General features: G+C 74.4%; 53 protein-coding genes, 1 tRNA gene and 2 pseudogenes (2 of these 56 cut by a window edge). 25 read left to right on the forward strand and 31 right to left on the reverse strand.

Annotation, left to right across the window (positions count from 1 at the left end):
* Both ACF059_RS09605 and ACF059_RS09610 read right to left on the reverse strand, forming a co-directional pair.
* A pseudogene (locus tag ACF059_RS09605) lies at positions 1-779 on the reverse strand (MFS transporter); it reaches 771 nt to the left of the window's first position.
* A complete protein-coding gene (locus ACF059_RS09610) occupies positions 779-2128 on the reverse strand; it encodes a discoidin domain-containing protein (protein ID WP_366864274.1) in 1350 nt (449 codons plus the stop codon). The pseudogene ACF059_RS09605 and the gene ACF059_RS09610 overlap by 1 nt, the downstream one beginning before the upstream one ends.
* A gap of 253 nt (positions 2129-2381) precedes the next feature.
* On the opposite strand from ACF059_RS09610, the gene ACF059_RS09615 reads away from it, so the two are divergent.
* Entirely contained in the window at positions 2382-2573 is a 192-nt protein-coding gene (locus ACF059_RS09615) for a hypothetical protein (RefSeq protein WP_392053836.1), read from the forward strand.
* 37 nt (positions 2574-2610) lie between these two features.
* On the opposite strand, the gene amaP is transcribed toward ACF059_RS09615, so the two are convergent.
* The 5 genes from amaP to ACF059_RS09640 form a co-directional block, all read right to left on the reverse strand.
* Positions 2611-3216 (reverse strand): alkaline shock response membrane anchor protein AmaP, encoded by a 606-nt coding sequence (gene amaP / locus ACF059_RS09620; RefSeq protein ID WP_392053839.1) that lies wholly within the window; start codon positions 3214-3216, stop codon positions 2611-2613.
* A gap of 28 nt (positions 3217-3244) precedes the next feature.
* Positions 3245-3928, reverse strand: coding sequence for a DUF6286 domain-containing protein (locus ACF059_RS09625; RefSeq protein WP_392053842.1), 684 nt, complete (start codon positions 3926-3928; stop codon positions 3245-3247).
* 36 nt (positions 3929-3964) lie between these two features.
* Positions 3965-4363, reverse strand: a complete 399-nt coding sequence (locus tag ACF059_RS09630) for an Asp23/Gls24 family envelope stress response protein (RefSeq protein WP_392053845.1) — start codon at positions 4361-4363, stop codon at positions 3965-3967.
* Positions 4360-4539, reverse strand: coding sequence for a hypothetical protein (locus tag ACF059_RS09635; RefSeq protein WP_366864269.1), 180 nt, complete (start codon positions 4537-4539; stop codon positions 4360-4362). The genes ACF059_RS09630 and ACF059_RS09635 overlap by 4 nt, the downstream gene beginning before the upstream one ends.
* 74 nt (positions 4540-4613) lie before the next feature.
* On the reverse strand, positions 4614-5093 hold the full coding sequence (locus ACF059_RS09640; protein WP_392053848.1) for an Asp23/Gls24 family envelope stress response protein: 480 nt from the start codon (positions 5091-5093) through the stop codon (positions 4614-4616).
* Positions 5094-5252: 159 nt separating this feature from the next.
* Between ACF059_RS09640 and ACF059_RS09645 the strand changes: the two genes are divergently transcribed.
* From ACF059_RS09645 to ACF059_RS09655, 3 genes are read left to right on the forward strand one after another with little or no spacing between them, the layout of a single operon-like run.
* On the forward strand, positions 5253-5900 hold the full coding sequence (locus ACF059_RS09645) for an RNA polymerase sigma factor (protein WP_392053851.1): 648 nt from the start codon (positions 5253-5255) through the stop codon (positions 5898-5900).
* A complete protein-coding gene (locus ACF059_RS09650; protein ID WP_392053854.1) occupies positions 5891-6571 on the forward strand; it encodes a hypothetical protein in 681 nt (226 codons plus the stop codon). The genes ACF059_RS09645 and ACF059_RS09650 overlap by 10 nt, the downstream gene beginning before the upstream one ends.
* The gene (locus ACF059_RS09655; RefSeq protein ID WP_392053857.1) at positions 6568-6933 is read left to right on the forward strand and encodes a hypothetical protein; all 366 of its coding nucleotides are present in this window, start codon (positions 6568-6570) and stop codon (positions 6931-6933) included. The genes ACF059_RS09650 and ACF059_RS09655 overlap by 4 nt, the downstream gene beginning before the upstream one ends.
* A gap of 28 nt (positions 6934-6961) precedes the next feature.
* On the opposite strand, the gene ACF059_RS09660 is transcribed toward ACF059_RS09655, so the two are convergent.
* The 5 genes from ACF059_RS09660 to zapE all read right to left on the reverse strand — a co-directional run bounded on the left by ACF059_RS09660 (position 6962) and on the right by zapE (position 11940).
* Positions 6962-7891, reverse strand: a complete 930-nt coding sequence (locus ACF059_RS09660; protein WP_392053860.1) for a polysaccharide deacetylase family protein — start codon at positions 7889-7891, stop codon at positions 6962-6964.
* Between the two features lie 17 nt (positions 7892-7908).
* A complete protein-coding gene (locus ACF059_RS09665) occupies positions 7909-8826 on the reverse strand; it encodes a PPK2 family polyphosphate kinase (RefSeq protein WP_392053863.1) in 918 nt (305 codons plus the stop codon).
* A 120-nt stretch (positions 8827-8946) separates the two neighbouring features.
* On the reverse strand, positions 8947-10290 hold the full coding sequence (locus tag ACF059_RS09670) for an alkaline phosphatase PhoX (RefSeq protein ID WP_392053866.1): 1344 nt from the start codon (positions 10288-10290) through the stop codon (positions 8947-8949).
* 105 nt (positions 10291-10395) lie between these two features.
* Entirely contained in the window at positions 10396-10824 is a 429-nt protein-coding gene (locus tag ACF059_RS09675; protein WP_366864262.1) for an OsmC family protein, read from the reverse strand.
* A 60-nt stretch (positions 10825-10884) separates the two neighbouring features.
* Positions 10885-11940, reverse strand: coding sequence for a cell division protein ZapE (gene zapE / locus ACF059_RS09680; protein ID WP_392056552.1), 1056 nt, complete (start codon positions 11938-11940; stop codon positions 10885-10887).
* Positions 11941-12024: 84 nt separating this feature from the next.
* Between zapE and ACF059_RS09685 the strand changes: the two genes are divergently transcribed.
* The 8 genes from ACF059_RS09685 (at position 12025) to ACF059_RS09720 (ending at position 19254) form a co-directional block, all read left to right on the forward strand.
* Complete coding sequence (locus ACF059_RS09685; protein ID WP_392053868.1) at positions 12025-12807, forward strand: pyrimidine reductase family protein; 783 nt, start codon at positions 12025-12027, stop codon at positions 12805-12807.
* A 131-nt stretch (positions 12808-12938) separates the two neighbouring features.
* Positions 12939-13424: an indole-3-glycerol phosphate synthase gene (locus ACF059_RS09690; protein ID WP_361949164.1), complete on the forward strand. Its 486-nt coding sequence runs from the start codon at positions 12939-12941 to the stop codon at positions 13422-13424.
* Positions 13425-13484: 60 nt separating this feature from the next.
* Complete coding sequence (murC, locus tag ACF059_RS09695) at positions 13485-14882, forward strand: UDP-N-acetylmuramate--L-alanine ligase (RefSeq protein WP_392053871.1); 1398 nt, start codon at positions 13485-13487, stop codon at positions 14880-14882.
* 13 nt (positions 14883-14895) lie between these two features.
* Positions 14896-15309 carry a peptide-methionine (R)-S-oxide reductase MsrB gene (gene msrB / locus ACF059_RS09700; protein ID WP_361949158.1) on the forward strand — a complete coding sequence of 138 codons (414 nt, stop codon included), beginning with the start codon at positions 14896-14898 and terminating at the stop codon, positions 15307-15309.
* A gap of 217 nt (positions 15310-15526) precedes the next feature.
* Positions 15527-17869: a nitrate- and nitrite sensing domain-containing protein gene (locus ACF059_RS09705; RefSeq protein ID WP_392053874.1), complete on the forward strand. Its 2343-nt coding sequence runs from the start codon at positions 15527-15529 to the stop codon at positions 17867-17869.
* Positions 17866-18282, forward strand: coding sequence for a roadblock/LC7 domain-containing protein (locus ACF059_RS09710; RefSeq protein ID WP_361949152.1), 417 nt, complete (start codon positions 17866-17868; stop codon positions 18280-18282). The genes ACF059_RS09705 and ACF059_RS09710 overlap by 4 nt, the downstream gene beginning before the upstream one ends.
* Positions 18282-18650: a DUF742 domain-containing protein gene (locus ACF059_RS09715; RefSeq protein ID WP_360896194.1), complete on the forward strand. Its 369-nt coding sequence runs from the start codon at positions 18282-18284 to the stop codon at positions 18648-18650. The genes ACF059_RS09710 and ACF059_RS09715 overlap by 1 nt, the downstream gene beginning before the upstream one ends.
* On the forward strand, positions 18637-19254 hold the full coding sequence (locus tag ACF059_RS09720; RefSeq protein ID WP_392053877.1) for an ATP/GTP-binding protein: 618 nt from the start codon (positions 18637-18639) through the stop codon (positions 19252-19254). The genes ACF059_RS09715 and ACF059_RS09720 overlap by 14 nt, the downstream gene beginning before the upstream one ends.
* On the opposite strand, the gene ACF059_RS09725 is transcribed toward ACF059_RS09720, so the two are convergent.
* From ACF059_RS09725 to ACF059_RS09745, 5 genes are read right to left on the reverse strand one after another with little or no spacing between them, the layout of a single operon-like run.
* Complete coding sequence (locus ACF059_RS09725; RefSeq protein ID WP_392053880.1) at positions 19244-20167, reverse strand: NAD-dependent epimerase/dehydratase family protein; 924 nt, start codon at positions 20165-20167, stop codon at positions 19244-19246. The genes ACF059_RS09720 and ACF059_RS09725 overlap by 11 nt on opposite strands.
* The gene (locus ACF059_RS09730) at positions 20164-21258 is read right to left on the reverse strand and encodes a cytochrome P450 (RefSeq protein ID WP_392053883.1); all 1095 of its coding nucleotides are present in this window, start codon (positions 21256-21258) and stop codon (positions 20164-20166) included. The genes ACF059_RS09725 and ACF059_RS09730 overlap by 4 nt, the downstream gene beginning before the upstream one ends.
* Positions 21255-22736, reverse strand: a complete 1482-nt coding sequence (locus tag ACF059_RS09735) for an AMP-binding protein (RefSeq protein ID WP_392053886.1) — start codon at positions 22734-22736, stop codon at positions 21255-21257. The genes ACF059_RS09730 and ACF059_RS09735 overlap by 4 nt, the downstream gene beginning before the upstream one ends.
* Positions 22736-23467, reverse strand: coding sequence for a glycosyltransferase family A protein (locus ACF059_RS09740; protein ID WP_392056555.1), 732 nt, complete (start codon positions 23465-23467; stop codon positions 22736-22738). Before ACF059_RS09740 ends, ACF059_RS09735 begins: the two co-directional genes overlap by 1 nt.
* Positions 23468-23472: 5 nt before the next feature.
* The gene (locus ACF059_RS09745) at positions 23473-24495 is read right to left on the reverse strand and encodes a 3-oxoacyl-ACP synthase III family protein (RefSeq protein ID WP_392053889.1); all 1023 of its coding nucleotides are present in this window, start codon (positions 24493-24495) and stop codon (positions 23473-23475) included.
* A gap of 298 nt (positions 24496-24793) precedes the next feature.
* On the opposite strand from ACF059_RS09745, the gene ACF059_RS09750 reads away from it, so the two are divergent.
* Together ACF059_RS09750 and ACF059_RS09755 are read left to right on the forward strand one after the other, a co-directional pair.
* Positions 24794-26854, forward strand: coding sequence for a phosphocholine-specific phospholipase C (locus ACF059_RS09750; protein ID WP_392053892.1), 2061 nt, complete (start codon positions 24794-24796; stop codon positions 26852-26854).
* Between the two features lie 157 nt (positions 26855-27011).
* Positions 27012-27767, forward strand: a complete 756-nt coding sequence (locus tag ACF059_RS09755; RefSeq protein WP_392053895.1) for an alpha/beta fold hydrolase — start codon at positions 27012-27014, stop codon at positions 27765-27767.
* A gap of 61 nt (positions 27768-27828) precedes the next feature.
* Here ACF059_RS09755 and ACF059_RS09760 read toward each other — a convergent pair.
* A tRNA-His gene (locus ACF059_RS09760) sits at positions 27829-27901 on the reverse strand.
* 74 nt (positions 27902-27975) lie between these two features.
* Complete coding sequence (locus ACF059_RS09765; RefSeq protein ID WP_392053898.1) at positions 27976-28818, reverse strand: hypothetical protein; 843 nt, start codon at positions 28816-28818, stop codon at positions 27976-27978.
* Positions 28819-28895: 77 nt separating this feature from the next.
* On the opposite strand from ACF059_RS09765, the gene ACF059_RS09770 reads away from it, so the two are divergent.
* Positions 28896-29741: a LysR family transcriptional regulator gene (locus ACF059_RS09770; protein ID WP_361954064.1), complete on the forward strand. Its 846-nt coding sequence runs from the start codon at positions 28896-28898 to the stop codon at positions 29739-29741.
* Positions 29738-30877, forward strand: a complete 1140-nt coding sequence (locus ACF059_RS09775; protein ID WP_392053901.1) for a M24 family metallopeptidase — start codon at positions 29738-29740, stop codon at positions 30875-30877. Before ACF059_RS09770 ends, ACF059_RS09775 begins: the two co-directional genes overlap by 4 nt.
* A 30-nt stretch (positions 30878-30907) precedes the next feature.
* On the opposite strand, the gene treZ is transcribed toward ACF059_RS09775, so the two are convergent.
* Positions 30908-32653, reverse strand: coding sequence for a malto-oligosyltrehalose trehalohydrolase (gene treZ / locus ACF059_RS09780; RefSeq protein WP_392053904.1), 1746 nt, complete (start codon positions 32651-32653; stop codon positions 30908-30910).
* Positions 32654-32763: 110 nt separating this feature from the next.
* Between treZ and ACF059_RS09785 the strand changes: the two genes are divergently transcribed.
* Positions 32764-33327 (forward strand): DUF1707 and FHA domain-containing protein, encoded by a 564-nt coding sequence (locus tag ACF059_RS09785; RefSeq protein WP_366864246.1) that lies wholly within the window; start codon positions 32764-32766, stop codon positions 33325-33327.
* 76 nt (positions 33328-33403) lie between these two features.
* Positions 33404-33877, forward strand: a complete 474-nt coding sequence (locus tag ACF059_RS09790) for a GNAT family N-acetyltransferase (protein WP_392053907.1) — start codon at positions 33404-33406, stop codon at positions 33875-33877.
* Here the strand turns inward: ACF059_RS09790 and ACF059_RS09795 are convergent.
* Positions 33844-34815 carry a MerR family transcriptional regulator gene (locus ACF059_RS09795; RefSeq protein ID WP_392053910.1) on the reverse strand — a complete coding sequence of 324 codons (972 nt, stop codon included), beginning with the start codon at positions 34813-34815 and terminating at the stop codon, positions 33844-33846. The two genes, ACF059_RS09790 and ACF059_RS09795, sit on opposite strands and share 34 nt — an antisense overlap.
* Positions 34816-34935: 120 nt before the next feature.
* On the opposite strand from ACF059_RS09795, the gene ACF059_RS09800 reads away from it, so the two are divergent.
* Positions 34936-36681 (forward strand): carboxylesterase/lipase family protein, encoded by a 1746-nt coding sequence (locus ACF059_RS09800; RefSeq protein WP_392053913.1) that lies wholly within the window; start codon positions 34936-34938, stop codon positions 36679-36681.
* 18 nt (positions 36682-36699) lie between these two features.
* Here ACF059_RS09800 and ACF059_RS09805 read toward each other — a convergent pair whose 3' ends face one another.
* Both ACF059_RS09805 and treY read right to left on the reverse strand, forming a co-directional pair.
* The gene (locus tag ACF059_RS09805; protein WP_392053916.1) at positions 36700-37956 is read right to left on the reverse strand and encodes a M14 family zinc carboxypeptidase; all 1257 of its coding nucleotides are present in this window, start codon (positions 37954-37956) and stop codon (positions 36700-36702) included.
* A gap of 158 nt (positions 37957-38114) precedes the next feature.
* Entirely contained in the window at positions 38115-40376 is a 2262-nt protein-coding gene (gene treY, locus ACF059_RS09810) for a malto-oligosyltrehalose synthase (protein ID WP_392053919.1), read from the reverse strand.
* Between the two features lie 82 nt (positions 40377-40458).
* On the opposite strand from treY, the gene ACF059_RS09815 reads away from it, so the two are divergent.
* Entirely contained in the window at positions 40459-41778 is a 1320-nt protein-coding gene (locus ACF059_RS09815) for an MFS transporter (RefSeq protein WP_392053922.1), read from the forward strand.
* Here the strand turns inward: ACF059_RS09815 and glgX are convergent.
* Positions 41763-43877 (reverse strand): glycogen debranching protein GlgX, encoded by a 2115-nt coding sequence (gene glgX, locus ACF059_RS09820; protein ID WP_361953468.1) that lies wholly within the window; start codon positions 43875-43877, stop codon positions 41763-41765. The two genes, ACF059_RS09815 and glgX, sit on opposite strands and share 16 nt — an antisense overlap.
* A gap of 283 nt (positions 43878-44160) precedes the next feature.
* On the opposite strand from glgX, the gene ACF059_RS09825 reads away from it, so the two are divergent.
* The gene (locus tag ACF059_RS09825; protein WP_392053925.1) at positions 44161-45450 is read left to right on the forward strand and encodes an SAV2148 family HEPN domain-containing protein; all 1290 of its coding nucleotides are present in this window, start codon (positions 44161-44163) and stop codon (positions 45448-45450) included.
* A gap of 80 nt (positions 45451-45530) precedes the next feature.
* Positions 45531-46256, forward strand: coding sequence for a 3'-5' exonuclease (locus ACF059_RS09830; RefSeq protein WP_361953474.1), 726 nt, complete (start codon positions 45531-45533; stop codon positions 46254-46256).
* A gap of 306 nt (positions 46257-46562) precedes the next feature.
* On the opposite strand, the gene ACF059_RS09835 is transcribed toward ACF059_RS09830, so the two are convergent.
* Positions 46563-47417: a phosphotransferase enzyme family protein gene (locus ACF059_RS09835; protein ID WP_392056558.1), complete on the reverse strand. Its 855-nt coding sequence runs from the start codon at positions 47415-47417 to the stop codon at positions 46563-46565.
* A 93-nt stretch (positions 47418-47510) separates the two neighbouring features.
* On the opposite strand from ACF059_RS09835, the pseudogene mgt reads away from it, so the two are divergent.
* Positions 47511-48751: pseudogene (mgt, locus tag ACF059_RS09840) on the forward strand (macrolide-inactivating glycosyltransferase).
* Positions 48752-48771: 20 nt separating this feature from the next.
* On the forward strand, positions 48772-49323 hold the full coding sequence (locus ACF059_RS09845; RefSeq protein WP_392053929.1) for a DUF1697 domain-containing protein: 552 nt from the start codon (positions 48772-48774) through the stop codon (positions 49321-49323).
* Positions 49324-49354: 31 nt separating this feature from the next.
* Here the strand turns inward: ACF059_RS09845 and ACF059_RS09850 are convergent, their stop codons facing one another.
* Entirely contained in the window at positions 49355-50200 is an 846-nt protein-coding gene (locus tag ACF059_RS09850) for an aldo/keto reductase (RefSeq protein ID WP_392053932.1), read from the reverse strand.
* A 45-nt stretch (positions 50201-50245) separates the two neighbouring features.
* Here ACF059_RS09850 and ACF059_RS09855 point away from each other — a divergent pair, with 45 nt between their 5' ends.
* Complete coding sequence (locus ACF059_RS09855; RefSeq protein WP_392053935.1) at positions 50246-51247, forward strand: ketopantoate reductase family protein; 1002 nt, start codon at positions 50246-50248, stop codon at positions 51245-51247.
* 15 nt (positions 51248-51262) lie between these two features.
* On the opposite strand, the gene ACF059_RS09860 is transcribed toward ACF059_RS09855, so the two are convergent.
* From ACF059_RS09860 to ACF059_RS09880, 5 genes are all read right to left on the reverse strand, one after another.
* On the reverse strand, positions 51263-52024 hold the full coding sequence (locus ACF059_RS09860) for a sirohydrochlorin chelatase (RefSeq protein ID WP_392053938.1): 762 nt from the start codon (positions 52022-52024) through the stop codon (positions 51263-51265).
* A 5-nt stretch (positions 52025-52029) separates the two neighbouring features.
* The gene (locus ACF059_RS09865) at positions 52030-52929 is read right to left on the reverse strand and encodes an ABC transporter permease (protein WP_392053941.1); all 900 of its coding nucleotides are present in this window, start codon (positions 52927-52929) and stop codon (positions 52030-52032) included.
* Positions 52916-53734 (reverse strand): ABC transporter ATP-binding protein, encoded by an 819-nt coding sequence (locus tag ACF059_RS09870; protein ID WP_392053944.1) that lies wholly within the window; start codon positions 53732-53734, stop codon positions 52916-52918. Before ACF059_RS09870 ends, ACF059_RS09865 begins: the two co-directional genes overlap by 14 nt.
* Before the next feature lie 33 nt (positions 53735-53767).
* The gene (locus ACF059_RS09875) at positions 53768-54898 is read right to left on the reverse strand and encodes an ABC transporter substrate-binding protein (protein WP_392056561.1); all 1131 of its coding nucleotides are present in this window, start codon (positions 54896-54898) and stop codon (positions 53768-53770) included.
* A gap of 223 nt (positions 54899-55121) precedes the next feature.
* Positions 55122-55143, reverse strand: the final stretch of a protein-coding gene (locus ACF059_RS09880; RefSeq protein ID WP_392053947.1) for a sulfate adenylyltransferase subunit 1. The gene runs 1328 nt beyond the window's last position; only the last 22 of its 1350 coding nucleotides appear in the window; its start codon lies off the right edge, out of view — the gene reads right to left on this strand; it ends in the stop codon at positions 55122-55124.

Genomic DNA, 55143 nt, shown 5'->3' on the forward strand with positions numbered 1-55143 from the left:
CCCCCCCCCCGGCCCCCCCGGGGGCCCGGGGGGGGGGGGGCGCCGGCGGGGGGGGGGGGGGCCCGCCCGGGGGGGGGGGGGGGGCCGCCCCGCCCCCCCCCCCCGGGCCGGGGGGGGGGGGGGGGGGGGGGGGGGGCCGCGCGCCCGGTCGCACCGGGCGCCGACGGGACGTACACGACGAGCAGCAGCACCCCCAGCAGGCCGACGCAGAAGCTGACGGCGAACACCGCGTCGTAGGCGTCGGCCGTCGCCCACAGCACGGCGAACGCGGCGAGAGGCCCGAGCAGGGCGCCCGTGGTGTCCATGGCCCGGTGCACGCCGAAGGACCGGCCGAGCGACTCCGGGGGGCCGCTGAGCGAGATCAGCGCGTCGCGCGGGGCCGTACGGACGCCCTTGCCCAGCCGGTCCGCGGCGAGCGCGGCGGCGATCCCGGCGGTGGCGCCGCCGGCGAGGAGCAGCCCGAGCCGGGAGAGCGCGGAGAGCAGGTACCCGGCGCCGGCGACCCGCTTGTGGCGGCCGCCGCGGTCGGCGAGGCGTCCGCCGAGCAGCCGTACGAGCGCGGTCGCGCCGTTGAACATGCCGTCCAGGAAGCCGAACTGGAGGGGCGACAGGCCGAGGTCGAGGACCAGGTAGAGCGGCAGCACCGCCGTGACCATCTCCGAGGAGACGTCCGTGACGAGGCTGACCGCGCCGAGCGCGAGGACGGCGGCGGGGACGCGCCGCCGGACCCCCTGGGGGGCGGGCGGCGCGTCCGGGCGGCCGTTGGCGGCCAGGTACATCAGTGGCAGCTGTACTTCGGGCTGGTGTCCTTGACCTGCCCGTCGGCGGCGACGTACGTCCACCCGTAGCCGGAGTCGGTGAAGTCGAGCTTCACGACGCCGTAGGGGCCGCTGATCCGCTTCTGGCTGTTGGGCTGGACGTCCTCGATCGGGTAGGGCTCGGCGCCGCCCATCCCGCCGACGATCTCCACGATCCCGTCGGCCCGCGCCCGGCCGTCGGGGTCCTGCGGGGCGAACCGCTCGTAGTGGTGGTCGTGCCCGTTCAGCACGAGGTCGGCCTTCGCGGCGTACAGGATCTTCCACACCGGCTTGGAGACCGGGTCGTTGCCGTGCCCGCCGGAGGAGAACAGCGGGTGGTGCCAGTAGGCCGCGATGCACTGCTTGCCGTTGGCGGCGAGGTCGGCCTTGAGCCAGTCCAGCTGGGCGGCCTGGTCGAAGGAGTTGGAGTCGAGGGCGATGAAGTGCCAGTTGCCCTCGTCGTAGCTGTAGTAGCTCTTGCCCTGGGGGTAGGCGATGCTGCCGAAGTACGCCTTGTACCCGGCGAGCGGGCCGGCCGGATCGTACGTCTCGTGGTTGCCCGGAACCGGCCGGGTCTTCGCCTTGAAGGCGCCCCAGGTCTTGTCGTAGTAAGAGCGGAAGTCGGACAGCCGGGCGTCGTCGTACTGGTTGTCACCCATCGTCAGGTAGAACTTCGGGTCGATGCTCCGGGCGAGCGCGGCGGTCTTCGGGTGCGCGCAGCCGCTGTCGGACGCGGTGCACTGCGCGGCGATGTCACCGGCCGCGACCACCGTGAACGCGCCGCCGGGCGGCGGGCCGCCGTCGACGACCCCGTACACCTCGGCCTCGAAGAGCGAATAGCCGTACGCGGTGCCGCGCGCGGTTCCGTGGATCCGCAGGTAGCGGCCCTTTCCGGCGAGGCCGGTCCAGTCGTCGACGCCGCCGTTGCCCGCCGTCTCGGTGGCGAGCGCGGTCCAGGTGGCGCCGTCGGCGGACACCTCCACGCGGTAGGCCCGTGCGTAGGCCGCCTCCCAGGTCAGCCGTACGCGGGAGACGGTGGCCGAGGCGCCGAGGTCGACCCGGATCCACTGCGGGTCCACGCCCTCGGCGCTGGCCCAGCGGGTGGCCGGATTGCCGTCGAAGGCGTTCTTCGCGCCCAGCGACGAGGTCTCGGTGGAGGACGCGGTGGCGGGCTTCCCGCGCGATATGAGGGGGTCGGTGGCGGCCCCGGCCCGCTCGGGCCAGGCGAGGAGGAGGCCGCCGACGAGGGCGAACACGGCGGTGGCCACGAGGAGGAGGGACCGAAGTCCGCGGCGGAGCGCGGGGGGTGGAGCGGAAGCGTTCAGGTGCATACCTGGACTCCCTTTGAGGGGGGCGGCGAGAGCTGGACTCTGGCGCGGGGCGCCGCGCCCTGCCCGTCGCCGGGCAGGGAGCGGCGCCACGGCGGCCGGGTCAGAGCTCTCACTGAGCGCGTCATGCCCACGGGGGCCGGGCACCGCGCCAAGCCGCCGAGCGGGACACTAACAGGAAGGAAAGTTTCCTACCAGTGTCCGGACGGCATGATTGCGAGGTGCCCGTCCTGCGGGCGCGCGTAGGCTCGTCCCCATGGACCAGCCGCCCGAGACCCCCTCGTACTGCCCCACCCCCGCCGCACCGGCCGGGCGCGTGCCCGGACCCCCCTACGCCGACTGCGTGCAGTGCGCCCGGCCCACCGAGTACGGCGTCGCCACCCCGGGCGTGGTGCTCTGCCCGGTGTGCGAATGGCAGGAAGCGCAGCGCACGGCCTGCTCCGGCTAGTGCGCTGACCGTCCGGCGACGCCTCTCACGGCCGCCGCTACTGCGCGCGGTGCGGCTTGTGGCGTGCGACCCCCAGACGGGCCCGTGCGCGCAGGCGCGCCCGACCGGTGGACCGGCGTGCGCGTTCCACCGGGCCTTCGCACAGGGCCTCCAGTACGGGACCGGGCTCGCTGCCGGGGGTCAGGACCAGGTCGACGTGCGCCTCCGGGCGGTCGGCGCGGCCGGTCATCCGCACCCGTGCGTCCCGCACGCCGGGCTGGCGGCGGACATCGGCGGCCAGGGCGTCGCTGAGGGCGCCCTCGCGCAGTTCCACGCCGTCCGTCGCAGTTGGGCCTCCGACGGGTAGGGGGCCGGGGTGCGTGCGGCGCAGCTGTGCGAGCAGCCACCACAGCGCGAGCAACACCACGACGGCCAGGGCGGCGATCACCACGGGCCACCACCAGCCCTCGTCCGTCCAGCGGGTGCGGCCGGCTTCGCTGAGCAGCACGGCGTGCGGGGTGCTGAGCGGCCAGTCCTGGGGAGGGCGCAGGTTCCAGCGCCGGTAGAGGTCGAAGCCACCCGCCAGCATCAGCAGACCGGCGCCGAACAGGACCACGCCCGTCAGGGCCAGCAGAATCCGGTTGACCGCGGACTTCCTCTTCATGGGATCCGTCCCCTCTCCTCCTGGCCGCTCACGGGCGGCGCGGCCGTACCCGGACGCCGATACGTGGCGGGCGGGCCAGGGCGAGCCGGTCGCGCTGCTCGCGCAGCGCCGTCAGCAGATCGGCCTTGACGTCGGCCTGGGCACGGAAGCGGACCTCCGCGCGCGCAGCGATGCGGTGTCGTCCCACCTGGACCCTGGCGGCACTGACACCGGGGACGCGCAGGGCGGCGTCGCGCAGCATGAGGGCGGCGGCGTCGCGGTCCAGTACGGCCTGTACGCGGTCGTCGGGCGTCCTGAGGGGCAGCTGACGACGCAGGCCGGGGGTCAGCGCCAGGATGATCAGCCAGAGGCCGACGGCGGCGAGGAGGGCCGCTCCCACCCGGACCCAGACGTCGTCCAGGGGGCGGGTGGCCAGCTCGTCGGCCAGGCGCGTGCGCCAGGCGGCGGCGGACGCGCCCGCGCGGACCCTGACGACGTCGACCAGCAGGAACCCGGCCGCCGCCCCGATGACCAGGGCCGCCAGCGCGGCGGGTGTCCGGCGTGCCGACCAGGGGCGGTGCGAGGGGCGCGGGCCGCCACGCGTGTCGTTGCCGTGCTCGCGGTCCGGCGCGTCGGGAGGCTGCTTGACCAACAGGTCCACCGTGCGGGACGTGGTCTCGTCGCTCCCCAAGGCCCGCTCCCTGCCGGCCGTGGGGTCTTGGTCCCGTGTCATGCCGGCTCTCCTTCCCGGTGGGCTGCCCGGTCGGGCTCACTGGACACGTCCGTGTCCGGATCCGTCAGAGGTCACCAGGCGCTCGATGGTCAGCGCGACCTCGGTGACGTTCATGCCGGTCAGCTGGGCCACGCGCTCACCGACGTAGTGCTGCACCTCGCCGGCGGCGCCGGCGAGGTCGGCCGGGTAGGGCAGGTCCAGGGTCAGCCCGAGCCGTGCGGATCCGCCGGCGACGGCGGCCGAGGCGCGCGGGGCGGTCAGTCCCGTGTGCGTCGTGCCCGCCTGCCGGTGCAGGGCCTCGCGTGCGGCGCGGGCCGCGATGCGGGCCACCACCTTGTCCGGGATGACCGTCGCGCCACGCTCGGCCGCCGGGGGCAGCGCCTGCGCGGTGTCCGCGGCGCCCCCGGGCAGCCCGGGGGCGGGCTGCGGGGTCACTGCCGGTCCCGGGACCGGCTGAAGTCGGACATCTCAAGGTCGCCCTGCAGCATGAGGCCGACCACCAGGCCCACGGCGCCCAGGACCGCCACCAGCAGGAAGGCCCAGAATCCTCCGAAGTAGGCAGCGAAACCCAAGGCCATTCCGGCCAGCAGGCCCACCTGTGCTGCGCTCATCTCACTCACCTGAATCTCACGTCGATCGGTTTCCGCGGCCGGCCGCGGACCGCGGGCGGCCGGGCTGCGCCCCGTCACTGGACGCGGCTCTCGCCCTCCTCGGCTTCCTCCTCCTCGTCGGGCAGGTGGACGTCGTCGACGGTGATGTTCACCTCGACCACGTCGAGGCCGGTCATGCGCTCCACGGCCGTGATCACGTTGGTGCGGACGTCGCCGGCGATGTCGACGATGGACACGCCGTACTCCACGACCACGTCCAGGTCCACGGCTGTCTGGCGTTCGCCCACCTCGACCTTCACGCCCCTGCTCACGCTGGGGCGTCCTCCCGGAACCTTGTCCCGTACGGCGCCCAGGGTGCGGCTCATCCCGGTGCCGAGGCTGTGGATGCCCGGTACCTCCCGGGTGGCCATCCCCGCGATCTTCTCGACGACGCTGTCGGCGATGGTGGTACGCCCCCGTGTCTCCGGAGGGGCCCCGACGCCGCTGCGGCCCTGCAGCGTGCTCGTGCCGTCCTGCCGGCTCGGACCTGAGGGCGAACTGATGCTCTCCGACATGAGGACCTCCCAAGGATGTCCTTCGGGAGCGCCGGGCGGTGCCCCCGAAGGTTCAGACACTCCGCGGGCAGATTCCTCACGCCGCTCACGGACGCACCTATGATCGAGGAGTACGTGCGAAGGCCGAGACGGCGGTTTCCGACAGGAAGCGGGCGGCGGATGCGCGAGCGGACCGGGCCCCCGACCCCACCAGGCGCGGCACACCCGCGCCGGGACGCTCCGCGGCCGGTCGCCGCTGTCCCGGCCGCCCCGGAACGGTCCGCCGGCGCGCTGCCGGACGAACTTCTGGCCGTACGGGCCGCAGAAGGGGACGACGACGCGTTCGCCGTCCTGGTACGCCGGCACAGCGGCCGGCTGACGGCCCTCGCGTACCACCTGCTGGGCAACCGGCCGGACGCCGAGGACGCCGTGCAGGACGCCTTCCTCAGCGCCTGGCGGCAACTGCCCGAATTCCGGCACGGCGCAGCGTTCGGCACCTGGATGTACCGCATCGTCACCAACCGCTGCCTCAACGCGCTGCGCCGGCGGGCCGCCGCGCTCCCCCTGGACGCCGTCCCGGAGCCCGTCGCCCCCGACGCGGGCAGCGCGCCGCCGCGCATGGCCGAGACGGACGCCACGGCGGCCGCCCTGACCCAGGCACTGGCAGAACTCACGCCCGAGCTGCGGGCCTGCTGGGTCCTGCGCGAACTGCACGGCCTGCACTACGAGGAGATCGCCCAGGTGACGGGCAGCAGCGAAACGGCCGTGCGCGGCAGACTCTTTCGTGCAAGACGTGCTCTGACGGAGGCGATGCGCCCATGGCGCTAGACGACCCGCACCCCACCTCGGGCGGCGGCCCGACGCCCCCGAACGCCCGCAGGGCGGACACCACGGCGCTCTCGGAAGCTGAGCTGCTCGCCGGCGGCGAACTGCTGCCCTGCGGCCGCCCCCTCCTCGACGCCTGGCAACAGGCCCGCAGCCCCGGCGCCGCGGCGCCCGACGCACACACCGGCGACTGCCCCCACTGCCGGCAGGCCTTCGAAGGGCTGCGCGCCCTCGACCTGGCCACCCGGTCCCTGAGCGCCGAAGAGCAACCGGACGTGCACGGCCTCACCAACCGTGTCATCAACGCGGTGCGGGCCGAGGTACGGCTCGGCGCGTCGCTGCCGCTGGACGACCCCGACCACGACCTGCGCATCGCCGAAAGCGCCGCCGCGAAGGTCCTGCGCCACGCCGCGGACACCGTGCCCGGAGTCCGCGCCGTCAGCTGCCGCCTGACCCCCACCCCCGACGACAGCGCCGTGCACGTCGCCATGACGCTCGCCACCACGCTCGACCGCCCCTTGCGGGAGCGGGCCGCGCGCGTACGCCGAGCCGTCCTCCACGCCGCGCAGCACACGCTCGGCCTGGCCGTCACGGAGGTCGACCTGGACATCAACTCCCTGCTCGATCCCCTCCAGGCGCCCCGGGACGACGCGCCCGCAGCGACCCGGCGATGACCCCGATCCCGGGCGCGGACGTCCGCGAAGCCGCCGCCCGCGCCGCCTTCGGCGTTCCCGGCGTGGCGGCCCTGCAGCCCGTCCTCGCCGACCGCCTGGCCGCCGCGGCCGTCCGCGTGCGGCGCGGCGTGGGCGCCGACCCCCGGCCCGCCGTACCCGGGATCCGGGTCGAACCCGGCTCGGGAAGCGGCTGGCACGTGGAAGTCCGGTGCATCGTGCACGAGGGCGGCCGGGTGGTCGACGTCGCCCGCCAGGTGAGGGAAGAGGTGCGGGCCGCGGTCTCCACTCACCTGACCCGAGAGGGCTCCCCGGGCCCCGTCACCGTCCGGGTCACGGTCACGCGCGTCCTCGCCGACGGATGACAGGACAGGCCCCCGGCCGGGGGCCGCGTTACTTTCCGATGAGTTCGGAGACCTTCACGAAGCGGTAGCCGCGCTTGCGGAGTTCGGGGACGATCTTCTGGATCGCCTCCTCGGTGACGGGGGCGGCGCTGCGCGTGCAGTGCATGACCACCACCGAGCCGGGCTTCACCCCGGCGAGCACCTGTTCGGCCACCGCGCCCGGGTCCTTGGCGAAGGCGTCCCCGCTGACCACGTCCCACTGGACGGCCGTGACCTTGGCCGTGGACAGGGCGCGCAGCGCCTCGTCGTCGTAGCAGCCGCCGGGGAAGCGGAAGTACGGGACGGTGTTGACCGCGCCGGCGGTGCGGAAGGCCGCGAAGGCCCGGTCCACGTCCGCGCGGGCGGCGGCGGTGTCGAGCGCGGGCAACCCGTAGCAGGGGGAGGTGAAGGCGTGGTGGCTGTACGAGTGGTTCGCGATCTCGAAGTTCGGGTCCGTGCCGATGGACTTCGCCTGGTCCGGGTACTCCTCCGCCCAGCGGCCCGTCATGAAGATCGTCGACGGGACCTGGAGCCGGCGCAGGGTCGCGATCAGCTGCGGGTTGTCGAAGTGCTCCCCGCCCGCGGCCCGCGGCCCCTGGTCGGAGGTCATGTCGGCGTCGAAGGTCAGGGCGACGGTCTTGTCGCCCTGCTGCTTCGTCCGCTCGAACACCGGCGTCAGGCCGTTCGGTCCGGGCGCCATGGTGGGGGCCTTGCCGGGCGCGCCGGCCTGCGGGGAGGCGGAGCTGGAGGCGGAGGCGGAGGTGGAGGCAGAAGGGGACGACGAGGCCGTGGCGGCCGCGGGGGCGGACCCCGTCGGGGTGCCCATACGGGCCTCGCGGCCGGCGTCCGAGGTGCCGGCGCCGCCGCACCCGGCGAGGGCGGCACTGAGGGCGGCGGTGAGAGCGGCCGCGACCGCCGCTTTGCGCACAGAAAGGGTCACGGACGCAAAATATATGACTATGTGGCGAGTAGTCGGCTACGGCACTCCTCGACATCGAAGTCGGCCCGCGGGTACTGCGGGTCCATGTCCTCCAAGTGCTCCAGCAGCAGCCTGCTGACGGCCCAGTCGCGGTACCACTTGCGGTCCGCGGGGACGATGAACCAGGGCGCGGCGTCGGTGGAGCAGCGCTCCAGGACCCGCTCGTACGCCTCCTGGTACGCGGGCCATGCGCCGCGCTCCTCGATGTCGCCCGGATCGAACTTCCAGTGCTTGTCCGGGTTGTCCAGCCGGGCCAGGAGCCGCTCGCGCTGCTCCTCGTAGCTGATGTGCAGGAACACCTTGATCACGGTCACGCCCTCCTGCGCGAGGGACTCCTCGAACCGGTTGATCCGGGTGTACCGGCGGGCCAGCTCGCTGCGCGGCGCCAGCCCGCGGACGCGGGCGATGAGGACGTCCTCGTAGTGGGACCGGTCGAAGATGCCGATCTCACCCGGCTGGGGGAGGGCCTTCCTGATCCGCCAGAGGAAGGAGTGCTTGCGCTCCTCGGGCGTGGGCGCCTTGAACGCCTTGACGCGGCACCCGGCCGGATTGAAAGGGCCCATGACGTGCTTGACCGTGCCGCCCTTGCCGCTGGTGTCCATGCCCTGCAGGACGAGCAGGAGGCGGCGGTGGTCACCGGCGGTGCCGGCCGCGTAGAGCCGCTCCTGGAGCGAGGCGAGCCGGGGCGCCATCGCGGCGGTGGCCGCACGCCCGGCGGCCTTGTCCCGGGGGCCGGCCGGGATCGCCGCCGCGTCCGTCCGCCCGAGGTCGGGGCGCTCGCCGGCCGGGACCCGCAGCAGCTCGCGCAGCTGCCTGCCCACGGCCGCGCCCTGGTCCTGGCCGCCCGCGGCCCGGTCCGCCGCGGGGGGTCGTGTCGAAGTCCGCTTCCCGGCCACGTGCCGCCCCCTCTCGTCGGTTCCCGGGACGCCCCCGGGACCGTTCGCGCCTACCCGCGTTCCCGCCTTCCCGCGTTCCCGGCGATCACACAGGACCACAAGGGCCACCGGGCCGCGGGCTCAGCGCCAGGGACCCGTCACCGCGAACGTCGTCCCGGGGTCGTACGCGTTCACGTACATCGTCCGCCCGTCCGGCGAGAACGTGACCCCGGCGAACTCCCCGAACTCCGGCGCGCCCGGCTGCCCGATGTCCTGCGCGCCGCGCGCCACCGGATAGACCTCGCCGTCCACGGTCACGCCGAAGACGTACTGGGCCCCGCCGCCGTCCTCGCACACCATCAGGCCGCCGTCCGGGGCGAGGCAGATGTTGTCGGGGGAGTCCCCGGGCAGCCGCACGTCGGCGGCCGGGCCGAAGACGACGTCGAGCCGCAGCCGCTCGCTGCGCGGGTCGTAGAACCACACCTGCCCGTGGTGGTCGGCCCCGGCGCCCTCGCCGCGGCGGGCGAAGCTGGAGACGAAGTGGACCCCGCCGTCGCCCCAGTAGCAGCCCTCCAGCTTCTGCGCGTGGGTGATCCCGCCGGGCCCGAAGTCCTGGTGGCGGATCGGGGTCCCGGTCGCCGCGGGATCCGGTACGGGGACCCACTCGGCCGGGAACCGCGCCCCCGGCCGGTCCACCACCGACAGGTCCGCCAGGCCGGGCACCCGCAGGGCCTCCAGCCGGCCCCCCGCCCGCAGTGAGCCGCGCCCCCCGAGGGGCCGCTCGGGCAGGAACCGGTAGAACAGCCCGAACGGGTGGACGAAGGCGTCCTCGGTCTCGTAGACGACCCCGCGGTACGGGTCCACGGCGACCGCCTCGTGCGCGAAGCGGCCCATCGCGGTGAGCGGGACCGCGCCGCTGCGGTGCGGGTCGGCGGGATCCACCTCGAAGACGTAGCCGTGGTCGCGGGTGTATCCCGAGGTGCCGGCCCGGTCCTCGGTCTCCTCGCAGCTCAGCCAGGTGCCCCACGGGGTACGGCCGCCCGCGCAGTTGACGGCGGTGCCGGCGAGGGCGACCCGCTCGCCGGTGACGGAGCCCGCCGGGTCGAGCTCCAGGGCGGTGCAGCCGCCCAGGGCCCCGGGGTCGTAGGTCAGTCCCGCCACGGCGGGCACCCGCAGCGCGGCGGTGGGGCGGTTCTCGTGGTTGCGCACCAGCCGTACGCGGCCGCCGCCGGCGTCGAAGGCGGCCATGCCGTCGCAGTGGCCGGGGACGGGGCCCTCGCCGGAGCGCAGCGGGTCTCCCGCCCGGGAGAGCACCCGGTAGGAGAAACCTTCGGGCAGATCGAGCAGTCCGCGCGGATCGGGCAGCAGCGGGCCGTATCCCCGCCTCGGCCGGGCGGCGCGCGAGTCCGTGGGGAAGAGGGCGCCGAGCGCCCCGCTGAAGGCGATCGTGCCGGCTGCGAGCAGGCTGCGTCGGGTGACGGACATCGGCGGCAACTCCCCGCGACGGGACAGGAGATGTACGAGATGTACCGGCCCGTGGTACCACGGGGCGCGCTCCGGCGGGGCGTGCCCCGCCGGAGCCGCACGCGATCAGACGAGCTTGGCGCTCAGGGTGATGGTCGTGCCCGTCAGGGCCTGGCTGACCGGGCAGTTCTTCTTGGCGTCCTCGGCCGCGGCGGTGAAGGCGTCGGCGTCCAGGCCGGGCACCTCGCCCTCGGTGGTGAGGTGGATGCCGGTGATGCCCTTGCCCGGGACGAAGGTGACGGCGGCCGAGGTGGTCAGCTTGACCGGCGGGTTGCCCGCCTTCGCCAGTCCGTTCGAGAAGGCCATGTTGAAGCAGCTGGAGTGCGCGGCGGCGATGAGCTCCTCCGGGCTGGTCCGCCCGTTCGCCGCCTCGTCGGTGCGCGCGGGCCAGGAGACCGCGTAGCTGCCGAGACCGGACGAGTCAAGGGTGACTTCGCCCTTGCCCTCGAACAGGTCGCCTTCCCAGACGGCGTGTGCGTTGCGTGTGGCGGCCATGGTGGATCCCTTCGTAGAAGTGGGAACGGCCGGCCCCGCGAGGGGCCGGCGTCCCCAAACCTACTGGGACACCAGGGGTTTCGCGTCGCGTGCCAGGGCGGTGAGCCGCGAGATGGCGCGGAAGTACTTCTTGCGGTAGCCGCCGTTCAGCATCTCCTCGCTGAACAGCCGGTCGAAGGGCACTCCCGAGGCGAGCACCGGGATCTCGCGGTCGTACAGCCGGTCGGCCAGCACCACCAGTCGCAGCGCCGTCGACTGGTCCGGCACCGGGCCGACGTCGGTCAGGCAGACCGCCGAGATCCCGTCGGTCAGCGCGCCGTAGCGGCTCGGGTGCACCCGGGCCAGGTGTTCCAGCAGCCCGGGGAAGTCGTCCAGGCTCGCGCCCTCGGTCGCGTACGCGGCCTTGGTGACCTGCTCGTCGGAGAACGGCGCCGGGGCCTCGGGCAGGCCGCGGTGGCGGTAGTCCTGGCCGTCGATGCGCAGCGGCCGGAAGTGCGCCGAGAGCCCCTGGATCTCGCGCAGGAAGTCGGCGGCGGCGAAGCGGCCCTCGCCGAGCTTGCCGGGCAGCGTGTTGGAGGTGGCGGCCAGCGCCACGCCCTGCTCGACCAGGCGGCTGAGCAGCGAGGACACCAATACGGTGTCGCCCGGGTCGTCCAGCTCGAACTCGTCGATGCACAGCAGCCGGTGCCCGCCCAGGGTCGCCACGGTCTGCTGGAAGCCGAGCGCGCCGACCAGGTTGGTCAGCTCCACGAAGGTGCCGAAGGCCTTGAGCGCGGGCTCGGCCGGGGTGGCGTGCCACAGGGAGGCGAGCAGGTGGGTCTTGCCGACGCCGTAGCCGCCGTCGAGGTAGACCCCGCGCGGGCCGGCGGGGGCCGCCGGCTTCTTGGAGAACCAGCGTTTCTTGCCCGCGCCGCTCGCATGCGCACCGCCGAGCCCGGCGGCGAAGCCGCTCAGGACGGTGACGGCCTCGCGCTGGCTCGGCTGGGTGGGGTCCGGGTCGTACGTGTCGAAGCGCACCGAGTCGAACCGCGGCGGCGGCACCATCTCGGCCACCAGCCGTTCGGCGGGCACTCGCGGCTCGCGCGCACACAGGGCCTGCGGGCCCGCGTCGGCTATCGGAGGCCGCCCGGTGGTGTGACCAGAGGTGGAGAGTGATGTTGACACAGCTCTTAACTCTACGGGGCGTGGCACACTGCACCGATGCGACGCCTGTTCCCTGTGACCGATCAGACATCAGCCCCGTCCCAGGACCCGGCCGACCGGGAGTGGTCGCTGGACGAGATCGCGGAGGCCTACGCCTACCCCCCGCTCGGGGCCGACGGGCACTGGCTGCGCGCCAACATGGTGTCCACCCTGGACGGGGCCGCCCAGCACGACGGCCGCTCTCACCCCATCTCCGGCGAGACCGACATGCGGATCTTCGGCACCCTGCGGGCACTGGCCGACGTGGTGGTCGTCGGCGCGGAAACGGTTCGCCAGGAGGGCTACCGCCCGGCCCGCGCCCGGGAGGCCTTCGCGGCGCGCCGCGAGGCCGCCGGACAGGGCCCCGCCCCGGCCATCGCCGTGGTCACCGCCAGCCTGGACCTGGACTTCTCCCTGCCCCTCTTCACCTCCCCGCTGGTGCCGACCCTGGTGGTCACCGGGGCCGCCGCGCCCGCCGGGCGGGTGGCCGAGGCCCTCAAGGCCGGCGTCGAGGTCGTGGTGGCGGGCGAGGGCACGGCCGTGGACACGGCCCGGGCCGTGCGGGAGCTCGCCGCGCGGGGGCTGCGCCGCCAGCTCACCGAGGGCGGGCCCCGGCTGCTGGGCCAGATCGTGGCCGCCGACGCCCTGGACGAGCTGTGCCTGACGATCGCCCCGATGCTCACGGCGGGTGACGCCCAGCGGATCGCCGGCGGCCCCTCCGTCACGGTTCCGCACCGGCTCGCGCCCGCCTGCGTACTGGAAGAGGCCGGGTTCCTCTTCACGAGCTACCGTCGGATCTGAAAAGAAGCGGAATTTCTCGTTCCGCTTAGCTTCCATCGGGCACGAACCTGGGCACACATAACTGCGCAAGGTCCCGCGCCACAGCGGGGCGGAATGGTTTCCGCAGGGGGCCGGCCAGCCGGCCTCGGCCCATGAAGGAGAGGGCGTCCGTGTTCACGAGCGTATTGATGATCGAGCAGCCCCTGACCGCGGTGGACGTGGACTTCGTCACCACCCTGCACGGGGACGACCCGGTCTCGTTCGTCGTCCTCATGCAGCCCCGGGGCGACCAGGACCGACTGCTGCGCGCCATCGACGACGTCGCGCTCGGTGAACTGCCCGAGGCCATCCGCGAGGCCGACGAGCCCGAGGGGGAGGCCGCCCTCGGCCCCGCGGCGCACGCCCTCGCGCACTCCCTGAACGCCCTGCGCCAGAAGGGCGCCAGCGCCACCGGGCAGATCGTCGAGCACCACCCGCTCGACAAGCTGAAGGCGGTCGTGGAGGAGACCGGCGCCGACGAGGTGATCGTTCTGACCGCCCCGCACTTCGTGGAGGAGTTCTTCCACCGGGACTGGGCCTCCCGGGCGCGCCACAAGGTCGGCGTTCCCGTGCTCAAGCTCTTCGCCCACAACGAATAGGCTGGGGGCGTCAGAGCCCGAAAGCACCACCGCACCACCCACGATCCTGGAGCGACCTGAATGAAGCCCGGCCTGCCGACCGCCATGGAACGGCCCCACTTCATCGGCATCGGCGGCGCCGGGATGTCCGGCATCGCGAAGATCCTGGCCCAGCGCGGCGCGCGGGTCGCCGGCAGCGACACCCGCGGTGACTCCGAGACCGCCCAGGCGCTGCGCGCCCACGGCGTCACGGTCCACGGCGGACACGCGGCCGGCAACCTCGCCGCCGACTCCACCTGCGTGGTCGTCTCCAGTGCCATCCGCGCCGACAACCCCGAGCTGGCCCGCGCGGCCGAGCTCGGCATCCCCGTCGTGCACCGCTCCGACGCCCTCGCCGCCCTGATGGACGGGCTGCGCCCGATCGCCGTCGCCGGTACGCACGGCAAGACCACCACCACCTCGATGCTGGCGGTGTCCCTCTCGGCCCTGGGCCTGGACCCCTCGTACGCCATCGGCGGCGACCTGGACGCCCCCGGCTCCAACGCCCACCACGGCGAGGGCGACGTCTTCGTGGCCGAGGCGGACGAAAGCGACCGCACCTTCCACAAGTACAGCCCGCAGGTCGCGATCATCCTCAACGCGGAGCTCGACCACCACGCGAACTACGCGTCGATCGAGGAGATCTACGAGTCCTTCGAGACCTTCGTCGGCAAGGTCGTGCCCGGCGGCACCCTGGTCGTCGCCCACGGCCAGGAGGGCGCGGCCGAGATCGCCCGCCGCGTCGCCGGCCGTGAGGGCCTCCACGTCGTCACCTACGGCGAGGAGCCCGAGGCCGACGTCCGGATCACGAAGATCACCCCGCGCGGGCTGACCAGCGAGGTCACCGTCGTCCTGGACGGGCGGATGCTCACCTTCACCGTCTCGGTGCCCGGCCGCCACTACGCGCACAACGCCGTCGCGGCCCTCGCCGCCGGTGTGGCCCTCGGCATCCCGGCGCACAACCTCGCCTCCGCGCTCGGCAAGTACACCGGCGTCAAGCGCCGCCTCCAGCTCAAGGGCGAGGCCGCGGGCGTCCAGGTCATCGACTCCTACGCGCACCACCCCACCGAGATGACCGCCGACCTGGAGGCCATCCGCGGAGCCGCGGGGGACGAGCGGATCCTGGTCGTCTTCCAGCCGCACCTCTTCTCCCGCACCCAGGAGCTGGGCAAGGAGATGGGCCAGGCGCTGGCCCTCGCCGACGCCTCCGTGGTCCTGGACGTCTACCCGGCCCGCGAGGACCCGATCCCCGGCGTCACCAGCGAGCTCATCATCGCCGCCGCCCGCGCGGCCGGAGCCGACGTCACCGCCGAGCACTCCAAGGAGGCCGTCGCCGACGTCATCGCGGGAATGGCCAAGCCCGGTGATCTCGTTCTCACCATGGGGGCGGGCGACGTCACCGATCTGGGACCGCAGATCCTCGCCCGTCTGTCGAACTGAGGGAGCGGGAGTCATGGCGTACGAGGTCGAGAAGACGGACGAGCAGTGGCAGGCGGAGCTGACCCCGTCCGAGTACCAGGTGCTGCGCCTCGCCGGCACGGAGCCCGCCTTCCGCGGTGAGTACACGGACACCAAGACGGAGGGCGTCTACTCCTGCCGGGGCTGCGGGGCCGAGCTGTTCCGCTCCTCGGAGAAGTTCGAGTCGCACTGCGGCTGGCCGTCCTTCTTCGACCCGAAGGACACCGAGGCGGTCGAGCTGATCGCCGACACCTCGCACGGCATGGTCCGCACCGAGGTCCGCTGCGCGACGTGCGGCTCCCACCTGGGCCACGTCTTCGAGGGCGAGGGCTACCCCACGCCCACGGACCAGCGGTACTGCATCAACTCGATCTCGCTGCGCCTGATCCCGGCCTCCGACGAGGGCTGACCCCGCGCACCGTCGGGCCCTTCCCACCCGGGCTGGTGGGGAGGGCCCGTTCTGGTGTCGGGGACGTGTCGGGGACGTCGCGGTTCGATTCCGATCAGGTCTCCCGCCTGTTCCGGTCCGCCGCCAATAGCACGCTTTGATCGCGGAAGACACCTATCTGTTTCCTCGTCATGGCTGGTTATGATCGGCCCCCGGCCATCCCCGTCCCCGAGGTCCGATGTCTCCCATAGAACCCGAAGACGCACCAGGGCAGTCGACGACCCGTCGGCGGCGCACCGTACGCCTGCGCACCCTGCTCATCTGGCTGGCCGTGCTCCCCACCGTGGCGATGGGCACCCAAGTGGCCGTCACCGCAGCGCGGTTGCTGGAGCAGTCGAACCACCTGCGGGCCGACGTCGCGGCCGCCGAACGGATCGGCGCACCGCTCTACACGCTCATGGTCGACATGCAGGCCGAGCGGACGGCGACCGCCGCGCGGTGGGCGGGCACCGCGGGCGCCGAGGACGAGCTGCGCATCCGCCGGGAGGCCGCGGACCGGGCCGCGGCCGAATTCCGCCGTCTGGCGGGCGACGCGCACGCCTCCTTCGGCGAGGTGAACCGCTGGCTCGACGGCCTGGCCGCCTACCGCCAGCGCGCGGACGCCCGTACCGGAGGCGCCGACAGCACCCTCGCCTACTACACCGGGGTGATCGGCGCGGTCATCCAGGTGTACCAGCAGGAGTTCAGCCACGCGCAGGACGCCGAACTCGTCCAGGAGACCCGGCCCGTGGTGTCCATGCTCTCGGCCACGGAGATGCTGGCGCGCGAGGACACGCTCCTGGCCCTGGCCGGACCGGCCAGGGAACTGGACACGGCCGGATTCGACCAGTTCGTCAGTGCCATCGGAGCCCACCGGCACCTGTACCAGACCTGGGTCGTGCCCTATCTGTCCGACGGGGACCGGCGGTTCTACGAGCGGATCGTCGCCTCCCCGGACTGGCAGAAGAAGACGCACATCGAGAACGCGGTCATCTCCGGGCACACCGACACCGCGTCCGGCGTCAAGCTGCCCGCCGAGGTCGCGGGCTGGCGGTCCGCGCACGCCAACTTCTCCGTGCAGATGGCCACGCTCAACGTCGACCGTGCACGCAAGGTGCTCACGCGCGGCGATGCCAAGGCCGCGGAGCTGGAGACCGAGGTCGCCTGGCTCGTCGGGGCAAGCGGCGGCGGGCTGCTCCTCGTCGTGATCGTCGTCGTCTTCACCACGCGGTCGGTGCTCCGCCGCCTGGCCGACCTGCACGAACGGACCGTGACCGTCGCCGAGGAGACCCTCCCCGACGTCGTCTCCCGGCTGCAGCGCGGCCAGCCCGTCGACGCCGGGGTGCTGCCGGCGGTGCGCGGCGACCGGGACGAGGTCGGCCGCATCAGCGACGCGTTCGCCCGGGCCGTGGCCGTGTCCGTCGACGGGCACCGCCGGCTCGCGGCCGAGCGCCACGGCTTCGGCCTGTTCGCCTCGGGCATCGCCTCGCGCACCGGAAACCTGGTCAGCCGCCAGCTGAGCCTCACCGAGGACATCCAGGACGCCTTCGGCCACGACGAGGCGCTGCTCGCCCAGCTGATGCGGTCCGACCAGCTGACGGTGGGCATGCGGCGGCAGATCGAGAACCTCCTCATCCTGGCCGGCGGCGAGGTCCCCGACCCGCACACCGAGCCCATGCGCATCGCCGACCTGCTGCGCGAAGCCGCCGCGGAGGTCGAGGACTTCCGGCGCATCGAGCGGCAGGCCCTGGACGAGACCAGCGTGGAACCGCGGGTGATCAGCCAGATCAGCCACCTGCTGGCCGAGCTGCTGGACAACGCCACCCGCTTCTCCCCGCCGCGCTCGAAGGTGGTCATCCGCGCCGAGGTGGTCGCGGACGGGCTGTCGGTGGAGATCGAGGACCGCGGGCCGCGCGTGAGCGCCGAGCGGTACGAGGAGATGAACGGGCGCCTGCACGAGGCCCCGCCGTACTCCGTCCTGGCACAGAACGCGCACCGGCTCGGGCTCTTCGTGGTCGGCCACCTGGCCGACCAGCTCGGGGCGACGGTCACCCTGCGCCGCTCGGTGTACGGAGGCACCTCCGCCGTGGTGATCATCCCCGGGGAGCTGCTGGTGGCGACCGAAGGGGACGCGCCGCGCGACCCCGAGCCCCCGGCCCCGGCCGCGCCCCCGGTGCCCGAGCCGTCCGCCGCCCCGGCCGCGAGCGAGGAGCGGGCGCCCGAGCTGGTCCTGCACACGGCCGCGGGGCTGCCGAGCCGCCGCCCCACGGCGGCCGCGGCCCAGCCCGCGCCCCGCGAGGCCGCGCCGGAGACCACGCCCGCGCTCGCCGTCCGACAGGCCCCGGCGGACGGTCCCACGCGGCCCGCCCTCCCCGAGCGCGTGCCGCAGACCCACATCGCCGAACAACTGCGCGCACCCCGCGTACCGCAGGCCGCCGTCCGGCCGGACACGGAGACACCCGAAGAGGTGGCCGACGCCTGGGCGGACTACGAACACGGGACCCAGACAGTGGAAGAAGAGCTCCGACGGGATCAGCCATGACTACTTCACCGAACACCGCGGCCAACGACATGATCTACAGCGTCCTGGACAACAACCTGAGCAGGATCGCCGGCATCCAGGGAGCGGTGCTCCTGTCCAACGACGGCATCAAACTCAGCGCCTACCTGCTGGACGAGCCCCAGGCCGAGCGGATGGCGGCCGCCGCCTCCGGCATCGCGGCCACGATGAAGGCGATATCCCGGGAGATCGACGGCGGCCGCGTCATCCGCCAGCTGGTCGAGATGGACGACCGGTACCTCTGCATCGTCGGATGCGGCGAGGGCAGCACCCTCATCGTGGTGACCTCCCGCAAGGCGCGGCTCGGGGAGCTGGGCGGCGAGGCCGTACGGACCGCCCAGGCGCTCGGCGAGTGGCTGGGCACCCCCGAGCGCGCCCAGGTACCGAACGCCTGATGCCGCAGGACGAGCCCCAGCCCGCGAGCGGCCGCCGGACACGCCTGTACGCCCTGACCGACGGGCGTACGGCCGTGCCGCACACCGTCCTCACCATGGACACCACGATCACGGCGGCGGTCGCCGCGGACGCCGACGCCGGACTGCCCACCGAGTGGCAGGACGTCCTGGCCCTGTGCGCGCCGCCGGGCGGCCGTGCGGTCGCCGAGATCGCGGCCCGGATGAACATCCGCCTCACCCCGATGACGCTGCTCCTCGGCGAACTCGCCGACCGCGGGCTGGTCCACCACCGGCCGCCCCTGGAGGGCGCCGAGACCACCAACGTCCACCTGCTCATGAGAATCAGGGACAACCTTGCCCGGATATGACACGCCCGCCCCCCAGGAACCGGCCCCGGTCAAGATCCTCGTCGCCGGCGGATTCGGAGTCGGCAAGACCACCCTGGTGGAGACGATCTCCGAGATCGAGCCGCTGCGCACGGAGGAGAGGCTGACGGCGGCGGGCGTCGGGGTCGACGACCTCGACGGCATCGAGTCCAAGACGGTCACCACGGTGGCGATGGACTTCGGCCGGATCACCCTCACCGACGCCGGAGTCGTCCTCTACCTGTTCGGCACGCCGGGCCAGGAACGGTTCTGGTTCATGTGGGACGACCTGCTGTCCGGGGCGCTCGGGGCGATCGTCCTGGTCGACACGCGGCGCCTGGACCGCAGCTTCCCGGCCGTCGACTTCTTCGAGAGCCGCGGACTGCCCTTCGTGGTCGCGGCGAACTGCTTCCACGGCGAACAGCCGTACACCGCGCAGGAGATCGGGGCGGCCCTGCACCTGCGCGACCCGAACACGCCCGTGCTCATGCTCGACGCCCGCTCCCGCGCGGACGTCCGCGCCTCCCTCCTCGCGCTCCTGGACCTGCTCATCCTGAGGTCCGGGGACCCGGCGGTCCCGGGGGTCCCCGCGGCCGTCAGCGGCTGACCCCCGGGCCGGCCGCGGCCACCGACGCCAGGTAGTGCGCCAGGTCCCGGCCCGGACTCCAGCCCCGCGACCGGGCCCGGGTGAGGTCCAGGACCACCGGGTGGGCCAGCTGGTCCACCGCGTAGCGGCTGAGGGCCGGTTCGCCTCCCCGCGCCGCGGCCTGCGCGACGCGGGCCGCCGCCCGGGCCACGCCCAGCGGCAGATGCCGGATCCGGGCCCGCACGCCGTGGGCCCGCAGGACCGCGCGGACCGCGTCGTCACGGGCGTACGGCTCGGCGTCCGCGATGTTGTACGCCCCCGGAGCCCATCCCGGGGCCAGCAGGCAGGCATCGGTGAGGTTCTCCACCGCCGTCAGGCTCAGGCGCACGTCCGGGCCCGGCAGCAGCAGGGCCCCGGCCCGGACCCGGGAGAGCAGCCGGGGCAGCAGCTGGGTGTCCCCGGGGCCGTAGACGGCCCGGGGCCGCAGCACCACCGCCCCCGCGGCCAGGGCCAGGGCCTCGCCCGCCGCCTTGGTCCGCCCGTAGGCGTTGAGGTGGCCGGTCCGGGGATGGTCCTCGCCGACCAGGCTCCGGTCGAGGCGCGGATCGTAGACGCTGGCGCTGCTCACCCAGACCACGGGCCGCCCGCCGGCGGCCGCGAGCAGCCGCCGCGTGCCGTCCACGTTGACCTCGTGCATGAGTGCCTCCGCCGGTGAGCCGGGCGCCGGATCACCGACCGCCGCCGCGCAGTGCACGACCACGTCCGCCCCGGCGAGATCCGGCTCCCCGTACGCGGCGTCCCAGAAGCGGTGTTCCCCCACCGGGCCGGGCCTGCGGCCCACGCAGATCACCTCCGCCCCGCGCGCGGCGGCCGCCCGGGCCACGTGCCCGCCGCAGAAACCGCTCGCCCCGGTCACGGCGATCCGGGCCCTCACGAGCCCGCCCTGACGGTCAGGGAACGCCAGCCGGGCAGCGCCGCCCCCCGGTCCACGCGGGCCCGCGTCACCACCGGCCGGTGCGGGGCCAGCGCCGCCAGCACGTCGGCCAGCTGGACGCGGGCCAGCCGGGCCCCCGGGCACGCGTGCGGCCCCGCCCCGAACACCAGCCCGGCCACGGCCGGGCCGGCGGGCCGGACGGCGTCCGGGTCGCGCCGGTGCGCCTGCGCCGCGTGCCGGGCGACCAGCAGCAGCCGCTCGCCGCCGCGCACGGGGCAGCCGCCGACCGCGCCGTCCGCCGCGGCCACCCGCGGCAGCAGCGGCGAGGCCGCGGTGACCCGCAGCAGCTCCTCGGCCAGCGCCGGCCGCAGCGCCCCGTCCGCCGCCTGCCCCCACAGGCCCGCGTCGGCGCACCAGGCCACCGCCCGGGGCAGCGCGGCGACGGTGGTGTTGACTGCGGCCACCGCCACCATCGCGGCCCGCGCCTCCTCGGCCGGGCCCAGCAGCAGCCGCAGCCGGTCGGCCGCCCGGGCCGCGGCCGCCTCGGCGCGCGGCCGGCGCGGCCCGGGCAGGTGACTGCGTACGGAGGCGGCCGCGGCCTCGGCGGCGGCCCGCGCCACCTCCCGCGGATCGGCGGCGCAGCCCAGCAGCTCGCACACCACCGACCCGGCGAGCTCGCGCGCCAGGTCGACGAGGTCGACCTCGCCGCCCCGCGACAGCGGCGCGAGGCGGCGTACGAGCAACGGCTGCCAGCCCGCCCGCAGCCGCTCCACCCCGGCCGCGCCGAGCCCGCCCGCCAGGTCCCGCCGGTCCGCCCGGTGCCCGCCGCCCTCCTGGTCGAACAGCACGCCCCCGCCGCCCCGCAGGGCGGAGCGCGCGGCGGCGCCCGTCGTACCGGCCGCCGTCCGGTCGAGCGGCAGCCGCGTCAGCGCCTCCCGGTAGGCGTCCGCGCCGTGGACCAGCAGCGTGCCGCCGAGGCGGCGCACCGGCCGCCCGCGGGTGGCGGCGAGCAGCCCGAACAGCAGGGGATGGCTGCCCAGGTAGACCCGGCGGTCGCGGCGGCGCGCGCGTGCGTGGGACCCGGCGGTCATGCGGGCACCCCCAGGCGCCGCGCCGCGAGGGCGGCGGTCGCCGCCCGGTCCGGCTTGCGCGAGCGCCCCGCCAGCGGGATCCGCGCGAGGAGCACCTCGTCCGGGCGGGCCGTGCCCATCCGCCCGACCGGCTCGGCCAAGGCCGCGCGCAGGGCGGGTTCGTCCGCGCCGCGCTGCGGCTGTACGACGGCCACCAGCCGTTCGTCGCCGTCGCCCGCGGGAATCCCGACGAGCACGGCCAGCTCCACCCCGGGCACGTGCAGGGCGGGCTCGTACAGCCCCGGGTAGATGTTCTCCGCCCGGCGCAGCACCATGTCCTTGCACCTGCCTCCCAGCACGATGCGGCCGGCGTCGTCCAGCCGCGCCCGGTCGCCCGTACGCACCCACGGGTCGGGCTCCTCGCCCAGGTAGCGGTGGCGGGCCGCGGGCCCGGCCAGCAGCAGCTGGCCGTCCGCGTCGGTCCGGGCGCGCACCCCGGGCAGCGGGGCGCCGACCAGGTCGCCCGTCCCGTCGAAGGCCGACTTCTCCCGCGCCTCGACCGCGGCGGCCGGGAACAGCTCGGTGAGCGCGTACACCCCCCACGCCTCGGCCGCGCCCGCCGTCCGCACGCGCTCCAGCAGCCCGGCGCCGGCCGGGGCCGAGCCCGTCCACACCCGGCCGTGGAAGCGGGCACCCGCGGCCAGGGCGTCCCGCAGCCGCGGCGGGGTCAGATAGGTGTCCTCGGGCCGCAGCCGGTCCAACTGCCGGGCCAGCACGCGCGGGCGGCCGGCCGGGAGGGCGACGGGCGCGCCCCGCGTCAGCGAGGGCACCAGGACGAAGAAGGTGCCGCCGAGCACGGGCCGGTCCCCGCTCGCGTCGAAGAGGGAGGAGACCGTCTCCATCCCGGCCGACAGGCTCGCCCGGGTGTGCACGACGGCGCGCGGCCGCGAGGTGGTCCCGGAGGTGAACACGATCACCGCGTCGGCGTCGCCGTCCACCTCGGCGCGGACGGGCACGCCGAGCCGCGGCGCCCCCAGGTCCAGCGCCGGGGCGCAGCCCGGCAGCCGCGGCCCGACCGTGGCCACCGGACCCAGCTCGGCCAGGTCCGGCAGCGCGAGCCGGGCCCGGCGGGCCAGCGGCCGCGCCCAGCCCGCCACCGCCTGCGCGGCCGCGTCGGCCAGCACCAGCGAGGGCCGGGCCAGCGCGAGGCGGGCCCGCAGGACGTCGGGCCCCGCGCCCGGGTCCAGGACGGCCCCGCGCAGCCCGAGCCGCCACAGGGCCAGCAGCACGGCCAGCGCCCGGGGCCCGGGGCGCACCGCGACGCCGACGGTGTCCCCGGCGCGCAGCCCGCGCGCGTGCAGCGCGGCCGCGAACGCGTCGGCCAGCTCGGCGAGTTCGCCGCGGGTGGCGCGTACCCGGGTGGCGCCGGTGGCGGTGGCGGCCAGGACGGCGGGCCGCTCCGGGCGGCTGCGCAGGGCGTGGTCGAGTCGGTCGAGCATCAGCGGGGGTCCGTTCCGTGGCGGCCGCTGCCCTGGTCGAGGTACCAGCGGGCGGTGCCGGCGAGCCCGTAGGCCCGCAGGCGCCGCGTGGAGTTCTCCACGACCATCGCCGGGCAGTGCGCGATCCGGTCGGTGTGGCGGCGTACGGCGTTGAGGAAGAGCCGGTCGGTCGGCGAGGGACGCCGGGGCATGCCGCCGACGGCCAGGTACAGCTCGGCGGTGATCGCCATGTTGTTCCCGGCGTGCATGCGGTAGGAGGCCCGGTACCCGCCCCGCCGGGAGTGCGCCGGCCGCAGCCGCCCGAAGAGCGCGGCGAGCCCCACCAGCAGCCGGAAACCGGCCCGGCCGAGCGGGCCGTGTTCGTCGCGGCGGGCCACGATCCGCCCGCAGACCAGTCCGGGACTGTGCGTGAGCGCGGCCCGCGCGGCGCCCGTCCAGCCGGGCCGGGGCAGGCAGTCCGCGTCGGTGCGGGCGAGCAGGGCCGCGCCCCGGCCGATCGCGTACCGGAAGCCGGTGTCCACGGCGGAGCCGACGCCCTTCTCCGGCTCCTCGATCACCTCCACCGGGAAGGGTGCACCCGCCGCGAACTCCCGGGCGATCTCCCCGGTCCGGTCCGTCGAGGCGTTGTCGACGACCAACAGGGTGAAGTCGGCGTCCCGTTGGGCCGCGAGGGCCCGCAGCGTGTCCGCGAGCCGGGCCTCCTCCTCGTGCGCGGGCACCACCACCCACATCCGGCTCACGACTTCTCCCAGACCATCGTCATGATGCTGATGCCGCCGCCCAGTCCGACGAACAACACCTTTTCCCCCGGCTCCAGTTCGTCGAACACCCGGTCCAGCTGGACGCCGATGCTCGCGCTCGCGACGTTGCCGAGCTCGGGCACGGTCACCACCAGCTTCTGCGCCGGCACCCCCGTCAGCTCCGCGAACCGCTCCAGGTACGGCACCGTCACCTGGTGCACCAGCACCCTGGCGAAGCCGTCCCAGTCCATCCCCGTGCGGTGCAGCGTCCGGTCGATGACGGCGGTGCCGACCTTCTCGAAGACGCCCCGCAGCTCGTGGCCGTCGCCGCGGAAGTAGGTGTACGCGTCCCCGCGCGGGTGCCGGGACCCGCCGCCCGGGATGCCCCCTACCTCCCAGTGCTCCGAGTGGGTCTCGGTGTCCACGTCGAGGATCCCGCCGCGCTCCACGGCCTCCACGACGACGGCCGCCCCCGCGTCGCCGAAGGTGTAGCCGGCGAAGCCGCTGCGGAACTCCGCCAGGTCGGCGGGTGTGCGCCGCACGGCCCGGCTCGGCGTCTCGCCGGTGACCACCAGGGCCCGCCGCGCCCGCCCGGCGAGGATCATCGAGCGGGCCAGGTCGATCCCGTTGACGAAGCTGTTGCAGGCGTTGGTGACGTCCAGGGCGTGGGCCCGCGAGCCCAGCCGCTCCTGCACGATGTGCGCGGTGGCGGGCTCGACCATGTCGCGGGAGGCGGAGGCGAAGACCAGCAGGTCGACGTCGAGCGGGCCGAGCCCGGCGCGGGCCAGGGCCCGGCGGGCGGCGCCCACGGCCAGCGTGGAGGCGTACACCCCCTCGGCGGCGACGCGGCGGGAGACGATCCCGGTCGCCTGCGTCAGCAGTCTCGGCGGCAGCGTCAGGCCACTGGCGCGCGCCACCTCCCGCTGAAGGGCGTCCGAGGACAGCACGTCGTCGGGCAACAGGCTGCCGACGGCGGTTATCCCGGCGCGGGGCCGTGGCTCACTTGGCTGAAAGGACATGCCCACACGATGACAAGCCGCCACCTTGCGGGCATGAGTACGGATGCTCAGATGGGCGCACGGGCCGGATGAGTACCCCGACCGGCGCCCTGACCTCGAAGGAGCGTGCCGACAGGGGCTGTTGTGCGGTGAGTGGTTCGCCTACCGTCTTCGCCAGACGCGTGGGCCGTGCAGGAGCGACCTTTCGTTCTCCGGCTGTACGGCCAGGTGTCGGACAAGGATCTCCGTCCGGTCCCCCAGGACCGCTGTCCTTGGGGCGCCCCTCGACTCCCCCCTCACCCGCAGAGGTCGTCACGCCATGGCAGAACTCAACCGTCGCAGGTTCCTGCAGATAGCCGGCGGCACGGCCGCCCTCACGATGCTGAACGACAGCATCGCGCGGGCCGCCGCCATCCCGGCGCAGGGCACCACCGGAACGATCCAGGACATCGAGCACGTCGTCGTCCTCATGCAGGAGAACCGCTCCTTCGACCACTACTTCGGCGCGATGAAGGGCGTCCGGGGCTTCGGCGACCCGCGGCCGGTCCTCCAGGACAACGGCAAGTCCGTCTTCCACCAGTCCAACGGGACGAAGGACATCCTGCCCTTCCATCCGGAGGTCGAGGACCTCGGCATGCAGTTCCTGACGGGTCTGGACCACGACTGGGCCGGCGGCCACCAGGCCTACAACAACGGCAAGTACGACAAGTGGGTCCCGGCCAAGACGGCCACGACCATGTCGTACATGGCCCGGAACGACATCCCGTTCCACTACGCCCTCGCCGACGCCTTCACCGTGTGCGACGCCTACCACTGCTCCTTCATCGGCGCCACCGACCCCAACCGCTACTACATGTGGACGGGCTACACGGGCAACGACGGCACCGGCGGCGGCCCGGTCCTCGGCAACCAGGAGGCCGGCTACGGCTGGAAGACCTACCCCGAGCGCCTGGAGGCGGCCGGGATCTCCTGGAAGGTCTACCAGGACATAGGCGACGGCCTCGACGCGAACGGCCACTGGGGCTGGATCAACGACGCCTTCCGCGGCAACTACGGCGACAACTCGCTGCTGTACTTCAACACCTACCGCAACGCCCAGCCCGGCAGCCCCCTCTACGAGAAGGCCCGCACGGGCACCGACGTCAAGGCGGGCGACGGCTACTTCGACCGGCTGCGCGCCGACGTGCTGAACGGCACCCTGCCGAAGGTCTCGTACATCACCGCCCCCGAGGCGTTCAGCGAGCACGCCAACTGGCCGACGAACTTCGGCGCCTGGTACATCTCGCAGGTCCTGGACGCGCTGACGGCGAACCCGGCGGTGTGGGCGAAGACCGCCCTGTTCATCACCTACGACGAGAACGACGGCTTCTTCGACCACGTGGTGCCGCCGTACCCGCCCGCCTCCTCGGCGTGGGGCCTGTCCACGGCGAGCGTCACCGGCGACCTCTTCAACGGGGGCGGCGGCTACGCGGCCGGACCGTACGGGCTCGGCCCGCGCGTCCCGATGATCGTGGTCTCCCCGTGGAGCAAGGGCGGCTACGTCTGCTCCGAGACCTTCGACCACACGTCGGTCATCCGCTTCCTGGAGAAGCGCTTCGGCGTCCAGGAGCCCAACATCTCGCCGTGGCGCCGCGCGGTCTGCGGTGACCTGACCTCGGCCTTCGACTTCACCCGGGCCGACGCCGCGCCCGCCGCGCTGCCTTCGACGGCCGGGTACGTCCCGCCGGACAAGAACCGCCACCCGTCCTTCTACCCGACCGTGCCGGCCACGGGCACCCTGCCCAGGCAGGAGGCGGGCTCCAAGCCGACCCGCGCGCTGGGCTACCAGCCGTACGTGGACGGCAGGGCCACCCCCTCCACCGGCAAGTTCACCCTGACCTTCGCGTCGGGTCCCACCCTCGGCGCCCACTTCCACAGCACCTCGGGCAACCGCACCGACGGCCCCTGGCCCTACACGGTCGAGGCGGGCAAGACCCTCTCGGACACCTGGTCGACCAGCAGCTCCACCGGCAACCAGATCAACCTGACGGTGTGGGGTCCCAACGGCTTCCTGCGGACCTGGAAGGGCCCGGCGAAGAAGGCCGGCCCCGAGGTCACGGCCCGCCACGACGCGGCCACCGGAAACCTCAGGCTGACCCTGACCAACTCCGGCTCCACCGCGGTCAACCTCACGGTGACCAACGCCTACGGCGGCGCGACCCAGACCCTGCGGGTCGCGGCGGGCGGCACGGCCTCGTACACGGCGGACCTGGCCGCCACGGGCCGCTGGTACGACGTGCGGGTGGTCTCCGACGCGGACGGCACCTTCCTGCGCCGCTTCGCGGGCCACGTCGAGACGGGAGCGCCGGGCGTCTCCGACCCGGCGATCAGGACCGTCTGACCTGCTCTCCCGAGGCGCTCGGCAGCCGCCGCCCCAGGACCCGGAGGTCCGCGGGGCGGCGGCCGCGGGCGCGGCGGGGCGGCAGGTGTGACCGCCGGGCCGGCGGGCAGAACGTACGGCGTCGGTTGCACCGCCCCCCGTCACCGAGGGAGAACGCATGGCCATCGCCCACCGCCGGATCGGCACCGGACCCGTCCGCGTCATCGTCCTGCACGACTGGTTCGGCACCACCGCCAACTGGGGCTCCGTGCTGGACTACTTGGACCCCGAGGGGTTCTCGTACGCCTTCCTCGACTACCGCGGCTACGGCGAGCGCCGTGACGTCCCCGGCCGCCACAGCCTGCCCGAGATCGCCGACGACGTCCTCGAACTCGCCGACGAGCTCGGCTGGGACACCTTCTCCCTGCTCGGCCACTCCATGGGCGGCAAGGCGGCCCAGCAGGTCCTCGTCCGGGCCCCCGAGCGGATCGAGAAGCTCGTCGGGATCAACCCGGTCCCCGCCGGGCCCTACGCGATGGACGACGCGACCCACGCCCTCTTCTACGGCGCCGCGCAGGACCCCGGCAAGCGCCGGACCATCCTCGACCTGGTCACCGGCCACCGGGCGAGCCGCCACTGGCTGGAGCGCATGGTCACCCACTCCCTGGAGGTCTCCCGCCCCGAGGCCTTCGCCGCCTACCTCTCCAGCTGGCAGGCGCTGGACCTGTCCCCGGCGGTGAAGGGCAACACCGTCCCGGTGCTGGTCCTCGTCGGGGAGTACGACCTCGCGCTCACCGCCGACGTGATGCGCGCCACGTGGCAGGTCTGGTACCCGCACTGCCGGATCCACACCCTCCCCGGCGCCGGCCACTACCCGCCGCACGAGACCCCGGTGGCCCTCGCCACCGAGGTCGAGGCATTCCTGCGCGCGTAGGAACCCGCAAAACGCCCGTGAGGGGTACGAGGAAACCTCGTACCCCTCACGGGACCAACAGGGTGAGTGACGGGACTTGAACCCGCGGCCACCTGGACCACAACCAGGTGCTCTACCAACTGAGCTACACCCACCACGAAGGGCGGCGGACCGCCCGTTCGATGTGCAAGCACAGCATAGCCGATCAGAAGGGTGGTCCCGCGACGCGTTATCCGGCGGACCGGCTGCCGGCGAAGGTGGCGGCGAGGGCGGCGGCGAACCGGTCGCCGGAGCCCTCCGCGCGCCGGGCGGCGCGAGCGACGGCCGCCACGGCGAGGGCCCGGACGATCGGGTGCGGCCGCGTCCCGTCCCCGTGCAGCTCGGGCTGGAACAGCGTGGCCAGGAAGAAGGGGTGCCCCGGCAGCTCCGCGATGCGCACCTGCCCGTCCTCGTCGTGCCCCGACAGGCGCAGCCCGTGCGCGGTGAGGGCCGGCAGGTGGCGGGGCGCGGGCCCGTAATTGCAGTGGTAGCGCTCCATCGACCGCTCGGCGCCGAGCGCGGACTCGGCGAGCGAGCCCGGCTCGGCCCGTACGAGGCCCTCGTGCCCGACGAGCGAGCACGCGAGCGGAGCGATCAGCAGGTCCTCGGCGCCGGGGTCGTTCTCGGCGTGCGCGGCCCCGGTCAGCCCGCAGACCGACCGGGCGTACTCCAGCAGGGCGTGCTGGAAGCCGCCGCAGGTGCCGAGGAAGGGGATGCCCTCCTCGCGGGCCACCCGGACCGCGGCCAAGGCCCCGGCCTCGCTGGCGTACGGGCTTCCGGGCAGCACCCAGACCGCGTCGAAGCGGGCCAGGGTCCCGTCGGCCGCCTGCGCCGCAGCGTCGGCGGTCGGGATCCAGTAGGCGTCGAGGACGAGCCCGTCGCGGGAGGCCAGGGCGTCGAGGAGGAGCGGGACCCGGGTGTGGGACTTCACGTGCGGGGAGCGGTCGCCGACGAGGGCGATCCGCGCGATCCCCCCGGCCGGGGTGGTGGGCGTGGTGGCAGGAGTGGCTGCGGTGGGTGCGGCGGTGGTCATGGAGATCATCCTGGGGTCGCGCCCGGCTTCAGCGCCAACGATTGTTGCTGCACCTTCGATAAGTGATCCTGATGCCCATGGATCCGCACCTCCTCCGCACCTTCGTCGCCGTCGCCGGGCTCTCCTCCTTCTCCGCCGCCGCGCGCGAGCTCGGCTACACCCAGTCCGCCGTCTCCCAGCACATCGCCGCCCTCGAAGGGGACCTGCGCACCGAGCTGCTCACCCGCCGGCCCGTCGCACCGACCCCGGCCGGCGCGCGGCTGCTCGAACACGCCGGGCCGCTGCTGCTGCGGCTCGACGCCGCCCGCGCCGACGTGCTGCGGCTGGCCGCCGCGCCGCCCGGCCGGGTCACGCTCGCCGCCTCCCCGCTGGCCGTCGGCCCCGCGCTCCTCGCCGCGCTGCCGCCCACCGGGGTCACCCTGCGGGTGCTGCCCGCGACCGAGGTGCCCGCCGCCGTCGCCACCGGCGGCTGCGACCTCGGCCTCGTCGACGGCCCGGCCGCGCCCAGCGATCCGCTGCGGCTGCCCGACGTGGCCCCCCTCACCGTGACGGGCGTGGCGCAGGAGGAGCTGGCCGTCCTTCTGCCCGCCGGGCACCCCTTCGCCGGGCGGGCCGCCGTCCGGCTGGACGACCTCGCCGACGCGCGCTGGCTCGACGCCCCCGGCGTGGGGCTGCCGCTCACCGCCGCCCGGGCCTCCGTGCGCTACGAGGGCACCGACGTGCTGGCGCTGTGCGCCCTCGCCACCGCCGGGCACGGCCTGGTCCTGCTGCCGCGCCGGGTGGCCGAGGCCGCCGGAGCGGGGGTCGCCGTCCCGGTGTCCGCGCCGCGCCTGGTCCACCGTACGGAGCTCCTCTCGCCGGGCCGTCCGACCGGCGCGGCCGCCGCCCTCGCCGCACGGCTCACGGCAGGATCGCCCGTATGACACAGGACGCCACCACTGAAGGCCCGGCCCCCTTCACCGCCGCCGACTACGCCGCCCGCATGACCGCGGCCGCGCGGAGCGCCGCCGACGCGGGCCTGGCCGGGCTGCTGATCGCCCCCGGACCGGACCTCACGCACCTCACCGGCTACCGGCCCACCGCCGAGACCGAGCGGCTGACCCTGCTCGTCCTGGCCGCCGGGCGGGACCCGGTCCTCGTCGTGCCCGCGCTGGAGGCGGCGGACGCGGCCAAGGCCGCCGGCGCCGCCGCGCTCACCCTGCGGGACTGGGCCGACGGCAAGAACCCGTACGGCGTGACCGCGCCCCTGCTCGACGCCGCCGGGCGCTTCGGGGTGAGCGACAACACCTGGGCCCTGCATCTGCTCCGGCTCCAGCGGGAGTTGCCCGCCACCTCGTACGCGCCGCTCACCGACTGCCTGCCCATGCTGCGGGCGGTCAAGGACGCGCGCGAACTGGAGCGCCTGGCCGCGGCGGGGGAGGCGGCCGACGCCGCGTACGCGCAGATCCTCCACGTGCCCTTCGCCGACCGCCGGGAGAGCGACGTCGCCGAGGACCTGGCCGGGCTGCTGCGCGCGCACGGCCACTCCCAGGTCGACTTCACCGTCGTCGGCTCCGGCCCCAACGGAGCCGATCCGCACCACGAGGCCGGCGAGCGGGTCATCCGGCACGGCGACATGGTCGTCCTCGACTTCGGCGGTCTGAGGTACGGCTACGGATCCGACATCTCCCGCACCGTGCACGTGGGCGAGCCCAGCGCCGAGGAACAGCGCGTCCACGACATCGTCCGCGAGGCCCAGCAGGCCGGCGTGGCGGCGGTCCGGCCGGGCGTCGCCTGCCAGGAGGTGGACCGCGCGGCCCGTGCGGTGATCACCGAGTTCGGCTACGGGGACCGCTTCATCCACCGCACCGGCCACGGCATCGGGGTCACCACCCACGAGCCGCCGTACATGATCGAGGGCGAGGAGCAGCCCCTCGTCCCCGGCATGTGCTTCTCCGTGGAGCCGGGCATCTACCTGCCCGGCCGTTTCGGCGTCCGGATCGAGGACATCGTGACGGTGACGGAGGACGGCGGGCGCCGCCTCAACAACGCCCCGCGCGAGCTCGCGATCGTCGAGTAGCGCGCGCAGGCGTCGCAGGCGACACGGGCGTCACGGGCCCAGGACCACCGCCGACTCGCCCGGTACCCGGACCCGGCCGTCCGGGCCCGGGGCCTCGACCGGCTCCCAACAGGCCAGCACCCGTACGCCGTTGCGGCCGAGCGTGATCGTCACCGGCTCCGGGGAGAGGTTCACGCACACCCGTACGTCGCCCCGCCGGAAGGTGATCCAGCGCCCCTCCTCGTCGTGGACGACCCGGACCGCCGCCAGGTCCGGGTCGCGCAGGTCCGGGTGGCTGCGGCGCAGCGCGACCAGGGTGCGGTACCAGTCCAACAGGCGTGCGTGCGGCCCCCGTTCGGGCTCCGACCAGTCCAGGCAGGAGCGGTCCCGGGTGGCCGGGTCCTGCGGGTCCGGGATCTCCACCGCCTTCCACCCGTGCGCCGCGAACTCCCGGCGCCGGCCGCTGCGCACCGCCTCGGCGAGCTCCGGGTCCGGGTGGTCGGTGAAGTACTGCCAGGGGGTGCCGGCGCCCCACTCCTCGCCCATGAACAGCATCGGCACGAACGGCCCGGTCAGCGCCACGGTCGCGGCGCAGGCCAGGAGGCCGGGGGAGAGCGAGGCGGAGAGCCGGTCGCCGAGGGCGCGGTTCCCGATCTGGTCGTGGGTCTGGGTGTAGCCCACGAAGCGGTGGGCCGGGGTCCGGCGGCGGTCCACCGGCCGGCCGTGGCTGCGGCCGCGGAAGGAGGACCACGTCCCGTCGTGGAAGAACGCCCGCGTCATGGTCTTGGCGAGGGCGGCGAACGGGGCGGCGGCGAAGTCGGCGTAGTAGCCGTCGGACTCGCCGGTCAGCGCGCAGTGCAGGGCGTGGTGGAAGTCGTCGTTCCACTGGGCGTGCAGGCCCAGGCCGCCGGCCGCGCGGGGGGTGGTGGTGCGCGGGTCGCACCGGTCGGACTCGGCGATCAGGAACAGCGGCCGGCCGGTGTCCGCCGCCAGCTCGTCGACGGCCGCGGCCAGCTCCTCCAGGAAGGGCAGCGCCCGGTCGTCGGCCAGGGCGTGCACCGCGTCCAGCCGCAGCCCGTCGATCCCGTAGTCGCGCAGCCAGGCCAGCGCGCTGCCCAGGAGGTACGCGCGCACCTCGTCGGAGCCGGCCGCGTCCAGGTTCACCGCAGCCCCCCAGGGGGTGTGGTGGGTGTCGGTGAAGTACGGCCCGAAGGCGGGCAGGTGGTTGCCGGAGGGGCCCAGGTGGTTGTGGACCACGTCGAGCACCACGCCCAGTCCGGCGCCGTGCGCGGCGTCCACGAAGTGGGCCAGACCGGCCGGGCCGCCGTACGGCTCGTGCACCGCCCAGGGCGCCACCCCGTCGTAGCCCCAGCCGTGCCGGCCGGGGAAGGAGCAGACCGGCATCAGCTCCACGTGCGTGACGCCGAGGGAGGCCAGGTGCCCGAGGCGGGCGGCCGCGGCGTCGAAGGTGCCCTCGGGGGTGTAGGTGCCGATGTGGAGCTCGTACAGGACGGCGTCCTGGAGCGTGGTGCGCGGCGGGGTGCGCCGCGGGGCGAGCGTCCCGAAGTCGACCACCGCCGACAGGCCGTCGGGCCCGTCCGGCAGCCGCCGGCCGCGCGGGTCGGGCCGCGGGGTCTCCTCGCCGTCCAGCAGGAACCCGTAGCGGCTTCCGTCGGCGGCCGGGGCCTGCGCGGTCCACCAGCCCTCCCGGTCCGGATCGCGCGTCATCTCGTAGGTGACGTCGTCGAGTCGCACGGCGACCCGACCGGTCAGCGGTGCCCACACCTCGAACTGCACGGACGGTCCCCTCGTCTGCGGCGGTGTCCAGCATGCGTATCGTGCCCATCATTCCGGGCGCGGCGGGGGAGTTCTGGACACTCCGCCCCCGACGGGCCGACAATCACCCTGTGACGTCGAGTTTCGAGATTCCCGCCTTCCCCGCGCCGCGGCTGTCCGACGCCGAGCGCGACCGGGCGCTGGGCCAGCTCAGGGAAGGGGCCGCCCTCGGCAAGCTGTCCCACGACACCTTCTTGCGCCGCATGGAACTCGCCCTGGTCGCCCGCCGCCCCGAGGACCTCGCCGTCCTCACGGCCGACCTCCAGGCCAGGCAGGGCGCCGAAAGTCCGTGGACCCGTCGGCTGTTCGGCTGGGTCGGCCGGGCCTCGGCGGTGTCCGTCGGCGTCCGGCAGGCCTGGGCCGCCGAGAAACTGCCCAAGCTGCTGCTCCCGCATCCGAGCTCGGGAGCGCTGCGGATCGGGCGCGACCCCGGCAACGGGCTGCGGCTCAGCCACGAGACCGTCTCCCGGGCGCACGCCGAACTCAGCCTGCGGGACGGGGTGTGGGTGCTCAGGGACCTCGGCTCGACCAACGGGACCGCCGTCAACGGGCGCCGGGTGACGGGCTCGGCGGTGGTCCGGGACGGGGACCAGATCAGCTTCGGGAAGATGACCTTCCGGCTGTCGGCGGGATAGGTCCGGCCGGTCCGGACACCGGCGGGACCGCGGCCCCGCCGGTCGGCCGCCGGGAGGCACGGCGCAGGATGAGGCCATGGAACACACCTGCGTCATCCGCCGTGCACGGGTCGGGGACCTGCCCCGCCTGGCCGAGCTCATGCACGAGCACATCGCGTACGAGAAGTCGGCGCCGCGCCCGCCGGACCTCGCCGGCCGGCTCGGCCCCCAGCTCTTCGCCGAGGGGGCGCGGCTGTGGGTGCTGCTCGCCGAGACCCCGGACGGCGTGGTCGCCGGATACGCCTCCTGCTCGGCGGAGTTCTCCTTCTGGGACGCCCGGCACCACCTCCACATGGACTGCCTCTACCTGGCGCAGGACGCCCGCGGCCACGGGCTGGGCGCCGCCCTGATGGACGGCGTGAGCGGCCTGGCCCGCGAGCTCGGCATGGACCAGGTCCAGTGGCAGACCCCCGACTGGAACGAGGGCGCCATCCGCTTCTACGACCGGCTCGGCGCCACCGCCCACCCCAAGCGCCGCTACGCCCTGCCCGTGGCCCCCGCCGGGTCCTGAGCGCGGCCCCCGCCAACGGCGCGGCCGTTCGCCCCGGCGATCGAGAGCCACAGCCCGTCGGTCAGCCATCGGTGCGCCACCGTCATGTTCAGCACGCGCCCGGACGTGGCGGCGGCGACCAGGCCCCAGTACCGCTGCAGGCGGGGGTCGAAGCCGGACGACCGCGACACCAGCTCGTGCAGGTGGGCGCGGAAGGCGGGGGTGTCCGACTCCCGCCGGGCGCGCGCGTGGGCGGACACGAACGCGTCCACCGCGGCCCCGGCGCCGGGCGGCAGGCCCCGGGCCAGAGCGGCGGCCGTCAGGGCGGCGGCTTCGTCGATCTCCGCGTAGAAGGCCGGGCCCTGCCTCATCTCCTCGTCGTGGTCCCGGGTCCAGCGGGTGAAGGCGGGCGTGGAGACGAGCAGGTGCAGCTCGGCGTAGGCCAGCGCCGTGGCGGGGACGGGGTCCTGCGGCGGGGCGGGGGCCAGCATGGCGACCATGATGTCGAGCCGGCGCGGGGGCAGGGCCGCGGACAGCTCGCGGTACCAGTGGTCGGTGAGCGTGCGGTGCGCCTCGGGGAGCCGCTGCACGCGGGAGAGTATCTCCAGGCGCCGGAGGCGTTCCTCGCCCGGGCATTCGTCCAGTGACCTGAGCGTGGCCTCGCGCCACCGCAGTTCGGTGAGTCGTTCCTGCACCGCTTCGAGCTCGGCCGACACCAGCTCGCCGAGCGTGCGCTCACCCGTGACCACCTGTGTGATCGTCGCGATCGGGGTGTCCAGCGCCCGCAGGCGTCTGATGAGCCGGATCCGCTCCCACGCCTCGGGGCCGTAGCGCCGGTGACCGCCGGTGCTGCGGGAGGCCACGGGCAGCAGACCGCTGTCCGAGTAGTAGCGGAGCGTCTTGACGGGCACGCCCGTGCCGTCCGCGAGTTCACCGATGCTCCACGTGTCGTGCGTCACAGTCCCTTGAACCTCCAGTGCGGGGGAGGTCCTAGCGTAGGGATCACTGAGGGGTCGGTCCGGACCGTTCTCGCAGCTCAGATCCCGTTCCTTCCCCAACCCCCCAGAGTGGTGGTGGACATGACCCCGACCCAGACCCAGACCCAGTCCCAGACCCCGACCCCGACCCCGGCACCCGCGCCGCGTCCGTCCGGCGCGAAAGCCGGACTCCGCGTGGCGCTGCTGCCCTTGCTGTGCGCGGTGGCGCTGCTCTCGGCCACCGCCGTACCCGCGGCGGGCGCGGGCCCCGGCTCCCCTGACGCCGAGAGACAGGGCGGTACGGTCGTACGGACCGACCGGGGCCTGGTGCGCGGCGCGTCCCACGACGCCTCCACCACCTTCGACGGCATTCCCTACGCCGCGCCGCCGACCGGACCGCTGCGCTGGCGTGCCCCCGTGCCCGCCGCCGCGTGGCAGGGCGTCCGGGACGCCACGAGGCCGGCCCCACGCTGTGTGCAGATGCCGATGCCCGGCGCGGGCGCGGTCACCGGCTCGGAGGACTGCCTCTACCTCAACGTCACGGTGCCGGCGGCGAAGCCGGGCGCCAAGCCGGGCGCGAAGAAGCGGCCCGTGTTGGTGTGGCTGCACGGCGGTGCGTTCCTGGGCGGTTCCGGCGGTGACTACAGCGCCGAACGGCTGGCCGTCCAGGGCGACGCCGTCGTCGTCACCGTCAACTACCGGCTGGGCGTGTTCGGTTACTTCGGCCACTCCGCGCTGGGTGACGCCCCGCCGTCCGGCCTGGCGGACCAGCAGGCCGCCCTGCGCTGGGTGCGGGCCAACGCCGCGCGTTTCGGCGGCGATCCGGGCAGCGTCACGCTGTTCGGCGAGTCCGCGGGGGCCCTCAGCATCTGTGCGCACCTCACCTCGCCGACGGCCGCCGGCCTCTTCCAGCGGGCCGTCCTCCAGAGCGGTTCCTGCCTGACGTCCTTCCCGCCCGGCGCGCTCGGTCCCGGAACACCGGCGTACGAGCCGTTCGCCGCACAGGCCGACGTCCAGACGGCGGGTGCGCAGGCCGCCCGGCAGCTGGGCTGCACGCAGGGCGGCGGGGACGAGGTGCTGGCGTGCCTGCGCGGGCAGAGCACGGACCGTCTCGCCACCGCGCAGCTGATGCAGTCCTTCAACCGGCCCGCATTCGGCAACGCACTGCTGCCCGAGGCGCCCGCCCGGGCGCTGGCGGCAGGACGCTTCCGCCGCGTGCCGGTCGTCCTGGGCACCAACCACGACGAGATGCGGATGTTCGTCGGCCTGTCGCTGGCGGCGTTCCCGATCAGCACCGAGGGCGACTACCGCGCCCGTCTGGCGGAGGCCTTCGGGCCCGCGGCCCCGGCCGTCGAGGCGCGGTATCCGGCAGGGCGGCACCCTTCCCCCGCGCTGGCCTGGGCGGCGGCGCTGACCGACCGGTCCTTCGCGTGCACCACGCTGGCCGCCGGCCGGGCCCTCGCGGCGCACGCCCCCGGCCTGCCCCTGTACGGCTATGAGTTCAACGGTCCGGACGCCCCCGTCCTCGCCGGCCTGCCGGCGAACCCGGGCTTCCCCTACGGTGCGGCGCACGGCTTCGAGATGCCGCTCCTGTTCCCCTCCCTCCCCACGGAGCAGCCGCTGAACGAGGACCAGCGCGCCCTCTCGGACCGGATGGTCGGCTACTGGACGCACTTCGCCCGCACCGGCGACCCGAACGGCGACGGCGCCCCGCTCTGGCCCCGCCTCCGCGCGGCGTCACCTCAGGCGCCGCCGGTGCAGTCGCTGGCTCCGGGGCCGGGCGGGATCCGGCCCGTCGACGCGTACTCCGCACACGCGTGCGCCTTCTGGGACGGCCTCTCCCGGTGAGCGCCACCCCCCGGCCCCCTATCCTCCGGCCGCCAGGAGGCGTTCGTAGGCCGCCAGGACGGTCCTGGCCTGGTGTTCGACCTGGGTGGCCACCGGGACCCAGCGGGCACCGAAGCGGGCAGCGAACTCCTCGCACCAGCCGGTGACCAGCCGGTCCAGCGCGGGCGCCGCCGGATGGTCCTGGGCGCGCAGCACCCGCAGCAGCATCGCGGCGGCGCGCAGCGACATCCGCCGCCCGAAGGCGTCGATGCTGGCGATGTACGCGGCCGTGGCGTCCGCCGGGGCCCCGGCGCCGGTCCACTCGACGGTGATCCGGGGGATCAGCGCGAGCGTCCAGTCCACCGCGCGCAGCAGCGGGGCCGTGGCCGGGTCCTCGTACGGCGGCGGGCCGGACCGGGTCCGCTCCCGCACGGCGGCGACGAGCGCGGCGTCCGCCGTGAGCCGCCCGGCCATCATGCGCAGGGCCCCCCGCGGATCGGGGTGCGGAGCCGGGTCGTCCACCAGGTCGGAGGCCCACATGGGGACTTCGACGATGGCGGTGGTGCCCGCGTACCGGTGTGCGTGGTACCAGGTGCTGAGCCGGGTGTCCTCGGGGTGGAAGGCCCCGGCGGCCTCGCTCCCCGGCTGCGGTATCACGAAGATCCCCGGCCCGGGGGAGGGCCAGCCGGCGGCGTCGGAGGCACCGTTCTCCACCGGGATGCCCAGCTCGGCGGCCGATTTGGCGAACGGCTCGGCGAGGCCCGGTATGTCACGGGTGAGCTGGACCCAGGAGCCTCCGAGATCGGTGGCGTGCAAGGAGACCTGGAGGACGGGCCGCAGCTCGTCGATGAGCGCGGTCAGGGCCAGGGTCTCCGGCGGCAGCCGGTCCGGGGGCAGTAAAGACGGCGCCCACTCGGGCTGTTCGGGCCCGGGCGGCCGGAAGAAGTTCCGGTGGTAGTCCAGGAGCGAGTACGGGCGGGGCGTGCGGTGCAGTTCCGCGCCGTCCGGGTCGGCGCAGAGCAGGAAGTGCCAGCCGCAGCCCGCCCGCGGCGCCGGGTCGCCCAGGACGCGCCGGGCGAGCGAGAGTGCGGTGGCGCCGCCCACGGGCTCGTTGGCGTGCGCCCCGGCGACGACGAGGACGTTGCGGGTGCCCGGGCCCACCGGGGCGACGGAGAGCACCCACAGCGGCTGCCCGGCCCGGGAGGTGCCGGCCTGGCGCAGCCGCGCCGCGCCGGGGTGTTCGCCCGCCAGCGCACGGGCCGACAGCCCGAGCTCCCGCGGTGTGGGGTAGCGCATGTCACGGAGGAGAGTCACAAGGGATGCCATGCCCGCCGGGCCGGGCCCCTACTGCTGTGGGGGCCTCGCAGTTCACCGAATCTCGGGGAGAAAATCCCTGGCCAAGGCCTTGGCCGGCTGTGGCGCCCCCGCGGGGGCGCCACAGCCGTGGCCCCCGGCTACTCCTCGCGCAGGAGGACCGCCACGGGCCGGGTGGCCAGCAGGTCGGACAGCGGGGTCGGGCCTTCGTAGGACCGGTGCGGGGAGCCGTCCGCCGGCGAGGTCCACCGGCCCGGCGGCAGCGGCAGGACGGTGTCGCGCCAGCCGCCCGCCCCGGCCAGCCGGTGCGCGAGCCGGGTGGCGGCCACCAGTAGGCCGGGGGCCCGGGTGAAGGCCACCAGGTGATCGGCGGCCGGGCCCCGGGCCTGGACGGGGGCGTAGCCCCGGAAGAGCTCCGGCCGGTCGCGGCGCAGCCGCAGCAGGCAGGCCGTCAGGGCCAGCTTCTCCTCGGCCGGGCCGTCGGGGGCGGCCCCCTCGTCCAGCCGGGCCAGCTCCCGGCGCGGGAAGCGGGCCGGACGCCGGTTGTCGGGGTCGACCAGGGCCCGGTACTCCGTCTCGGCGCCCTGGTAGACCTCCGGGACGCCCGGCATCGCCAGGTGCAGCACGGTCATGCCGAGCAGGTTGGCCCGGGCGGCCTGCGCCAGTTCCGGCGGCAGGTCCGGGGCCGCCCGTGCGTACGCGGGCACGCCCGCCTCGTAGTCCTCGTCCCGGTCGGTCCAGCTGGTGCGCAGGGCGGCCTCGCGGACCGATTTGAGCAGGGCCTGCGTCAGCCGGGGCACGGCGTCGGGGACCGGGCCGAGCCCCAGCGCGGTCTGCCGGGCCACCCAGGCCAGGTGGGGGTCCGGGCCGGCGGGGGCGTCCATCAGCTCCGGCGCCTGTGACAGGGTCGCGATCCGCGCCCGTACGTCCGCGCTGCGCTTGGTGTCGTGCGTGGACAGCACCGTGCCCGCCGCGGGCCAGTCGCGCTCCAGGGCGGCGCAGTACGCGTGGAACTCCGCGGCGGACACCGCCGGCTGCCCCGGCGCCCCGCCGACCTCGGTGGCCGACAGCAGGGGCGCGTACCGGTAGAACGCCCGGTCCTCCAGGGACTTGGCGCGCAGCGCCGCCGAGGTCTGGGCGAAGCGGGCCGCGAAGGCCGGATCGCGCAGCAGCAGCTCCCGTACGCCGGCCACCGCGTCCGGACCGGCCAGCGCGGCCGCCTGCTCCAGGGCCTGCGGGTCCGGCTCCGACTCGCCCGGATACGGCCGGTAGACGGGATAGGCGATCAGCAACTCCTGGACCGCATGCGCCAGTTCCGGACCGGCCAGGCGTTCCAGCGTCCGCAGTTCGGCGGCCAGGTCACCGGTCAGCACCTCCCGCGCACAGGCCCGGGCGGTCTGCGCCCACGGAGGGAGGCCGGTGGTCTTCGCGTACCGGTCGGCCAGGTCGGCGGCGCCCGCCGGATCGGTGAAGACCCCGTCCACCCGGTGCAGTGCGTCGTATCCGGTGGTCCCCGCCACCGGCCAGGCGGACGGCAGCGGCTCGTGGCGGGCCAGGATCTTCTCGACCACCACCCAGCAGCCGTCCCCGGCCGCCGCCCGCAGGCGCCGCAGGTACTCCTCCGGGTCCGCGAGGCCGTCCACGTGGTCGATCCGCAGTCCCTGCGCGACCCCGTCCCGGACCAGCTCCAGCACCTTCGCATGGGTGGCCGTGAACACCTCCGGGTCCTCCACCCGGACCCCGATCAGATCGGAGATGGTGAAGAAGCGACGGTAGTTGAGGCCGGTGCGGGCCTCGCGCCACCAGGCCGGCCGGTACCACTGGGCGGCGAGCAGTTCGGGCAGCGCCATCCCCGCGGTCCCCTCGCGCAGGGGGAACTCCTGCTCGCCGTAGCGCAGCACCTCGCCGTCGGCCCGCAGCTCGCAGGACTCCACCGGTCCGGCGAGCACCGGCAGCAGCACCTGCCCGCCGCCGGCCTCCCAGTCGATGTCGAACCAGCGGGCGTACGGCGAGGCGGGCCCTTCACGGAGCACCTCCCACAGCGGCCGGTTCAGGCGCAGCGGCGTCGGCACCGCCATGTGGTTGGGCACGATGTCGAGGACCAGACCGAGCCCGTGCGCCCGGGCGGCCGCGGCGAGGGACCGCAGCCCCGGCTCACCCCCGAGCTCGGCCCGGACGCGGGAGTGGTCGGTGACGTCGTACCCGTGGGCCGATCCGGGGACGGCCTCCAGGACGGGGGAGAGGTGCACGTGCGACACGCCGAGGGAGGCGAGGTGCGGTACGGCCGCCTCGGCCGCCGCGAAGGGGAACTCCGGACGCAGCTGGAGGCGGTAGGTCGACGCGGGGGTGACAGGTGCCGGAAGGTCGGATTCCGATTCGGTGGTCGAGTGCGACTGGCTCATGAGAACGTACGTACCCAGCCTGCCGGATTCCGTGCCATTACCCCATGCATCCGGGTGACTGCACCCGGTTATCGTCGATCAAGTGGCCGGAACCGTCAACACCTATCGAAGAGTCATCGCCCTGACCGGGCCCCTCCTTCCCCTCGTCTCCTTCCTCGCCCGACTGCCCGTCGCGATGTCACAGTTCGGAAGCTTCCTGCTGGTCGCCCGGACCAGCGGCTCCCTCGCCACCGCCGGTGTGGTCGCGGGCGCCCTCTCCCTGGGCCAGGTCCTCTGCGGACCGGTCCTCGGCTGGCTCGCCGACCGGCACGGGCAGCGGTCCGTGGTCCTGGCCGCGGCCGCCGTCAACGCCGTCGCCACCGCCGCTCTGGTCGCCGGCGCGCTCGGCCACCTGGCCACCGTCCCGCTCGCCGCGATCGGCGCCCTCACCGGAGCCTCCGTACCGCTGATCGGGCCCCTCGCCCGCACCCGCTCGGTGGCCCTGGCCCGCCGCGCCGGGTCCGACGAGAGCGTCGTGGGCGCCGTCCACGCACTCGAAGGCACCCTGGACGAGGTCTCGTTCGTCTTCGGTCCCGCCCTCGTCGGGCTCGCCGCGCTCCTCGCGCACCCGGCCGTCGCCCTCGCCGGCGCGGCCGGACTCGTCGCCGTCTTCGGCACCGTCTACGCGCTGCACCCGACCGCCGCCGTCACGGCCGGGTCGCCCGCCCCGTCCCGGGGCCCAGGGCGCCGGGCCCGGCCGCCGGCCGTCGTCCACGCCGTACGCGGCTCCCTCGCCCTCCAGGGCGCCATGTTCGGCGCCTGCCAGGCCGGCATCACCGCGCTCACCGCCCGGCTGGGCGTGCCCGACCAGGCCGCCGTCGTCTACTCCGCGATGGGCGTCGTCAGCGCGGTCGTCGGCCTCGCCCTCGGCGCGCTGCCCGCCCGCTTCGGCCTGCGGCTGCGCTGGCGGGTGGCGACCGGCGCGGCCCTGGTGCTGTCCGCGCCGCTGCTGGTCACCGACGGCCTGGTGCCGCTGTACGCCGTCGTCACCGTGCTGGGGGCCGCCTACGCCCCCCACCTGATCACCGCCTTCGCCCTCACCGAGCGCGCCGTGGAACCGGCCCGCCTCTCCGCGTCGATGGCCTTCGCGGCCAGCTGCCTGGTCGCCGGGCAGGCCGTGGCGCTCGTCGTCTGCGGGCGCCTCGCCGAGGCGTACGGCCCGGCCGGGGCCTTCGCCGTGGCCGTGGGGGCGGCCGCGCTGTGTCTGACCCTCGCCCTGGTGACCGAGGTGCCAGCCGCCCGTACGCACACCGTCAAGGCGTCCCTGCCCGGCCCGGCGGACGGCGCGGCGGACGGCCCGGCCGCCGGCGGGGCCGCGGCGCCGGTGGCCGGGGAGAGCGGCGCCTCCTACGCCGGGCGCTGAAGCACCACCAGACACCGTCCCGTCAGCGCCACCCGGTCACCCGCCGCGTACTGCGGCCCCGTGCCGGGTGGCAGCACGTCCGCCCGGGCGGTGTCCACGACCAGCCGCCACTGCGCCCCGTGCCCGGCCGGGACGGTGAAGTCCTGCGGCTCCGCACCGGCGTTGAACATCAGCAGGAACGAGTCGTCGGTGATCCGCTCCCCGCGCGTGCCGGGCTCGGAGATCGCCTCCCCGTTGAGGAAGACGGTCAGGGCCCGCGCGTGCTGCGCCTGCCAGTCCCGCGCCCGCATCTCCTCGCCGTGCGGGGTGAACCAGGCGATGTCGGAGAGCTCGTCGTGCGTGCCCTCCACCGGACGGCCGTGGAAGAACCGGCGCCGCCGGAACACCGGGTGGTCGCGGCGCAGCCACACCATCCGCCGGGTGAACTCCAGCAGGGACGGCGCCGGTTTGCCGGGCTCCGGCCAGCGCACCCACGACAGCTCGTTGTCCTGGCAGTACGCGTTGTTGTTGCCGCCCTGGGTGCGGCCGAACTCGTCGCCGTGACTGAGCATGGGCACCCCCTGTGACAGCATCAGGGTGGCCGTGAAGTTGCGCATCTGGCGCTCGCGCAGCTCCAGGATCTCCGGGTCCTCGGTCGGACCCTCCACCCCGCAGTTCCAGGAACGGTTGTGGCTCTCACCGTCCCGGTTGCCCTCCCGGTTCGCCTCGTTGTGCTTCTCGTTGTAGGAGACCAGGTCGTTCAGCGTGAAACCGTCGTGGCAGGTGGTGAAGTTGATCGACGCCAGCGGGCGCCGCCCGTCGTCCTGGTAGAGGTCCGAGGAGCCCGTCAGGCGCCCCGCGAACTCCGCGAGCGTGCGCGGCTGCCCGCGCCACAAGTCCCGTACCGTGTCCCGGTACTTGCCGTTCCACTCGGTCCACAGCGGCGGGAAGTTGCCCACCTGGTAGCCGCCCTCGCCCAGGTCCCAGGGCTCGGCGATCAGCTTCACCTGGCTGACCACCGGATCCTGCTGGACCAGGTCGAAGAACGAGGACAGCCGGTCCACCTCGTGGAACTGCCGGGCCAGCGTGGCCGCCAGGTCGAACCGGAAGCCGTCCACGTGCATCTCGGTGACCCAGTACCGCAGCGAGTCCATGATCAGCTGAAGCACGTGCGGGGAGCGCATCAGCAGCGAGTTCCCGGTGCCCGTGGTGTCCATGTAGTGCCGCGGATCGTCCGCCAGCCGGTAGTACGAGGCGTTGTCCAGCCCGCGGAAGGACAGCGTGGGGCCCAGGTGGTTCCCCTCGGCGGTGTGGTTGTAGACCACGTCCAGGATCACCTCGATCCCGGCCTCGTGCAGGGCCCGCACCGCCGACTTGAACTCCAGCACCTGCTGGCCCCGGTCCCCCGAGGCGTAGCCGTTGTGCGGGGCGAAGAAGCCGATGGTGTTGTAGCCCCAGTAGTTGCTCAGCCCGTCGTCGACCAGGCGGTGGTCGTTGACGAACTGGTGCACCGGCATCAGCTCCAGCGCCGTCACCCCGAGCTTGACGAGGTGGGCGATGACCGCCGGGTGCGCGAGCGCCCCGTACGTGCCGCGCAGCTCCTCGGGGAGGTCCGGATGGTTCATGGTCAGGCCCTTGACGTGGGCCTCGTACAGCACGGTGTGGTGGTACTCGTGGCGCGGCGGCCGGTCGTTGGCCCAGTCGAAGTAAGGGTTCACCACGACCGAACTCATCGTGTGCGGGGCGGAGTCCAGGTCGTTGCGCGAATCGGGGCGGCCGAAGTGGTAGCCGTACACCTGCTCGCCCCAGTCCACGCTGCCGCTGATGGCCCGGGCGTACGGATCCAGCAGCAGCTTCGCCGCGTTGCAGCGCTGCCCGCGCTCGGGCTCGTAGGGCCCGTGGACGCGGAAGCCGTAGCGCTGGCCCGGCATGATGCCGGGCAGGTACGCGTGGCGGACGAAGGCGTCCGTCTCGCGCAGCTCCACGGCCGACTCGGATCCGTCGTCGTGCAGGAGGCACAGCTCGATGCGTCGGGCGGCCTCCGAATAGACCGCGAAGTTGGTGCCGGCGCCGTCGTACGTGGCACCGAGCGGATACGCCTGTCCCGGCCAGACCTGCATAGACGATGACTCTTTCCTGGTTGTCGGATGGCCCGGCTGATCCGGCGTGGACCACGTCACTGGCAGATCTTCCCCGAAAGAGGGCTGCCAGTCGCGGACTTGGCAGGGGTCCTACCGGGTGACCCGCAGAGCCGATAGGCGGGTCAACGGACTGTCCGGGCATCCGATAATGGGTCAACGGGCAGTCGGCGTGCGGACCATCGGGCTGCAGCGGGCCGCGCGCGCGGAGTACCCTTCCGTGATCACTGGAGACGGGCGTCCAGACGCAGGAGGCGGTGCACGGGTGAGCTCGGGAGGTCTGGAGCTGCCCCCTGGTGACAGCAGTCACGAGGGTGGCCCGGCGGACGCACCGGGGAGTGTCCCCGAGGGGGCACCGGTGGGGATCGGCGCCGGGGCGGTCTCCCTGGCGGGCGGTCCGGCGGCGCCCGGCAGCGCGCGGGGTCCGGGATCCGCGGGCGCCGAGCTCGACTGGGGCGCGGAGGCGTGGGTCGAGGTCCGTACGCGGGCCCAGCGTGCGGGCCGCGCCTACATCTGGCTGAACCTGATCGAACAACGGCTGCGGTCGGTGGTCGGGGCGGTGCTGCGGCCCATCTACGAGCCCGTGCACGGCGGCGACGACTGGGTCGTGGCGGCCGCCGGGCCCGCCGGACAGGAGTGGGTGCAGCGGGCGGTGGCCGTGCGCGAGGTCAGCCGGCGCAAGGGCTACCTGCTCGACACCGCCGACGACAACGTGCTGAGCTTCCTGACCCTGCCGCAGCTGCGGGAGCTGATGGTCCAGCACTGGCCGTGCTTCGAGCCGTACTTCGACGACCGGCGCGAGATCGAGCTGGCCCTGGACGAGCTGGAGGTCACGCGCAACGTCGTCTCCCGCAACCGGGCCCTGTCGCGCCCGGTGCTGGAGCAGGCGGAGCGGGCCTCGGCGCGGCTGCTGGAGGTGCTGGACGCGGGCGCCGGCAGCCCCTCGGCGGACCGGCTGCCGATCGACGCCGTCGAGGACCTGGTGGGCGACCGGTACGCCGACGTCATCTCGGTCCACCCCGACCGGGTGCGGCTCCAGCGCCAGCTCCCGGCGGAGGACCTCTTCGGGGGCGCGCGGCGGCTCGACGCCATCGGCATCGGGCTCAACCTGCTGGTCCAGAACTTCTCGGGCCGAAGACTCGTCCGGCTCACGGAGGCCGGCTGCCGGGTGCGGCTGCTGTTCCTGAACCCGGCGAGCAGCGCGGTCAAGCGGCGCGAACGGGAGCTCGGGCTGCGCAAGGGCGAGCTGAGCCGCTCGGTCGAGATGAACATCCTGCACGTCCGCCGGGTCCGGGCGGGCCTGCGCGACCCCTCCCGGTTCGAGATCCACGTCTTCGACGAGACGCCCCGCTTCACCGCCTACCTGGTGGAGGGCGAGTCCTCGGGCATCGCCGTGGTGCAGTCGTACCTGCGGCGGGCGCGCGGCATGGAGTCCCCGGTCCTGGTGCTGCGCGGGGGCGGGCGCGGTGTGCCGAAGGACGCGGACCACGGGCTGTTCACGACGTACCGGGAGGAGTTCGAGTCGATGTGGGAGGACTCCCGCCCGGTGTCGTGAGGGGGCGGTCGTCCGGCTTGTCAGTGCCCCGTGGCAGGCTGAAAGCCGTTGACGAGGTGGGTACGGGGGAGGGGCACGGGGTGGAGGACTGGCACGGCGGTGTGCTGATCGGGTTCGACCTGGAGACGACCGGCACGGAGCCGGGGGAGTCGCGGATCGTGACGGCGGCACTGGTCGAGGTGCGGGGCGCGGTGGTCGGCGAGCGGCGCGGGTGGCTCGCGGATCCGGGGATACCGATCCCGCGCGAGGCGTCGGCGATCCACGGGATCAGCACGGAGCGGGCGGTCGCCGAAGGCCGCCCGGTGCGCGAGGTCGCGGACGAGGTCGCGGGGGCGCTCGTCGGGCACTGGCGGCGCGGGGCGGTGGTCGTCGCGTACAACGCGGCCTTCGACCTGACCCTGCTCTCGGCCGAACTGGCCCGGCACGGGCTGCCGTCACTGGCCGACCGGCTGGGCGGGGCGCAGACCGGGCCGGTGGTGGACCCGCTGACCATCGACCGCGCCGTCGACCGCTACCGGCGGGGCAAGCGGACGCTGGAGGCGGTCTGCGGGGTGTACGGGGTCACCCTGGAGGACGCCCACGACGCGGGGGCCGACGCGCTGGCCGCGGTCCAGGTGGCCCGCGCGATAGCCGAGCGGCATCCGGAGGTGGCCGCGCTCACCCCGGCCGACCTGCACGCGCGTCAAGGCGCCTGGCACGCCCGCTGGGCCCGCGACTTCCAGTCGTACCTACGCCGCCAAGGCACCCCGGACGCAGTGATCGACACGGCCTGGCCCCTACGGGGACTGGTCCCGGCGGGCGCGTAGCCCTCTGCCCGGCCGGCTTCACCGGGCCGCGGGGGCCGCGCGGGCCGAACCGGCCGAACCGCCGCACCGGCCGCACCGGCCGGGCGGGACCGCCGGGACGGTGCCGAACGGCCGTCTCATGGCCTGACGGCGACGGTCTGGCGGCCTGACGGCCACGGCCTGGCGGCCTGACGGCCACGGCCTGGCGGCCTGGCGGCCACGGCCTGGCGGCCTGACGGCCTGACGGCCTGGCGGCCTGACGGCCTGGCGGCCTGACGGCCTGGCGGCCTGACGGCCACGGCCTTGCGGCCCGGTGCGCGGCGTGCTTCAGAAGGAGTGCCAGCGGACCTCGGACGCGTCGTCGCGCAGCGAGCTCACGCGGCGGCGGAATTCGGTCAGGGCCTTGGGGTTGGTCGGGGTGTGCTGGGCGACCCAGGCGCAGCTCGCCGTCTCGCGGGCGCCGCGCAGGACCGCGCAGCCCTCCCAGTCGCGGACGTCCCAGCCGTACGCCGCCGTGAACTCAGCGTAGGACTCGGCGGGCAGCCCGTACCGGTCGCGGGCCAGTGCCATCACCACCAGGTCGTGTTCGCGCAGGTCGGCCGAGACGGTCTCCAGGTCGACCAGGACCGGGCCGTCCGGGCCGACATGGACGTTGCGCGGCAGCGCGTCGCCGTGGATCGGGCCCGGGGGAAGGCGGGGAACCAGCCCGGCCATCGCGTCCGCGTGGGCGTCGCGGCGGGCCCGCAGATAGGACGCGTCCGCCGGGTCGATCGCGTCGCCGGCCAGCCGCAGCCAGCGTTCGACGCCCCCCAGCAGATCCCGTGCGGCCAGCGGGAACGGCGGTGCGGGCAGGGCGTGGAGCCGCCGCAGCAGGCCCGCGAGGTCCGCCGGTGCCGCGGGGCGCACGGCGTCCGGGAGCCGGTGCCACAGCGTCACCGGGTGCCCGGTGACCACCCTCGGCCGCGGCTCCGCCGCGCGGACCGCCGGGACGCCGGCCTGCTCCAGCCAGTGGGCGACGGCCAGGTCGCGCTCGGACCGCGCCGTCAGGGCGGGGTCCGCGCGGCCCACCTTGACGACCAGCCCGCCGAGCGCGAAGACCGCGTTCTCGCCCAGCGCCAGCAGCGCGGCGCCGCCGCCGAGCCCGGCGGCCGCCAGTACGTCCCTGGCTCGCGCCTCGTCCATCTCGTACTCCGGCTCCAGGTCGTCGTGAATGCGCCAAGTCTCCCATCCGGACGCCGGAGTCGAGCCGAGCCGGGCCGACCCGATGGAAAATCGTTGCACGAGACGTCTCGTCTCGTTATGGTCGGGGCATGACCTCAGCGAAGCCCGCCGCACACATCGCCATGTTCTCCATCGCCGCCCACGGCCACGTGAACCCGAGCCTCGAAGTGATCCGGGAACTCGTCGCCCGGGGCCACCGCGTCAGCTACGCCATCCCCGCCGCCTTCGCCGAGAAGGTCGCGGAGACCGGCGCCACCCCCGTGATCTACACCTCCACCCTCCCCACCGACGACGACCCGCAGGCCTGGGGCACCGAGCTCATCGACCACCTGGAGCCCTTCCTCGACGACGCCGTCCAGGCCCTCCCGCAGCTCGCCGCCGCCTTCGCGGGCGACGCACCGGACCTCGTCCTCCACGACATCGCCTCCTACCCGGCGCCCGTGCTCGCCCACCGGTGGGGCGTGCCCGCCGTCTCCCTCTCGCCCAACCTCGTGGCCTGGGAGGGCTACGAGGAGGAGGTGGCCGCGCCGATGTTCGCCGAGCTGAAGGCGTCCGCGCGCGGACGGGCCTACTACGCCCGGTTCGGCGCGTGGCTGCGGGAGAACGGCCTCAGCGACGACGTCGACCGCTTCCAGGGCCGCCCGCGCCGCAGCCTCGTCCTGATCCCCCGCGCCCTGCAGCCGAACGCCGACCGCGTCGACACCTCCGTCCACACCTTCGTCGGCGCCTGCCAGGGCGACCGTTCGGCGACCCAGGGGCGCTGGCAGCGCCCGGCGTCGGCCGACGGCAAGAAGGTCGTACTGGTCTCCCTCGGCTCGGCCTTCACCAAGCAGCCCGTCTTCTACCGCGCCTGCATCGACGCCTTCGCGGACCTGCCCGACTGGCACGTCGTCCTCCAGATCGGCGCGTTCACCGACGAGGCCGATCTGGGCGAGATCCCCGCCCACGTCGAGGTCCACCGCTGGGTCCCCCAGCTGGACGTCCTGCGGCAGGCCGACGCCTTCATCACGCACGCGGGCGCCGGCGGCAGCCAGGAAGGGCTCGCCACCGCCACCCCGATGGTCGCCGTCCCACAGGCCGTCGACCAGTTCGCCAACGCCGACATGCTGGCCTCCCTCGGCGTGGCCCGCCACCTCCCCATGGAGCGGGCGGACGCCGCGAGCCTGCGGGAGGCGGTCCTCGCCCTGGCCGCCGACCCCGAGGTCGCCGCCCGGGCCGAGGCCGTCCGCGCCCGGATGGCCACCGAGGGCGGCACGCGCCGGGCCGCGGACCTCCTCGAAGCCGAACTGTCCTAGGGGGCGTCTAGATTGCCCTCATGGTGAAGAAATACGCGGCGCTGCTGCGCGGGGTCAATGTCGGCGGGAGCAAGAAGGTCCCGATGGCGCAGTTGCGCTCCGTGCTGGAGGGGCTGGGCCACGGCGAGGTGCAGACGTACCTCCAGAGCGGCAACGCCGTCTTCAGCAGTGCCCAGCAGGATCCGGTGGCGCTCGCCCGGGAGATGGAGGCGGCCATCGAGGCGCACTTCGGCTTTCCCGTGCGGTGCCTGGTCGTCGACGGGGCCTATCTGCGCGCCGTCGCCGACGCCTGCCCCTTCCCCGCCGCCGAACTGGAGGGCAGGCAGCTGCACGCGACCTTCTTCTCCGAGCAGCCCGGCGCGGAGCGCTTCGCCGCGATCGACCCGGCCGCCTACCTCCCCGAGGAGTACCGCCTCGGCGACCGCGTCCTCTACCTCTACGCGCCGAACGGCCTGGGCCGCTCCAAGCTGGCCGAGGCCCTCGCCAAGCCCGCGGTGACCAAGGGCATCGACGCGACCACCCGCAACTGGAACACCGTCGCCAAGCTCGTGGAACTGACCGGCGGGTCCTGACGTCGGCCCCCCGCCCGGCGTGCGGCCACCCTCAGGCGAGGGCGTCCAGCAGTGCCAGCTCCCGCTGCGTGAGATGGATCGTCGCCGCGTCCAGGTTCTGAGCCAGGTGGACGGGGGAAGAGGTGCCCGGGGTGGGGCACAGGACGGGCGAGTGGTGCAGCAGCCAGGCCAGGGCGATCTGGCCCGGGCCGACCCCGTGGGCCGCGGCCACCGAGGTGACGGCGGCCGCGCCCTCGCGGGTCAGGGCGCCGCTGCCCAGCGGGTAGTACGGGAGGAAGGCGATCCCGTCCGCCTCGCACAGCGCGAGCACCGGCGCCGACCCGCGGTCCAGCAGGTTGTACGGGTTCTGGACCGAGGCGATCGGCGCCGACTCCAGGGCCGCCCGGAGCTGCCCGGCGGTGACGGTGTCCAGGCCGATGTGCCGGATCTTGCCCTGCGCCCGCAACTCGGCCAGCGCGCCCAGCTGTTCGGCCATCGGCACGGCGGGATCGAAGCGGTGCAGCTGGTAGAGGTCGATGCGTTCCACGCGCAGCCGCCGCAGGCTCGCCTCGCACTGTTCCCGCAACTGCTCGGGGCGGCCCGCCACGTGCCACTGATCGGGCCCGGTGCGCACCACCCCGCCCTTGGTGGCGACCACGAGCCGCTCCCCGTACGGGTACAGGGCCTCCGCGATCAGCTCCTCGGCCAGGTCGGGCCCGTAGTTGTCGGCCGTGTCGACGAGGGTGACCCCGCGCTCCACCGCGGTGCGCAGCAGCTCCCGGGCCGCGGCGCGCTCGCCGCGCGGACCCCAGTAGCCGGGGCCCACCAGACCGCCCGTGCCGAAGCCGAGCCGCCGGACGGGCAGCTCCCCACCGATGTCGAACACCTCGTTCACCATGCCCCGACCGTAACGCGGGGAGCGGGATGTGCCAGGCTCGTCGGTATGCGGTACATCATCATCGGCGCGGGCGCGGTGGGCGCCACCATCGGCGGACGGCTCGCCCAGGCGGGCGGCGAGGTCGTGCTCGTCGCCCGTGGCGCGCACGCGCAGGCCCTGCAGGCCGACGGGCTGCGCCTCACGACGGCCGACGGGGAGCGGGTGCACCGCCTGCCCGTGGTCACCGGACCGCAGGAGCTCGGCGAACTGCGCCCCGACGACGTGCTGTTGCTGACGGTGAAGACCCAGGACGCGATCGCGGCGCTCGACGCCTGGGGCGCCGCCGAGGTCGCGGGCGGCGGTACGGCGGCCCAGCGGCTGCCGCTGCTGTGCGCGCAGAACGGCGTGGAGAGCGAACGCCTCGCCCTACGGCGCTTCGCGCGCGTGTACGGGGTGTGCGTATGGCTGCCCGCCACCTTCCTGGAGCCGGGCGTGGTCTCGGCGCTGTGCGCGCCGCTGACGGGCGTCCTGCACCTGGGCCGGGCGGCGGGCGGCGCGGACGCGGTGGCACGGGCCGTCGCGGCGGACCTCGGCAAGGCGGGCTTCGAGGCGCCGGTGGTCGAGGACGTGATGCGCTGGAAGTACGCGAAGCTACTGGGGAACCTGGGCAACGCGATCCAGGCGACGACCGGGCCGCAGCCCCACCCGGCCAAGGCCGCGCTGCTGCTCCGGGCCGTCCGGGAGGGGAAGTCGGCCTTCGCGGCGGCGGGCATCGCCTACGCGTCGGAGGCGGAGCAGGCCCTGGCGCGCGACGGCAAGGTGAACCCGCCGGAGGGCGTGCGGGGCGGCTCGTCCTGGCAGAGCCTGGCCCGGGGAACCGGCTCGGTCGAGGCGGACTACCTCAACGGGGAGATCTCCCTGCTGGGCCGCCTGCACGGGGTCGCGACGCCGGTGAACGACGTACTGCGCCACGCGGCCAACATCTTCGCGCGCGAGGGCCTGCCGCCGGGCGCGATGTCCATCGCGGACCTGACCGCCCTGGCGGACGAGGCCACCGCCCGCTCCTAGGGGGTGCCTGGCGGGTCAGGCCGACAGGGCCGGGAGCCGCGCCGGGGCCGCGAGCGCCGCGTCGTAGCGGCGCAGCAGCAGCCGGGCCAGTTCGGGGGCCGCGCCCAGGACACCCGCGACCACGTCCGCGCCGGCGGCCTCGGCCCCGGCCGCGATGCGGTCCGGGAGGCGGCCGGGGGCGATGACGTAGGGGGCCACCGCCACACGGGCGAAGCCCTCGGCGCGCAGGGCCCGTACGGCGTCCTCCGTACGGGGCAGGGCAGCGGAGGCGAACGCAGGCCGCACGGCGCACCAACCGGTGCGCCGCCACTCCCGCGCGGTTTCAGCGATCACTGCGATCGCCTCCGGGTCTGTGGAGCCGGCGGACGCGAGCACCACCGCGGTGGTGGCACGGTCCGCCGGGGTGAGGCCGGCTTCGGCGAGCCGGCGCTCCAGGGCGCAGTGGAGGAGCGGGGACGGGCCGAGGACGTCGGCCACCCGCACCGAGAACCCCGGCAGGCGCGCGGCCGACTCGGCCAGCGCCGCCGGGATGTCGGACTTCGCGTGGAAGGCCCGGGTGAGCAGCAGCGGGAGCGCCACCACGTCCCGTACGCCGCTGAGGTACAGGGCGGACAGGGCCTGACCCACCGACGGGGTGTTGAAGTCCAGGTAGGCCGTCTCCACCCGCAGTCCGGGCCGCAGCGTCCGGGCCCGCGCCACCAGGGCGTGCACGGTCGCGGCGTGCCGCGGGTCGCGGCTGCCGTGGGCGATGACCAGGAGGGCGGGGGCGGCGGACACCGGGCTCAGCTCTTGACCAGCAGGCCGCGGGTGCGCAGCACCCACCGCTCGAGCGGGCTGAAGATGAGCAGGTCGATGGCGATGCCGACGACCAGGATCAGGATGATCGCGAGGAACACGCCGGGCAGGTCGATGTTGTTGCGGCCGTTCTCCAGCAGCTGGCCGAGGCCGAGGCCCAGGTCGGGGGAGCTGGCGATGATCTCGGCGGCCATCAGGGAGCGCCAGGAGAAGGCCCAGCCCTGCTTCAGGCCGGCCAGGTAGCCGGGCAGCGCGGCCGGCATGACGATGTGCCGGGCGCCGCTCAGGCCGGTGGCGCCCAGGGTGCGGCCGGCGCGCAGGGTCAGCGGCGGGATCTGGTCGATGCCCGAGACGAGGCCGTTGGCGATGGACGGGACGGCGCCCAGCAGGATCACCGTGAACATCATCGCGTCGTTCAGGCCGAACCAGAGCACCGCCGGGGGGACCCAGGCGACCGACGGCAGGGACTGCAGGCCCTGGAGGATCGGGCCGATCGCCGCGCGCACGAACTTCACGCGGGCGACCAGCAGACCGAGCGGGGTGCCGATGGCCAGGGCCAGCAGGAAGCCGAGCAGGCCGCGGGAGACGCTGGTCCAGATGACCTCCAGCAGCGTGCCCTTGAGCCACATGTCGGACAGGCTGTCCCAGACCGCGGACAGCGCCGGGAGCTTGGTCTGGTCGGTGACCTCCGCCGCGACGAGGATCTGCCAGACCGCCAGCACGAGGCCGACGGCCAGCACCGGCGGCAGGACCTTCTTGACGAGGAGCTCGCGGACCGGGGTGCGGTGGGTCTGGACCGCGTCGAGCGCGTCCAGGCCCGCCTCCAGCCCCGCGAGGTCGTCCGCGCCGTCGGCCTTGCCCTTGGGCTTGATGTCAGTGCTGGCCATGGCGGCGGATCTCCCCACGCAGGTGTTCAGTGATCTCAAGGGACAGTTCCGCGACGTCCGCGTCCTCGATGCGGCGCGGCTGCGGGATGCCCACGGTCCATTCCTTCGCGACCCGCCCGGGCCGGGAGGAGAGCAGGACCACGCGCTGGGCGAGGCGGACGGCCTCGCGCACGTTGTGGGTCACGAAGAGGACCGAGAGGTTGCCCGCGGCGGAGCCGCTGGTGTTCGCAGTGCTCCAGATGCGGGTCAGCTCTCCGTGCAGCACGTCGCGGGTGATGGCGTCGAGCGCGGCGAACGGCTCGTCCATCAGCAGCAGCCGGCTGTCCTGGGCGAGGGCCCGGGCCAGCGCCACGCGCTGGCGCATGCCGCCCGACAGCTCGTGGACGCGCTTGCCGTACGCGCCGCCGAGGCGGACCAGCTCCAGCAGCCGCTCGGCCTCCGGCCTGCGGTCGGCCTTGGCCACCCCGCGCAGGCGCAGGGCGAGTTCGATGTTCTTGCCCGCGGTCAGCCACGGGAAGAGGGCGTGCTCCTGGAACATGAGCGCCGGACGGCCGCCGGGGGTCTCGATGGACCCCGCGGACGGCTTGTCCAGGCCGGCGACCAGGTTCAGCAGGGTGGACTTTCCACATCCCGAGGCGCCCAGGATGGTGACGAACTCGCCGGGAGCGACATCGAGGCTGATGTCGTCCAGGACGAGCTGCGATCCGGCCGGGCCGGAGAAGGACTTCGAGACGTGCGCGATGCGGGCGGCGTGCGTCAGCTCCGCTACGGTGCCCTCGGCAGCCTTGGCGAGCGTGGTGGCCATGGTCGTCACCTCCTGGATTGCGGGATTACGGGGTTACTTGACGCCGAGACCGGCGTCGGAGACCTCGGACTTGCCCGCGGCCTTCAGGACCTTGTTCAGGAGCGTCAGGTCGTAGATGCCGGTCAGGTCGGGCTGCTCGATGAGCTTGGCCTTGACGGCGTAGTCGGCCTGCGTCTTCAGCGTCGCGGCCAGCGGGTCGTCGGTGACCGAGAAGCTCGGCCACGCCGGGTCGATGACCTTCGCGTCGAGCGGCTTGCCGCCCTCGGCCGCGAGCTTGGCGTTCGCGGAGGCCTTCGCCTTGTCCTGGTTGGCGTGGATCCACTCGTTGGTCTTCACCGTGCCGCGCAGCACGGCCTCGACCACGTCCGGGTGCTCCTTGAGGAACTTCTGCGACACGATGACGTTCGTGATCACGAACTTCTTCTCGGGCCACAGGTCGGTCTCGTCGAGGAGGACCGCGGCTCCGTCGGAGACGAGCTTGGAGGCCGTGGGCTCCGGCACCCAGGCGCCGTCGATGGAGCCCTGCTTGAAGGCGTCCGGCGTGACCTTGTTGTCGGTGCGGACGACGGAGACGTCACCCTTGCCGGACTCCGGGTCGACCTTCCAGCCCTTCTCGGCGATCCAGTTGAGGAAGGCGACGTCCTGCGTGTTCCCCTTCTGAGGGGTGGCGATCTTCTTGCCCTTGAGGTCGTCCAGGGTCTTGATCTTGTCCGGGTTCACGACCAGCTTGACGCCGCCGGAGGCGGAGCCGGAGATGATCCGCAGATTGGTGCCCTTGGACTTCACGTAGCCGTTGATCGACGGCGAGGGGCCGATGAAGCCGATGTCGAGAGAGCCGCCGTTGAGGGCTTCGATCTCGGACGGACCGGCGTTGAAGGCCTGCGGCTTGACGGTGGTCCCGCCCAGCTCCCGCTGGATCAGGCCTTCCTGGAGGCCGACCAGGGCGGTGGCGTGCGTCAGGTTCGGGAAGTACCCGATGCGGACCTCGGAGGCCGACAGCTTCTTGCCGTCGGCGGTGACGTCGGCCTTCTCGTCCTTGGCCTCGGCCTGGGAGCCGTAGCCGCAGGAGGCGAGCGCACCGATCAGCAGGGGCAGGGCGGCAGCGGCGACGACGCCGCGGCGCAGCGGGGTACGGGCGGTACGGGGGGTGCGGAGGGTGCGGATGGCTGGCACGGGAGGACTTCCTCTCGTGACGTGGTCATCTCATGACGCACGTCTTCGTTTGCGGAGCAGGGGCGGGTACGGCTCGTGGGGGGTGTGGGCGCGCAAGCGGTGCGCGTACGTCATCGCGCACATCGCGCCACCCCTCCCTGGCCGCTGCCGAGGGCGCCGCTGCCGACGCGGCCGCCCTCCTTCGCGAAGGTGGAGTAGAGATCGGTGAACATGTCTAGAAGTCCCACCCCTCCTCG

Source organism: Streptomyces sp. NPDC016562, assembly GCF_043076955.1.
Taxonomy (GTDB): Bacteria; Actinomycetota; Actinomycetes; order Streptomycetales; family Streptomycetaceae; genus Streptomyces.

Bases quoted from the DNA above. Each gene is read 5' to 3' on its own strand.
- ACF059_RS09610 (WP_366864274.1), bottom strand. From the start codon at position 2,128: ATGCACCTGAACGCTTCCGCTCCACCCCCCGCGCTCCGCCGCGGACTT.
- ACF059_RS09615 (WP_392053836.1), top strand. From the start codon at position 2,382: ATGGACCAGCCGCCCGAGACCCCCTCGTACTGCCCCACCCCCGCCGCA.
- amaP (WP_392053839.1), bottom strand. From the start codon at position 3,216: ATGAAGAGGAAGTCCGCGGTCAACCGGATTCTGCTGGCCCTGACGGGC.
- ACF059_RS09625 (WP_392053842.1), bottom strand. From the start codon at position 3,928: ATGACACGGGACCAAGACCCCACGGCCGGCAGGGAGCGGGCCTTGGGG.
- ACF059_RS09635 (WP_366864269.1), bottom strand. From the start codon at position 4,539: ATGAGCGCAGCACAGGTGGGCCTGCTGGCCGGAATGGCCTTGGGTTTC.
- ACF059_RS09640 (WP_392053848.1), bottom strand. From the start codon at position 5,093: ATGTCGGAGAGCATCAGTTCGCCCTCAGGTCCGAGCCGGCAGGACGGC.
- ACF059_RS09645 (WP_392053851.1), top strand. From the start codon at position 5,253: ATGCGCGAGCGGACCGGGCCCCCGACCCCACCAGGCGCGGCACACCCG.
- ACF059_RS09650 (WP_392053854.1), top strand. From the start codon at position 5,891: ATGGCGCTAGACGACCCGCACCCCACCTCGGGCGGCGGCCCGACGCCC.
- ACF059_RS09655 (WP_392053857.1), top strand. From the start codon at position 6,568: ATGACCCCGATCCCGGGCGCGGACGTCCGCGAAGCCGCCGCCCGCGCC.
- ACF059_RS09670 (WP_392053866.1), bottom strand. From the start codon at position 10,290: ATGTCCGTCACCCGACGCAGCCTGCTCGCAGCCGGCACGATCGCCTTC.
- ACF059_RS09675 (WP_366864262.1), bottom strand. From the start codon at position 10,824: ATGGCCGCCACACGCAACGCACACGCCGTCTGGGAAGGCGACCTGTTC.
- ACF059_RS09685 (WP_392053868.1), top strand. From the start codon at position 12,025: ATGCGACGCCTGTTCCCTGTGACCGATCAGACATCAGCCCCGTCCCAG.
- ACF059_RS09690 (WP_361949164.1), top strand. From the start codon at position 12,939: ATGAAGGAGAGGGCGTCCGTGTTCACGAGCGTATTGATGATCGAGCAG.
- murC (WP_392053871.1), top strand. From the start codon at position 13,485: ATGAAGCCCGGCCTGCCGACCGCCATGGAACGGCCCCACTTCATCGGC.
- msrB (WP_361949158.1), top strand. From the start codon at position 14,896: ATGGCGTACGAGGTCGAGAAGACGGACGAGCAGTGGCAGGCGGAGCTG.
- ACF059_RS09705 (WP_392053874.1), top strand. From the start codon at position 15,527: ATGTCTCCCATAGAACCCGAAGACGCACCAGGGCAGTCGACGACCCGT.
- ACF059_RS09710 (WP_361949152.1), top strand. From the start codon at position 17,866: ATGACTACTTCACCGAACACCGCGGCCAACGACATGATCTACAGCGTC.
- ACF059_RS09715 (WP_360896194.1), top strand. From the start codon at position 18,282: ATGCCGCAGGACGAGCCCCAGCCCGCGAGCGGCCGCCGGACACGCCTG.
- ACF059_RS09730 (WP_392053883.1), bottom strand. From the start codon at position 21,258: ATGACCGCCGGGTCCCACGCACGCGCGCGCCGCCGCGACCGCCGGGTC.
- ACF059_RS09735 (WP_392053886.1), bottom strand. From the start codon at position 22,736: ATGCTCGACCGACTCGACCACGCCCTGCGCAGCCGCCCGGAGCGGCCC.
- ACF059_RS09740 (WP_392056555.1), bottom strand. From the start codon at position 23,467: ATGTGGGTGGTGGTGCCCGCGCACGAGGAGGAGGCCCGGCTCGCGGAC.
- ACF059_RS09745 (WP_392053889.1), bottom strand. From the start codon at position 24,495: ATGTCCTTTCAGCCAAGTGAGCCACGGCCCCGCGCCGGGATAACCGCC.
- ACF059_RS09750 (WP_392053892.1), top strand. From the start codon at position 24,794: ATGGCAGAACTCAACCGTCGCAGGTTCCTGCAGATAGCCGGCGGCACG.
- ACF059_RS09755 (WP_392053895.1), top strand. From the start codon at position 27,012: ATGGCCATCGCCCACCGCCGGATCGGCACCGGACCCGTCCGCGTCATC.
- ACF059_RS09765 (WP_392053898.1), bottom strand. From the start codon at position 28,818: ATGACCACCGCCGCACCCACCGCAGCCACTCCTGCCACCACGCCCACC.
- ACF059_RS09770 (WP_361954064.1), top strand. From the start codon at position 28,896: ATGGATCCGCACCTCCTCCGCACCTTCGTCGCCGTCGCCGGGCTCTCC.
- ACF059_RS09775 (WP_392053901.1), top strand. From the start codon at position 29,738: ATGACACAGGACGCCACCACTGAAGGCCCGGCCCCCTTCACCGCCGCC.
- ACF059_RS09790 (WP_392053907.1), top strand. From the start codon at position 33,404: ATGGAACACACCTGCGTCATCCGCCGTGCACGGGTCGGGGACCTGCCC.
- ACF059_RS09800 (WP_392053913.1), top strand. From the start codon at position 34,936: ATGACCCCGACCCAGACCCAGACCCAGTCCCAGACCCCGACCCCGACC.
- ACF059_RS09805 (WP_392053916.1), bottom strand. From the start codon at position 37,956: ATGCGCTACCCCACACCGCGGGAGCTCGGGCTGTCGGCCCGTGCGCTG.
- treY (WP_392053919.1), bottom strand. From the start codon at position 40,376: ATGAGCCAGTCGCACTCGACCACCGAATCGGAATCCGACCTTCCGGCA.
- glgX (WP_361953468.1), bottom strand. From the start codon at position 43,877: ATGCAGGTCTGGCCGGGACAGGCGTATCCGCTCGGTGCCACGTACGAC.
- ACF059_RS09835 (WP_392056558.1), bottom strand. From the start codon at position 47,417: ATGGACGAGGCGCGAGCCAGGGACGTACTGGCGGCCGCCGGGCTCGGC.
- ACF059_RS09845 (WP_392053929.1), top strand. From the start codon at position 48,772: ATGGTGAAGAAATACGCGGCGCTGCTGCGCGGGGTCAATGTCGGCGGG.
- ACF059_RS09850 (WP_392053932.1), bottom strand. From the start codon at position 50,200: ATGGTGAACGAGGTGTTCGACATCGGTGGGGAGCTGCCCGTCCGGCGG.
- ACF059_RS09855 (WP_392053935.1), top strand. From the start codon at position 50,246: ATGCGGTACATCATCATCGGCGCGGGCGCGGTGGGCGCCACCATCGGC.
- ACF059_RS09865 (WP_392053941.1), bottom strand. From the start codon at position 52,929: ATGGCCAGCACTGACATCAAGCCCAAGGGCAAGGCCGACGGCGCGGAC.
- ACF059_RS09870 (WP_392053944.1), bottom strand. From the start codon at position 53,734: ATGGCCACCACGCTCGCCAAGGCTGCCGAGGGCACCGTAGCGGAGCTG.